This is a genomic window from Streptomyces sp. HP-A2021, from assembly GCF_022807935.1.
In the GTDB taxonomy this organism is placed as follows: domain Bacteria; phylum Actinomycetota; class Actinomycetes; order Streptomycetales; family Streptomycetaceae; genus Streptomyces; species Streptomyces afghaniensis.
The window spans coordinates 5516482-5572867 of the sequence record NZ_CP094344.1; the positions used below are offsets into that span (position 1 = coordinate 5516482).

The 56386-nt window shown below is 71.7% G+C and carries 54 protein-coding genes (1 of these 54 cut by a window edge); 33 read left to right on the top strand and 21 right to left on the bottom strand.

The window, feature by feature from the left end:
• Window positions 1–559: the 3' portion of a peptidoglycan bridge formation glycyltransferase FemA/FemB family protein gene (locus MQE23_RS25005; RefSeq protein WP_243380341.1), read on the top strand. The gene continues 578 nt to the left of window position 1, outside the view; 559 of the gene's 1137 nt are visible here — the last part of the coding sequence; its start codon lies beyond the left edge, outside the window; the stop codon is at window positions 557–559.
• Between the two features lie 159 nt (window positions 560–718).
• Window positions 719–1702, top strand: a complete 984-nt coding sequence (locus tag MQE23_RS25010; protein WP_020276349.1) for an EamA family transporter — start codon at window positions 719–721, stop codon at window positions 1700–1702.
• Between the two features lie 16 nt (window positions 1703–1718).
• On the opposite strand, the gene MQE23_RS25015 is transcribed toward MQE23_RS25010, so the two are convergent.
• A complete protein-coding gene (locus MQE23_RS25015) occupies window positions 1719–2399 on the bottom strand; it encodes a formylglycine-generating enzyme family protein (RefSeq protein ID WP_243380342.1) in 681 nt (226 codons plus the stop codon).
• A gap of 71 nt (window positions 2400–2470) precedes the next feature.
• Here MQE23_RS25015 and MQE23_RS25020 point away from each other — a divergent pair, with 71 nt between their 5' ends.
• Together MQE23_RS25020 and MQE23_RS25025 are read left to right on the top strand one after the other, a co-directional pair.
• Complete coding sequence (locus tag MQE23_RS25020) at window positions 2471–2929, top strand: PPOX class F420-dependent oxidoreductase (RefSeq protein WP_243380344.1); 459 nt, start codon at window positions 2471–2473, stop codon at window positions 2927–2929.
• Between the two features lie 54 nt (window positions 2930–2983).
• Entirely contained in the window at window positions 2984–3925 is a 942-nt protein-coding gene (locus tag MQE23_RS25025; protein ID WP_243380345.1) for a MerR family transcriptional regulator, read from the top strand.
• Window positions 3926–3957: 32 nt separating this feature from the next.
• On the opposite strand, the gene MQE23_RS25030 is transcribed toward MQE23_RS25025, so the two are convergent.
• The gene (locus tag MQE23_RS25030) at window positions 3958–4728 is read right to left on the bottom strand and encodes a hypothetical protein (protein ID WP_037672737.1); all 771 of its coding nucleotides are present in this window, start codon (window positions 4726–4728) and stop codon (window positions 3958–3960) included.
• Between the two features lie 387 nt (window positions 4729–5115).
• Here MQE23_RS25030 and MQE23_RS25035 point away from each other — a divergent pair, with 387 nt between their 5' ends.
• From MQE23_RS25035 to MQE23_RS25070, 8 genes are read left to right on the top strand one after another with little or no spacing between them, the layout of a single operon-like run.
• Window positions 5116–5910 carry a TIGR03084 family metal-binding protein gene (locus MQE23_RS25035; RefSeq protein ID WP_243380347.1) on the top strand — a complete coding sequence of 265 codons (795 nt, stop codon included), beginning with the start codon at window positions 5116–5118 and terminating at the stop codon, window positions 5908–5910.
• Window positions 5907–7574 carry a DUF1446 domain-containing protein gene (locus MQE23_RS25040; RefSeq protein WP_279345159.1) on the top strand — a complete coding sequence of 556 codons (1668 nt, stop codon included), beginning with the start codon at window positions 5907–5909 and terminating at the stop codon, window positions 7572–7574. Before MQE23_RS25035 ends, MQE23_RS25040 begins: the two co-directional genes overlap by 4 nt.
• The gene (locus tag MQE23_RS25045) at window positions 7571–9169 is read left to right on the top strand and encodes a carboxyl transferase domain-containing protein (protein ID WP_243380348.1); all 1599 of its coding nucleotides are present in this window, start codon (window positions 7571–7573) and stop codon (window positions 9167–9169) included. The genes MQE23_RS25040 and MQE23_RS25045 overlap by 4 nt, the downstream gene beginning before the upstream one ends.
• A gap of 11 nt (window positions 9170–9180) precedes the next feature.
• Window positions 9181–11022 carry a biotin carboxylase N-terminal domain-containing protein gene (locus MQE23_RS25050; protein WP_243380349.1) on the top strand — a complete coding sequence of 614 codons (1842 nt, stop codon included), beginning with the start codon at window positions 9181–9183 and terminating at the stop codon, window positions 11020–11022.
• A 57-nt stretch (window positions 11023–11079) separates the two neighbouring features.
• Window positions 11080–12201, top strand: coding sequence for an acyl-CoA dehydrogenase family protein (locus MQE23_RS25055; RefSeq protein WP_243380351.1), 1122 nt, complete (start codon window positions 11080–11082; stop codon window positions 12199–12201).
• 25 nt (window positions 12202–12226) lie between these two features.
• Window positions 12227–13795: a 4-coumarate--CoA ligase family protein gene (locus MQE23_RS25060; protein WP_243380352.1), complete on the top strand. Its 1569-nt coding sequence runs from the start codon at window positions 12227–12229 to the stop codon at window positions 13793–13795.
• Entirely contained in the window at window positions 13792–14526 is a 735-nt protein-coding gene (locus MQE23_RS25065) for an enoyl-CoA hydratase family protein (protein ID WP_020276337.1), read from the top strand. Before MQE23_RS25060 ends, MQE23_RS25065 begins: the two co-directional genes overlap by 4 nt.
• A 4-nt stretch (window positions 14527–14530) precedes the next feature.
• Entirely contained in the window at window positions 14531–15169 is a 639-nt protein-coding gene (locus tag MQE23_RS25070) for a TetR/AcrR family transcriptional regulator (protein ID WP_243380353.1), read from the top strand.
• Here the strand turns inward: MQE23_RS25070 and pdxH are convergent.
• Window positions 15159–15827, bottom strand: coding sequence for a pyridoxamine 5'-phosphate oxidase (gene pdxH, locus MQE23_RS25075; RefSeq protein ID WP_020276335.1), 669 nt, complete (start codon window positions 15825–15827; stop codon window positions 15159–15161). The genes MQE23_RS25070 and pdxH overlap by 11 nt on opposite strands.
• Window positions 15828–16112: 285 nt before the next feature.
• Between pdxH and MQE23_RS25080 the strand changes: the two genes are divergently transcribed.
• Window positions 16113–17213 carry a citrate synthase 2 gene (locus tag MQE23_RS25080; protein WP_020276334.1) on the top strand — a complete coding sequence of 367 codons (1101 nt, stop codon included), beginning with the start codon at window positions 16113–16115 and terminating at the stop codon, window positions 17211–17213.
• Window positions 17214–17280: 67 nt separating this feature from the next.
• On the opposite strand, the gene MQE23_RS25085 is transcribed toward MQE23_RS25080, so the two are convergent.
• A complete protein-coding gene (locus MQE23_RS25085) occupies window positions 17281–17754 on the bottom strand; it encodes a diadenosine tetraphosphate hydrolase (RefSeq protein ID WP_243382744.1) in 474 nt (157 codons plus the stop codon).
• Between the two features lie 290 nt (window positions 17755–18044).
• Between MQE23_RS25085 and MQE23_RS25090 the strand changes: the two genes are divergently transcribed.
• Together MQE23_RS25090 and MQE23_RS25095 are read left to right on the top strand one after the other, a co-directional pair.
• Window positions 18045–18458, top strand: coding sequence for a RidA family protein (locus MQE23_RS25090; RefSeq protein WP_020276332.1), 414 nt, complete (start codon window positions 18045–18047; stop codon window positions 18456–18458).
• Between the two features lie 166 nt (window positions 18459–18624).
• On the top strand, window positions 18625–20028 hold the full coding sequence (locus tag MQE23_RS25095) for a PAS domain-containing protein (protein WP_243380354.1): 1404 nt from the start codon (window positions 18625–18627) through the stop codon (window positions 20026–20028).
• 7 nt (window positions 20029–20035) lie between these two features.
• Here the strand turns inward: MQE23_RS25095 and MQE23_RS25100 are convergent, their stop codons facing one another.
• Window positions 20036–20791: an SIS domain-containing protein gene (locus tag MQE23_RS25100; protein ID WP_020276330.1), complete on the bottom strand. Its 756-nt coding sequence runs from the start codon at window positions 20789–20791 to the stop codon at window positions 20036–20038.
• 278 nt (window positions 20792–21069) lie between these two features.
• On the opposite strand from MQE23_RS25100, the gene MQE23_RS25105 reads away from it, so the two are divergent.
• Window positions 21070–21762 carry a metal-dependent transcriptional regulator gene (locus MQE23_RS25105; RefSeq protein ID WP_020276329.1) on the top strand — a complete coding sequence of 231 codons (693 nt, stop codon included), beginning with the start codon at window positions 21070–21072 and terminating at the stop codon, window positions 21760–21762.
• Between the two features lie 607 nt (window positions 21763–22369).
• Window positions 22370–23272: an alpha/beta hydrolase gene (locus MQE23_RS25110; protein ID WP_020276328.1), complete on the top strand. Its 903-nt coding sequence runs from the start codon at window positions 22370–22372 to the stop codon at window positions 23270–23272.
• Window positions 23273–23294: 22 nt separating this feature from the next.
• On the opposite strand, the gene MQE23_RS25115 is transcribed toward MQE23_RS25110, so the two are convergent.
• From MQE23_RS25115 to MQE23_RS25125, 3 genes are all read right to left on the bottom strand, one after another.
• Entirely contained in the window at window positions 23295–24887 is a 1593-nt protein-coding gene (locus MQE23_RS25115; RefSeq protein ID WP_020276327.1) for a hypothetical protein, read from the bottom strand.
• The gene (locus tag MQE23_RS25120) at window positions 24884–25675 is read right to left on the bottom strand and encodes an ABC transporter ATP-binding protein (protein WP_037672731.1); all 792 of its coding nucleotides are present in this window, start codon (window positions 25673–25675) and stop codon (window positions 24884–24886) included. Before MQE23_RS25120 ends, MQE23_RS25115 begins: the two co-directional genes overlap by 4 nt.
• A 102-nt stretch (window positions 25676–25777) precedes the next feature.
• The gene (locus tag MQE23_RS25125; RefSeq protein WP_020276325.1) at window positions 25778–26440 is read right to left on the bottom strand and encodes a bifunctional DNA primase/polymerase; all 663 of its coding nucleotides are present in this window, start codon (window positions 26438–26440) and stop codon (window positions 25778–25780) included.
• A 307-nt stretch (window positions 26441–26747) separates the two neighbouring features.
• On the opposite strand from MQE23_RS25125, the gene MQE23_RS25130 reads away from it, so the two are divergent.
• Together MQE23_RS25130 and MQE23_RS25135 are read left to right on the top strand one after the other, a co-directional pair.
• Window positions 26748–28133, top strand: a complete 1386-nt coding sequence (locus MQE23_RS25130) for a hypothetical protein (RefSeq protein ID WP_020276324.1) — start codon at window positions 26748–26750, stop codon at window positions 28131–28133.
• A gap of 132 nt (window positions 28134–28265) precedes the next feature.
• Window positions 28266–30248, top strand: coding sequence for a hypothetical protein (locus tag MQE23_RS25135; RefSeq protein ID WP_243380355.1), 1983 nt, complete (start codon window positions 28266–28268; stop codon window positions 30246–30248).
• 34 nt (window positions 30249–30282) lie between these two features.
• On the opposite strand, the gene MQE23_RS25140 is transcribed toward MQE23_RS25135, so the two are convergent.
• A complete protein-coding gene (locus tag MQE23_RS25140; RefSeq protein ID WP_020272196.1) occupies window positions 30283–31596 on the bottom strand; it encodes an ABC transporter substrate-binding protein in 1314 nt (437 codons plus the stop codon).
• Between the two features lie 117 nt (window positions 31597–31713).
• Between MQE23_RS25140 and MQE23_RS25145 the strand changes: the two genes are divergently transcribed.
• Window positions 31714–32214 (top strand): hypothetical protein, encoded by a 501-nt coding sequence (locus MQE23_RS25145; RefSeq protein WP_037668787.1) that lies wholly within the window; start codon window positions 31714–31716, stop codon window positions 32212–32214.
• A gap of 46 nt (window positions 32215–32260) precedes the next feature.
• Complete coding sequence (gene purU / locus MQE23_RS25150; RefSeq protein ID WP_020272194.1) at window positions 32261–33142, top strand: formyltetrahydrofolate deformylase; 882 nt, start codon at window positions 32261–32263, stop codon at window positions 33140–33142.
• 19 nt (window positions 33143–33161) lie between these two features.
• Here purU and MQE23_RS25155 read toward each other — a convergent pair whose 3' ends face one another.
• Together MQE23_RS25155 and MQE23_RS25160 are read right to left on the bottom strand one after the other, a co-directional pair.
• Window positions 33162–34433 carry a zf-HC2 domain-containing protein gene (locus tag MQE23_RS25155; protein ID WP_243380357.1) on the bottom strand — a complete coding sequence of 424 codons (1272 nt, stop codon included), beginning with the start codon at window positions 34431–34433 and terminating at the stop codon, window positions 33162–33164.
• Window positions 34430–35011: a sigma-70 family RNA polymerase sigma factor gene (locus tag MQE23_RS25160; RefSeq protein WP_020272192.1), complete on the bottom strand. Its 582-nt coding sequence runs from the start codon at window positions 35009–35011 to the stop codon at window positions 34430–34432. The genes MQE23_RS25155 and MQE23_RS25160 overlap by 4 nt, the downstream gene beginning before the upstream one ends.
• A gap of 361 nt (window positions 35012–35372) precedes the next feature.
• Between MQE23_RS25160 and MQE23_RS25165 the strand changes: the two genes are divergently transcribed.
• Together MQE23_RS25165 and MQE23_RS25170 are read left to right on the top strand one after the other, a co-directional pair.
• Window positions 35373–35753, top strand: a complete 381-nt coding sequence (locus MQE23_RS25165; protein WP_020272191.1) for an STAS domain-containing protein — start codon at window positions 35373–35375, stop codon at window positions 35751–35753.
• A gap of 168 nt (window positions 35754–35921) precedes the next feature.
• Window positions 35922–36434, top strand: a complete 513-nt coding sequence (locus MQE23_RS25170) for an EF-hand domain-containing protein (protein ID WP_020272190.1) — start codon at window positions 35922–35924, stop codon at window positions 36432–36434.
• A 12-nt stretch (window positions 36435–36446) separates the two neighbouring features.
• Here MQE23_RS25170 and MQE23_RS25175 read toward each other — a convergent pair whose 3' ends face one another.
• Window positions 36447–37949, bottom strand: a complete 1503-nt coding sequence (locus MQE23_RS25175; RefSeq protein WP_243380358.1) for an AMP-binding protein — start codon at window positions 37947–37949, stop codon at window positions 36447–36449.
• Between the two features lie 90 nt (window positions 37950–38039).
• On the opposite strand from MQE23_RS25175, the gene MQE23_RS25180 reads away from it, so the two are divergent.
• The 4 genes from MQE23_RS25180 to MQE23_RS25195 all read left to right on the top strand — a co-directional run bounded on the left by MQE23_RS25180 (window position 38040) and on the right by MQE23_RS25195 (window position 42182).
• Window positions 38040–39242: an amidohydrolase family protein gene (locus MQE23_RS25180; protein ID WP_243380359.1), complete on the top strand. Its 1203-nt coding sequence runs from the start codon at window positions 38040–38042 to the stop codon at window positions 39240–39242.
• Window positions 39242–40375, top strand: coding sequence for an acyl-CoA dehydrogenase family protein (locus MQE23_RS25185; protein ID WP_020272187.1), 1134 nt, complete (start codon window positions 39242–39244; stop codon window positions 40373–40375). The genes MQE23_RS25180 and MQE23_RS25185 overlap by 1 nt, the downstream gene beginning before the upstream one ends.
• Window positions 40376–40377: 2 nt before the next feature.
• Window positions 40378–41259 (top strand): acyl-CoA dehydrogenase family protein, encoded by an 882-nt coding sequence (locus tag MQE23_RS25190; protein WP_037668793.1) that lies wholly within the window; start codon window positions 40378–40380, stop codon window positions 41257–41259.
• 443 nt (window positions 41260–41702) lie between these two features.
• Window positions 41703–42182, top strand: coding sequence for an ATP-binding protein (locus MQE23_RS25195; RefSeq protein WP_020272185.1), 480 nt, complete (start codon window positions 41703–41705; stop codon window positions 42180–42182).
• Between the two features lie 529 nt (window positions 42183–42711).
• Here MQE23_RS25195 and MQE23_RS25200 read toward each other — a convergent pair.
• Window positions 42712–43638 (bottom strand): cyclase family protein, encoded by a 927-nt coding sequence (locus tag MQE23_RS25200; protein WP_020272184.1) that lies wholly within the window; start codon window positions 43636–43638, stop codon window positions 42712–42714.
• Between the two features lie 105 nt (window positions 43639–43743).
• Between MQE23_RS25200 and MQE23_RS25205 the strand changes: the two genes are divergently transcribed.
• From MQE23_RS25205 to MQE23_RS25215, 3 genes are all read left to right on the top strand, one after another.
• On the top strand, window positions 43744–44661 hold the full coding sequence (locus tag MQE23_RS25205) for an SDR family oxidoreductase (RefSeq protein WP_020272183.1): 918 nt from the start codon (window positions 43744–43746) through the stop codon (window positions 44659–44661).
• A gap of 114 nt (window positions 44662–44775) precedes the next feature.
• Window positions 44776–45924, top strand: coding sequence for an acyl-CoA dehydrogenase family protein (locus MQE23_RS25210; protein ID WP_020272182.1), 1149 nt, complete (start codon window positions 44776–44778; stop codon window positions 45922–45924).
• Window positions 45924–46973, top strand: a complete 1050-nt coding sequence (locus tag MQE23_RS25215) for a Zn-dependent alcohol dehydrogenase (RefSeq protein ID WP_243380361.1) — start codon at window positions 45924–45926, stop codon at window positions 46971–46973. Before MQE23_RS25210 ends, MQE23_RS25215 begins: the two co-directional genes overlap by 1 nt.
• Here the strand turns inward: MQE23_RS25215 and MQE23_RS25220 are convergent.
• The gene (locus MQE23_RS25220) at window positions 46963–47997 is read right to left on the bottom strand and encodes a helix-turn-helix domain-containing protein (protein WP_243380362.1); all 1035 of its coding nucleotides are present in this window, start codon (window positions 47995–47997) and stop codon (window positions 46963–46965) included. The two genes, MQE23_RS25215 and MQE23_RS25220, sit on opposite strands and share 11 nt — an antisense overlap.
• Window positions 47998–48068: 71 nt before the next feature.
• Between MQE23_RS25220 and MQE23_RS25225 the strand changes: the two genes are divergently transcribed.
• Window positions 48069–49385, top strand: coding sequence for an MFS transporter (locus MQE23_RS25225; RefSeq protein WP_037668791.1), 1317 nt, complete (start codon window positions 48069–48071; stop codon window positions 49383–49385).
• A gap of 21 nt (window positions 49386–49406) precedes the next feature.
• On the opposite strand, the gene MQE23_RS25230 is transcribed toward MQE23_RS25225, so the two are convergent.
• Window positions 49407–50297, bottom strand: a complete 891-nt coding sequence (locus tag MQE23_RS25230; RefSeq protein WP_243380364.1) for a LysR family transcriptional regulator — start codon at window positions 50295–50297, stop codon at window positions 49407–49409.
• A gap of 121 nt (window positions 50298–50418) precedes the next feature.
• On the opposite strand from MQE23_RS25230, the gene MQE23_RS25235 reads away from it, so the two are divergent.
• A complete protein-coding gene (locus MQE23_RS25235; RefSeq protein WP_020272177.1) occupies window positions 50419–50784 on the top strand; it encodes a nuclear transport factor 2 family protein in 366 nt (121 codons plus the stop codon).
• Between the two features lie 22 nt (window positions 50785–50806).
• Here MQE23_RS25235 and tgmC read toward each other — a convergent pair whose 3' ends face one another.
• The 5 genes from tgmC to MQE23_RS25260 all read right to left on the bottom strand — a co-directional run bounded on the left by tgmC (window position 50807) and on the right by MQE23_RS25260 (window position 54188).
• The gene (tgmC, locus tag MQE23_RS25240; RefSeq protein ID WP_243380366.1) at window positions 50807–51925 is read right to left on the bottom strand and encodes an ATP-grasp peptide maturase system methyltransferase; all 1119 of its coding nucleotides are present in this window, start codon (window positions 51923–51925) and stop codon (window positions 50807–50809) included.
• Window positions 51922–52869 (bottom strand): ATP-grasp ribosomal peptide maturase, encoded by a 948-nt coding sequence (gene tgmB / locus MQE23_RS25245; RefSeq protein WP_243380367.1) that lies wholly within the window; start codon window positions 52867–52869, stop codon window positions 51922–51924. The genes tgmC and tgmB overlap by 4 nt, the downstream gene beginning before the upstream one ends.
• Window positions 52866–53162: a putative ATP-grasp-modified RiPP gene (gene tgmA, locus MQE23_RS25250; RefSeq protein ID WP_020272174.1), complete on the bottom strand. Its 297-nt coding sequence runs from the start codon at window positions 53160–53162 to the stop codon at window positions 52866–52868. The genes tgmB and tgmA overlap by 4 nt, the downstream gene beginning before the upstream one ends.
• Before the next feature lie 104 nt (window positions 53163–53266).
• Complete coding sequence (locus MQE23_RS25255) at window positions 53267–53641, bottom strand: hypothetical protein (protein WP_243380369.1); 375 nt, start codon at window positions 53639–53641, stop codon at window positions 53267–53269.
• A complete protein-coding gene (locus MQE23_RS25260) occupies window positions 53631–54188 on the bottom strand; it encodes a hypothetical protein (protein WP_243380370.1) in 558 nt (185 codons plus the stop codon). Before MQE23_RS25260 ends, MQE23_RS25255 begins: the two co-directional genes overlap by 11 nt.
• Window positions 54189–54369: 181 nt before the next feature.
• Here MQE23_RS25260 and MQE23_RS25265 point away from each other — a divergent pair, with 181 nt between their 5' ends.
• On the top strand, window positions 54370–55677 hold the full coding sequence (locus MQE23_RS25265) for an XRE family transcriptional regulator (protein WP_243380371.1): 1308 nt from the start codon (window positions 54370–54372) through the stop codon (window positions 55675–55677).
• Here the strand turns inward: MQE23_RS25265 and cutA are convergent.
• A complete protein-coding gene (cutA, locus tag MQE23_RS25270; protein ID WP_037668775.1) occupies window positions 55674–56000 on the bottom strand; it encodes a divalent-cation tolerance protein CutA in 327 nt (108 codons plus the stop codon). The two genes, MQE23_RS25265 and cutA, sit on opposite strands and share 4 nt — an antisense overlap.
• Window positions 56001–56386 lie beyond the last annotated feature (386 nt).

A 56386-nucleotide genomic window follows, 5' to 3' on the forward strand; every position in this document is an offset into this window, starting at 1 on the left:
CATCCGCGGCGGCCTGAACCAGCAGTGGCGGCGCAACATCAGCAAGGCGGAGAAGGCCGGCGTGAAGGTCGTACGCGGCGGCTACGAGGATCTGCAGGCCTTCCACGAGCTGTACTCCGAGACCGCCGAGCGCGACCGCTTCGTCCCGCGCCCGCTGCCCTACTTCCAGCGCATGTGGAGCGCGCTCACCGCCGAGCACCCGGACCGTATGCGGCTCTACCTCGCGTACCACGACGGCGAGGTGCTCGCCGCGGCGACGATGCTGACCGTCGGCGACCACGTCTGGTACTCCTACGGCGCCTCCACGAGCCGGCGGCGCGAGGTCCAGCCGAGCAGCGCCGTGCAGTGGCGCATGATGACGGACGCCCATGAACTCGGCGCCGCCGTCTACGACCTGCGCGGCATCACCGACACGCTGGAGGAGTCCAGCCACCTGCTGGGGCTGCTCCGGTTCAAGGTGGGCACGGGCGGCGAGGCCGTCGAGTACCTCGGCGAGTGGGACTTCCCGCTCAACCGGCTGCTGTACAAGGCGCTGAGCCTGTACCTCGCGCGCCGCTGAGAGCCGACCCGAAACCTTCCGGGACAGTGGCATAACCGGTTTGTACGCCTGACCGAGTCCATTACTATGGACTTCGCAGTACATCGTGATGCACGCTAGCGTGTACGACGGTGCACGTACGAAACCGAGTACGCAGCCGAGCCGAGCACAGGACCGCCCGTGACCACTCCGGACACCGCCACCACGCCCCAGTCCGCGACGACCGACGCTGCCGGCGCACCGGCCGCAGGGCCCGGGCGACCGGGCCGGCTGGGCTCCCTCGGGCCGGTGGGCCTGGTGTTCGCGGGCGGGATCTCCGTGCAGTTCGGCGGTGCGCTGGCGGTGATGCTGATGCCGAGGGCGGGCGCCCTCGGAGTCGTGGCGCTGCGGCTGCTCGTGGCGGCGGCCGTCCTGCTGCTGGTCTGCCGGCCGCGGCTGCGCGGCCACTCGCGCACCGACTGGGGCACGGTCGTCGTCTTCGGTATCACCATGGCCGCGATGAACGGCCTCTTCTACCAGGCCGTCGCCCGCATCCCACTGGGCCCCGCGGTCACCCTGGAGGTCCTCGGCCCGCTCGCCCTCTCGGTCCTGGCGTCCCGCCGCGCGATCAACGTCGTCTGGGCGGCACTCGCCCTCGCCGGCGTCTTCCTCCTCGGCGGAGGAGGCTTCAGCGGCCTGGACCCCACGGGAGCGGCCTTCGCCCTGGGGGCCGGCGCCATGTGGGCGGCCTACATCATCTTCAGCGCCCGTACGGGCCGCCGCTTCCCGCAGGCGGACGGCCTGGCACTGGCGATGGCGGTGGGGGCGGTCCTGTTCCTGCCCCTGGGCATCGCCGAGTCGGGTACGAAGCTGCTCGACCCGGTGACGCTGGGCCTGGGCGCGGCGGTGGCCCTGCTCTCCTCGGTCCTGCCCTACACCCTCGAACTCCTCGCCCTGCGCCGCCTGCCCGCCTCCACCTTCGCGATCCTCATGAGCCTGGAACCGGCCATCGCGGCGACGGCCGGCTTCCTCCTCCTCGACCAGACCCTCACCGCCCTGGAGGCCGCCGCGATCGCCCTCGTCATCGCGGCGAGCATGGGAGCGGTACGGACGCAGGTCGGCAACGGCCGTGGCCGCGGCCGCCGGAAGGCGGCGGCGCTGGAGGGTACGGGGCTGGAAGGCTAGAGCGACCGGGACGCGTTCACTGCGGGCGCGCCACGCGGAATCCCACGTCGTCGATCCGGAACGTCGGATGGCTGCGGCGCCGTACGGAGGCACGGCAACTCCAGTGCTCGTCGGCCCAGCCGCCGCCCCGCAGCACCCGGTAGGTGCCGTAGACCTCGGCGTCGTAGACGTCCCAGCACCACTCCCAGACATTGCCCAGCATGTCGTAGAGGCCCCACGCGTTGGGCTGCTTGCCGCCCACGGGACGGATCCGCTCCTCGGAGGTGCCGCGATACCAGGCGATGTCGTCGAGCCGCCCGTACCGCGGCCCGCTGCCGCCGGCCCGGCAGGCGTGCTCCCACTCGGCCTCGGTCGGCAGCCGGTACCCGTCACCGGAGGCGTCCCGGCCGACCGACTCGGAGTCATCGCACAGGCGATACACCGGCGTCAGTCCCTCCGCCCGGGACAGCGCGTTGCAGAACCGGACCGCGTCCCACCACGACACGCCCTCCACGGGCAGCCGTTCGCCACGAGCGGCACTCGGCCGCTCGCCGGTGACCTGGGCGTACCAGGCCTGAGTGACGGGGAACGCCGACATCCGGAACGACGCGACGTCGACCGCCCAACTCCGCTGCGTCCGCCGGTCGGACAGCGTCACCCGCCCCGGCGGAACGACCACCATCCCGTTCCCCACGTCCACGCCCACGCCTGCCCCCATGCCGAGCCACACTAACGGCGGTGGGGCGCCGGACGTGAAATATCCGCGCGGGCGGCGAAGTTGACCTGGTCATGACTCAAGGTCCGGCACCCCGCCCGCTGTCCGACGAAGCCCTCTCCGACCTGCTCGGCAAGCAGCAGTTCGGCACTCTCGCCACCGTCAAGCGCAACGGCCGGCCCCATCTGACCACCATGGTCTACAGCTGGGACGCCGAGGCCCGGATCGTGCGGTTCTCGACGACGGCCGACCGTGTCAAGGTCAGGCAGCTGCGCCACGATCCGCGCGCGGCGCTGCATGTGCAGGGCGGTGACGTGTGGTCGTTCGCCGTCGCGGAGGGCGAGGCCGAGGTGTCCGACGCCACGACGGTCCCCGGCGACGAGGTCGGGCGGGAGCTGCTCGGGATCATCCCCGAGGAGGCCAGGCCGGAGGACGAAGGCGCGTTCCTGGAGCAGTTGGTGGCCGAACGCCGGGTGGTCGTCCGGCTGCACGTGGACCGGCTGTACGGGACGGCGCTCGACATCGACGGCTGAGGTCTGGGGGACCGGGCTTGAGTCTCCCGTAGGGGGAGGCGCGAAGGTGCAGGCATGGACGGCGACACGCTCTTCACGATCGGGGCCCTGGCCCGGCGGACCGGGCTGACGGTCAAGACCATTCGGTTCTACTCCGACACCGGGATCGTGCCGCCGACGGACCGCAGCCCGGCTGGCTACCGTCTCTATGACATCCGCGCACTGGCGCGTCTGGATCTGGTGCGCACCCTGCGTGACCTGGGGCTCGACCTTGCCGTCATCCGGCAGGTGCTGGACCGGGAGGTCTCGGTGCCCGAGGTCGCGGCCGCACACGCCGACGCCCTGGAGGTGCAGATCCGCACCCTCCGACTGCGGCGCGCGGTGCTGCGAGCGGTTGCCAAACGGGGCTCCACTCCCGAGGAAATGGACCTCATGCACAAGCTTGCCAAGCTCTCCGACGACGAACGCCGACGCCTCGTCACCGACTTCATCGACGACACCTTCGGCAGGTTCGACGCCAACGCCGACTTCGTCGACATGATGCGCTCGGCCATGTCCGAACTGCCGGACGACCCCGAGCCCGAGCAGGTCGACGCCTGGGTGGAACTCGCCGAACTCACCCAGGACCCCGACTTCCGCGCCGCCGCCCGCCGCATGGCCGAGTACCAGTCAGCCGAGCGCGCCCGAGGCGACGTCACCGGCTTGCACCACGACCTCACCGAGACGGTCCGTGACAGCGTCGGCCGCGCGCTCGACGCCGGCATGGCTCCGGCCTCGGCCGATGCCGCGCCGATCATCGACGCCCTCACCGCCCGTTACGCGCAAACCTTCGGCCGCGCCGACGACGCCGACTTGCGCCACTGGCTGCTGACGCGCCTGGAGATCGCCGACGACCCCCGCACGGAGCGCTACTGGCACCTGCTGGCCGTCATCAACGGATGGCCCGTCCCGCCCAGCCTGGCTCCCGTGTTCACGTGGTTCAGAGAAGCCCTGCGCGCTCACACTTCTGCTCCGTAGCTCCTGGCGGAGCCACCTGAGGGGTGCCCGTCCTAGCGCACCAACACTCCCCGCACCGTGACCCCGTAACGCACCCGCAGCCGCCGCAGCTCCCACAAGCCGACCGCGGTCACGGACAGCGGGGCCCCGAGCATGAACACCGCACGTACCGGCACCGGCACGCCCGCATAGGCCCCGGTGAACACGTCGATCAGCGCCATCTCCCAGACCAGCGTCATGGCGAGCAGCGGCGGCATGGTCTGGTGGATGTCGGCCGTGCGGAACACGTGGATCAGAGCCAGGCCGATGCCCCAGAAGATGAACGGCGTCACCCACACCAGGATGAACGCGGTGACCACCCAAGTGACCACGGACATCACGGGGTCGGTCTCGTACTTGACCTCGAAGAAGCCGGTGAGCATGGTCGCCGGGAAGACGAAGACCCCGGCGATGAGGGCCAGGATCGCGCCGAACGACTTCGCGGCCCGGCGCAGCAGGTCCCGGCGGGCCGCCGGAGCAGTCAGGGCCGTCAGGACGCCCACGACCACCGGGAGCGTCACGGACAGCACCAGCACGCTGAGCCACGACTGCTGGAACCGGTCGTCCGCGACGCCCTGGACGGAATTGGTGATCTTGTAGGTCACCGACACCCACACCACCGCGCCGAGCCCCACGAGCGTACGGATCTTCTGCATACGCGCGATGAACGGGTCCTCGACGAGGTCCGGCCGGGACGGCTTGAAGACCCGGCGTGCGGTGTGGATGGGGCCGATCCGCCGCCGCAGCCGTGTGAAGGGGCCGGGCGGCGGCGCCTGCGGTGGCATCGGGTGGGGTGTGTAGGGATGCGGCACATGGGGCGGATAGCCACCGCCGGCGCCCGGTGGCTGTTGCGGCGGCCCATAAGGGCCAGGTTGAGGCGGCGGGTACGGCCCAGGAGGCGGCGGGTACGGCTGCCCGCCGTGCGGGCCGTACGGCGGCGGCTGCCCGCCCGGGTTCCAGTTGCTCATCCTTGTGTCTCCCCCGATGCGTGACCCGTGCGCGACCAAGTGAACGAGCGCGCCCCAGAGTGTATTGATCGCGCCGTCAGAGCACACGCTTTCAGTCACCCCACAGTTTCATGCAAGCACGCTTGATTGTTTCTGGCTCCGCTGCCATGCTCCTCAGCACACCGCACCACCCCCGCACACCGCCGTGCCCCGAGGGGAGCGCCCGTGTCCGATCCGACGTCCGTGATCGACGACCTGCGTGAGGAGAGCGAGGAACTCGATCGCCTCGTGGCCGGGTTGAGCACGCCGCGCTGGGCGCTCGCCACCCCCGCGCCCGGCTGGACCGTCGCCCACCAGATCGCCCACCTCGCCTGGACGGACCGCTCGGCCCTGCTCGCCGTCATGGACGCCGACGGCTTCCGCGCGCTGGTCGAGAAGGCCCTCGCCGCGCCCGGCTCCTTCGTCGACGAGGGCGCCGAGGAGGACGCCGGACTCCCGCCCGCCGACCTGCTCGCACGGTGGCGTGACGGCCGCACCGCGCTGGAGGAGGCGCTGCGGGCCGCCCCGCCCAAGGCGCGCTTCCCCTGGTACGGCCCACCCATGTCGGCCGCCTCCATGGCGACGGCCCGCCTTATGGAGACCTGGGCCCACGGTCAGGACGTGGCCGACGCCCTCGGTGTGGTGCGCCCACCCACCGACCGGCTGCGGCATGTGGCCTGGCTCGGGGTACGGACCCGGGACTTCGCCTATGGTATGCACGGGCTGACCCCGCCCGCCGAGCCCTTCCGCGTCGCACTCCGAGCCCCCTCCGGCGACTCGTGGACGTACGGCCCCGAGGACGCCCCGCAACGCGTCACCGGACCCGCCCTCGACTTCTGCCTCCTGGTCACCCAGCGCGCCCACCGCACCGACCTCGCCCTGCGCGCCGACGGCCCCGACGCCGACCGCTGGCTGGACATCGCACAGGCCTTCGCGGGCCCGCCCGGCACCGGGCGCCCCTCGAAAGGGGCCGCACAGTGACCCTCCGCATCGGCAACGCCTCCGGCTTCTACGGCGACCGCTTCGACGCCATGCGCGAGATGCTCACCGGCGGCGACCTGGACGTCCTCACCGGCGACTACCTCGCCGAGCTGACGATGCTCATCCTCGGCCGGGATCGGCTGAAGGACCCCGGCGCCGGATACGCCCGTACGTTCCTGCGGCAGTCGGAGGACTGCCTGGGGCTCGCCCACGAGCGGGGCGTGAAGATCGTCACCAACGCGGGCGGGCTCAACCCGGCCGGACTCGCCGACGCCGTCCGGCACTTGGCCGACCGGCTCGGCATCCCCGTGCGCGTCGCACATGTGGAGGGCGACGACCTCACCGCCTCCTACCCCGGCAGCCTCGCCGCCCACGCCTACCTCGGCGGCTTCGGGATCGCGGCCTGTCTGCGGGCCGGCGCCGACATCGTCGTCACCGGGCGGGTGACGGACGCGGCACTCGTCACCGGGCCGGCCGCCGCCCACTTCGGGTGGCGGGAAACGGACCACGACCGGCTCGCGGGGGCCGTCGTCGCCGGGCACGTACTGGAGTGCGGGGCGCAGGCCACCGGCGGCAACTACGCCTTCTTCCGGGACGGCGACGTCCGCCGGCCCGGCTTCCCGCTCGCCGAGCTCCACGAGGACGGCAGCTGCGTCATCACCAAACACCCCGGCACCGGCGGCTTCGTCGACGTCGGCACGGTCACCGCCCAGTTGCTGTACGAGACGGCCGGGGCACGGTATGCCGGGCCCGACGTCACCGCCCGGCTCGACACCGTGCGGCTCGGCCAGGACGGGCCCGACCGGGTGCGGATCGAGGGTGTGCGAGGGGAGGCGCCGCCGCCCACCCTCAAGGTCGGGCTGAACAAGCTCGGCGGCTTCCGCAACGAGGTCGTCTTCGTGCTCACCGGCCTCGACGTCGAAGCCAAGGCCGCCCTGGTGCGGGAACAGCTGGAACCGGCCCTCGGCAAGGCCTCCGACGTGCGCTGGGAGCTGGTCCGCACCGACCGGCCCGACGCCCCGAGCGAGGAGACGGCGAGCGCGCTGCTGCGGCTCGTCGTACGGGACCCCGACCAGGAGGTCGTCGGGCGGGCCCTGAGCGGGGCGGCCGTGGAGCTGGCGCTCGCCAGTTACCCCGGCTTCCATGTGCTGGCGCCACCCGGGAAGGGCTCGCCCTATGGGGTCTTCGAGGATGTGTACGTCCCCCATGGTGCCGTCGACCATGTGGCCGTCCTCCATGACGGGCGCAGGCTCCCGGTGCCGCCGGCCCCCGACACCGCCGTACTCGACGAGGTGCCGGAACCGCCCTTGCCGGAGCCGCTGCCGACCGGGCCCACCCGGCACGCCCCCCTCGGCCTCGTCGCGGGCGCCCGCAGCGGCGACAAGGGCGGCGACGCCAACGTCGGTGTGTGGGCCCGCACGGACGACGCCTGGCGCTGGCTCGCGCACGCGCTGACGGCCGACCGGTTCCGGGAGCTGATCCCCGAGAGCCGGCCGCTGAAGGTCACCCGGCACGTCCTGCCCAATCTCCGTGCCCTGAACTTCGTCGTCGAAGGGATCCTCGGCGCGGGCGTCGCCGACCGGCACCGCTTCGACCCGCAGGCCAAGGCCCTCGGCGAATGGCTGCGCTCCCGCCACCTGGACATACCGGAGGCCCTCCTGTGACCGTCCTGACCTCCGCGCTCGACCCGAGCGGCCCCGAGTACCGGTCCAACCGCGAGACCATGCTCGCCAAGCTCGCCGAACTCGACGCCGAGCACGCCAAGGCCCTCGCGGGCGGCGGCGAGAAGTACGTCGAGCGGCACCGCGCGCGCGGCAAGCTCCTCGCCCGCGAACGCATCGAGCTGCTTCTCGACCCCGACACACCGTTCCTGGAGCTGTCCCCGCTGGCCGCCTGGGGCAGCGACTACACCGTCGGAGCCTCCCTCGTGACCGGCATCGGTGTCGTCGAGGGAGTGGAGTGCCTGATCACGGCCAACGACCCGACCGTGCGCGGGGGAGCGAGCAACCCCTGGTCGCTGAAGAAGGCCTTGCGCGCGAACGACATCGCCCTCGCCAACCGGCTGCCCTGCATCAGCCTGGTGGAGTCCGGCGGCGCCGACCTGCCCTCCCAGAAGGAGATCTTCATCCCCGGGGGTGCCATCTTCCGGGACCTGACCCGGCTGTCCGCCGCCGGGATCCCCACCCTCGCGGTCGTCTTCGGCAACTCCACGGCCGGAGGCGCCTACATCCCCGGCATGTCCGACCACGTGATCATGGTCAAGGAGCGGGCGAAGGTGTTCCTCGGCGGTCCGCCGCTGGTGAAGATGGCCACGGGGGAGGAGAGCGACGACGAGTCCCTGGGCGGAGCCGGGATGCACGCGCGCGTGTCGGGCCTCGCCGACCACTTCGCCGTCGACGAGCACGACGCGCTCCGGCAGGCCCGCCGCGTGGTCGCCCGCCTCAACCACCGCAAGGCGTACGGCGATCCCGGCCCGGCCGAGCCCCCCAAGTACGACGCCGAGGAACTCCTCGGCGTCGTCCCCGGCGACCTGAAGAGCCCCTTCGACCCGCGCGAGGTCATCGCCCGCGTCGTCGACGCCTCCGACTTCGACGAGTTCAAGCCGCTGTACGGGACGAGCCTGACCACCGGCTGGGCCACCCTGCACGGCTATCCGATCGGCATCCTGGCCAACGCCCAAGGGGTCCTCTTCAGCGAGGAGTCCCAGAAGGCCGCCCAGTTCATCCAGCTCGCCAACCAGCGCGACATCCCGCTGCTCTTCCTGCACAACACCACCGGGTACATGGTCGGCAGGGAGTACGAGCAGGGCGGCATCATCAAGCACGGCGCGATGATGATCAACGCGGTCAGCAACAGCCGCGTCCCGCACCTCTCGGTCCTCATGGGCGCCTCCTACGGCGCCGGCCACTACGGCATGTGCGGCCGGGCCTACGACCCGCGCTTCCTCTTCGCCTGGCCCAGCGCCAAGTCGGCCGTGATGGGCCCGCAGCAGCTCGCGGGCGTGCTGTCGATCGTCGCCCGCCAGTCGGCGGCGGCGAAGGGCCGGCCGTACGACGAGGAGGCGGACGCGGCCCTGCGCGCCATGGTGGAGCAGCAGATCGAGTCCGAGTCGCTGCCGATGTTCCTGTCCGGGCGGCTGTACGACGACGGCGTCATCGACCCGCGCGACACCCGCACCGTCCTCGGCCTGTGCCTCTCCGCCATCCACACCGCCCCCTACGAGGGCGCGCGCGGCGGCTTCGGCGTCTTCCGGATGTGAGGAAACCTCCAGTGATCACTTCTGTGCTGGTCGCCAACCGGGGCGAGATAGCCTGCCGCGTCTTCCGCACCTGCCGCGAACTCGGCATCCGCACGGTCGCCGTGCACTCGGACGTCGACGAACACGCCCTGCACGCGCGCGTGGCCGACACGGGCGTACGACTTCCGGGGGCCGCGCCCGCCGACACCTATCTGCGCGGCGACCTGATCGTGAAGGCGGCCCTCGCGGCCGGCGCGGACGCCGTGCACCCCGGCTACGGCTTCCTCTCCGAGAACGCCGGCTTCGCCCGGGCCGTCCTGGACGCGGGCCTGGTCTGGATCGGACCGCCCCCGGACGCCATCGAGGCGATGGCGTCCAAGACCCGCGCCAAGCGGCTCATGGGACTGAAGCCGCTCACCGACGTCACCGAGGCCGACCTCCCGGTCCTGGTGAAGGCGGCGGCGGGCGGCGGCGGACGCGGCATGCGCGTCGTACGGCACCTGGCGGACCTCGACGCCGAGTTGGCCGCCGCGCGGGCCGAAGCGGAGAGCGCCTTCGGCGACGGCGAGGTCTTCGTCGAGCCGTACGTGGAGAACGGCCGCCACGTAGAGGTGCAGATCCTCGCCGACAGCCACGGCACCGTCTGGCCGCTCGGCACCCGCGACTGCTCCCTCCAGCGCCGCCACCAGAAGGTCGTCGAGGAGGCCCCCGCACCCGGACTTCCCGCGGAACTCCAGGAGGAGCTGAGCGCCCTCGCCGTGCGGGCCGCCCGAGCCGTCGACTACGCGGGCGCCGGCACGGTCGAGTTCCTCGTCGCCGACGGCAGGGCCCACTTCCTGGAGATGAACACCCGCCTCCAGGTCGAACACCCGGTGACGGAAGCGGTCTTCGGCCTCGATCTGGTCGCCGAGCAGATCCGCATCGCCGAGGGACACGCCCTCGAAAACACCCCGCCACGCGCGCGTGGCCACGCCGTGGAGGCCCGCCTCTACGCCGAGGACCCGTCCCGCGACTGGTCCCCGCAGACCGGCCGTCTGCACCGCCTCGCCCTGCCCGAGGGCATCCGCCTCGACACCGGCTACACCGACGGCGACGACATCGGCGTCCACTACGACCCCATGCTGGCCAAGGCCGTAGCTCATGCCCCCACGCGCACGGAGGCCGTCCGCAAGCTCGCCTCAGCCCTGGAAGGGGCCGTGATCCACGGCCCCGTCACCAACCGCGACCTCCTGGTCCGCTCCCTGCGCCATCCGGAGTTCACCGCGGCCCGCATGGACACCGGCTTCTACGACCGCCACCTGCCGGACCTGGCCGAGCCGTCCCCCGACCCGCACGCCCCCCTGGTCGCCGCCCTCGCCGACGCCCACGGCCACTCCCGCTTCGGCGGCTGGCGCAACGTCCCCTCACAGCCGCAGACCAAGCGCTACGCCATGGCCGGGCAGGAACACGAGGTCCACTACCGGCACACGCGCACGGGCCTGGAGGCGGACGGCGTACGCGTGGTGCACGCCGACGCGCACCTCGTGGTCCTCGAAGTGGACGGAGTGCAGCGCAAATTCGAGGTGACGCACTACGGCGACCAGGTCCACGTCAACTCCACCGCGCTGACGGTCCTGCCCCGTTTCCCCGACCCGACGACCCAGCACGCCCCCGGCTCCCTCCTGGCCCCCATGCCGGGCACGGTCGTCCGAGTAGCCGACGGCCTCACCGCAGGAACACCCGTGAAGGCCGGAGACCCCCTCCTCTGGCTGGAGGCGATGAAGATGCAGCACAAGATCACAGCACCGGTCACAGGAACGCTGACCGCGTTGCCGGTAGTACTCGGACAACAGGTGGAGCCGGGCCTGGTCCTGGCGGTTGTGTCGGAGACATAAGGGGCGCGGGGAACTGCGCGACCAGCCACAACGAGCCCGCACCCGAAAGGACTCGCGATGGACACCGAAGACCACGAATCCCTACGAGAGGCCGTCGCCGCGCTCGGCAAGCGCCACGGCCGCACAGCCGACACCACCCAACTCTGGGCCGACGCGGGCAAACTCGGCTATCTAGGCGTCAACCTCCCCGAGGAACACGGAGGCGGCGGCGGAGGCATATCCGAACTCTCCATCGTCCTCGAAGAACTCGGCGCCGCAGGCTGCCCCCTCCTCATGCTGGTCGTCTCACCAGCGATCTGCGGCACGGTGATAGCCCGCTTCGGCACAGCCGCCCAGAAACAACACTGGCTGCCCGCCCTGGCCGACGGCTCCCGCCTCATGGCCTTCGGCATCACGGAACCGGATGCCGGCTCCAACAGCCACCGCATCACGACCACGGCACGAAAAGACGGCGACGACTGGATCCTCACCGGCCGCAAGGTCTTCATCTCCGGCGTCGACCTCGCGGACGCGACCCTCATCGTCGGCCGCACGGAGGACGCCCGCACCGGCCGCCTCAAGCCCTGCCTCTTCATCGTCCCGCGCGACGCACCGGGCTTCACCCGCCGCCCCATCGACATGGAACTCACCGCCGCCGAGAAGCAGTTCGTGCTGACGCTGGACGACGTACGGCTGCCCGCCGACGCGCTCGTCGGCGACGAGGACGCAGGGCTCCTCCAGCTCTTCGCCGGCCTCAACCCCGAGCGCATCATGACGGCCGCCTTCGCGATCGGCATGGGTCGCTACGCCCTCGCGAAGGCCGTCGAGTACGCCCGCGACCGGCAGGTCTGGGACACCCCCATCGGCGCCCACCAGGCGATCGCCCACCCCTTGGCCCAGGCGCACATCGACCTCGAACTCGCGCGCCTGATGATGCAGAAGGCGGCCCGGCTCTACGACGCCGGCGACGACATGGGCGCCGGCGAGGCCGCCAACATGGCGAAGTACGCGGCGGGGGAGGCCTGTGTGAAGGCCGTGGACCAGGCCGTGCACACCCTCGGCGGCAACGGCCTCACCCGCGAGTTCGGTCTGGCCTCGCTGATAACGGCCGCGCGGGTGGCTCGTATTGCCCCGGTGAGCCGGGAGATGATTCTCAACTACGTCTCCCACCAGACCCTGGGCCTGCCCAAGTCGTACTGAGACGGCCCGCGCGCGAGGAGGAACCATGTTCCGCAGCGAGTACGCAGACGTCCCGCCCGTCGAACTTCCCATCCACGACGCCGTCCTGGCCCGGGCCGCGGAGTTCGGCGACATCCCGGCGCTGATCGACGGCACCGACGGCACCACCCTCTCGTACGAGCAGGTGGACCGGTTCCACCGGCGCGTCGCCGCCGCCCTCGCCGAGGCCGGGGTCCGCAAGGGCGACGTCCTCGCCCTGCACAGCCCCAACACCATCGCCTTCCCGACCGCGTTCTACGCCGCCACGCGCGCGGGAGCCACCGTCACCACGGTGCACCCGCTCGCCACGGCCCAGGAGTTCGCCAAGCAGCTGACGGACTGCGCGGCCCGCTGGATCATCACCGTCTCACCGCTGCTGGACATCGCCCGCCGGGCCGCCGAACTCGCGGGCGGCGTACACGAGATCTTCGTGTGCGACAGCGCGACCGGACACCGCTCCCTGATCGACATGCTGGCCTCCGCGGCCCCCGAGCCGCAGGTCGCCATCGACCCCGCGCAGGACGTGGCGGCCCTGCCGTACTCCTCCGGGACGACCGGCACGCCCAAGGGCGTGATGCTCACGCACCGGCAGATCGCCACCAACCTCGCCCAGCTCAACCCTGCGATACCCGCGGGCCCGGGCGACCGTGTCCTGGCGGTGCTGCCCTTCTTCCACATATACGGCCTCACGGCCCTGATGAACGCGCCCCTGAGGCAGGGCGCCACCGTCGTCGTGCTGCCCCGCTTCGACCTGGAGCAGTTCCTCGCGGCCATTCAGAACCACCGCATCACCGCCCTGTACGTGGCCCCGCCGATCGTGCTCGCCCTCGCCAAGCACCCGGCCGTCGCGCAGTACGACCTGTCGTCCCTGAAGTACGTCATCAGCGCCGCCGCCCCCCTGGACGCCCGCCTCGCCTCCGCCTGCTCCGAGCGGCTCGGCCTGCCGCCCGTCGGCCAGGCCTACGGCATGACGGAACTGTCGCCCGGCACGCACGTCGTCCCGCTGGACGCGATGAGCGACGCGCCGCCCGGCACCGTCGGCAAGCTCATCGCCGGCACCGAGATGCGCATCGTCTCCCTCGACGACCCCGGCAAGGACCTCCCCGCCGGCGAGTCCGGCGAGATCCTCATCCGCGGCCCTCAGGTCATGAAGGGCTACCTCGGCCGCCCCGACGCCACCGCCGCGATGATCGACACCGACGGCTGGCTGCACACCGGCGACGTGGGGCACGTGGACACCGACGGCTGGCTGTTCGTCGTCGACCGCGTCAAAGAACTCATCAAGTACAAGGGCTTCCAGGTGGCCCCCGCCGAGCTGGAGGCCCTGCTGCTCACCCACCCGGCCATCGCCGACGCCGCCGTCATCGGCGTGTACGACGACGACGGCAACGAGATCCCGCACGCGTACGTGGTCCGCCGGCCGGACCGCACCGACCTGTCCGAGGCGGAGATCATGATGTACGTCGCCGAGCGCGTGGCCCCCTACAAGCGGATCCGGCACGTCACCTTCATCGACGGCGTCCCCCGGGCGGCCTCCGGCAAGATCCTCCGCCGACAGCTCAGGGAGCGCACATGACCCTGGTCGGCCGGGCACGCGCGCGTGCCGTGGAAACCCTCACCCTCGACTCACCCCACAACCGCAACGCCCTCTCGGCGGCCCTCGTCGGCGAACTGGCCGACGCGCTCACCGACGCCGGCCAGGACACCGGCGTCCGCGCGGTCGTCCTCACCCACACCGGGAACACCTTCAGCGCCGGCGCGGACCTCAAGGACCCGCCGCCCCCCGAAGCGCTGGTCGCACTGTTCCGCCGGATCGTCGAACTGCCCAAGCCGGTCGTCGCCCGGGTCACCGGCCACGTCCGCGCGGGCGGCCTCGGCCTGCTGGCCGCCTGCGACATCGCGGCCGCCGCCACCGAGGCCACCTTCGCCTTCACGGAGGTGCGCATCGGCGTCGCCCCCGCGGTCATCTCCCTGCCGCTGCTGCCGCGCACGGACCCGCGCGCCCTGTCCCGCTACTACCTCACAGGCGAACGCTTCGACGCGGCGGAGGCAGCCCGCACCGGCCTGCTCACCACCCACGCCGACGACGTCGACAAAGCCCTGACCCCCATCCTCGACGGCCTGCGCAAATCAGCCCCCGACGCCCTGGCCGAGACGAAACGGCTGCTCACGGCTAGGGTGCTGGAAGCCTTCGACCGGGACGCGGCCGTCCTGACCGCGCTCTCGGCCCGGCTGTTCTCCTCCCCGCAGGCCCGCGAGGGGATGACGGCCTTCCTCGAACGACGGGATCCGGCATGGGTGGTGTGAGGACATGGGCGGTGTGAGCACGGTCGACCGCGCGGAGAGAGACCGTGCGGAGCGAGTCCCCAAGCAGGACCGCAGCCGGGCCACCCGGCAGCGGCTCCTGGAAGCCGCCGTGTCCTGCCTCGCCGAACACGGCTGGGCGGGATCCACGGTCTCCGTCGTCGCCGAACGCGCAGGCGTCTCCCGCGGCGCCGCCCAGCACCACTTCCCGACCCGCGAGGACCTCTTCACGGCGGCCGTCGAGTACGTCGCCGAGGAACGCTCCACAGCCCTGCGCGCCCTGTTCCCCGAGGGCGCGGCCGGAGACCGGCACGCCGTCGTCGCGGCCCTGGTCGACCTCTACACGGGACCGCTGTTCCGCGCGGCCCTCCACCTCTGGGTGGCCGCCTCCAACGAGGACCAGCTCCGCGCCCGCGTCACCGAACTCGAATCCCGTGTGGGCCGCGAGACCCACCGCATAGCCGTCGACCTGCTGTCCGCCGACGAATCCGTCCCCGGCGTCCGCGAAACCGTCCAGGGCCTCCTCGACATGGCCCGCGGCCTGGGCCTGGCCAACCTCCTCACGGACGACGCGGCGCGCCGGGAACGAGTGGTCGAGCAGTGGGCGGGGTTGCTGGAGGGGGCGCTCGGCAGCGTCAGGGACTGAGCCGCTCCACGCGCCAGCTCCCGTCGGCCCGCTCCACGTACCGCAACCGGTCGTGCAGCCGGTTCTCGCGGCCCTGCCAGAACTCCACCGTCTGCGGGGCCACCCGGAAACCGCCCCAGTGCGGGGGCACGGGGACCTGCTCGCCCTCGGGATAGCGGGCGGCCAGTTCGGCGTACGCGCCGTCGATGTCCGCGCGGGTGGCGATCACCGAGGACTGGGCGCTGGCCCAGGCACCCAGCTGCGATCCGTGCGGCCGGGTCCGGAAGTACGCCGCCGTCTCGTCCCGCCCGGTACGCCGCGCGACCCCGGACACGATGACCTGCCGGGCCATCGGATGCCAGGGGAACAGCAGCGAGACGTACGGGTTCTCCGCCAGGTCACGGGCCTTGCGGGAGTCGTAGTTCGTGTAGAAGACGAAGCCCTGTTCGTCGAAGTGCTTCAGCAGTACCGTGCGGGAGCTGGGGCGGCCCTCGGCGTCGGCCGTCGAGACGATCATGGCGTTCGGCTCGAACAGCCCGCCGTCCGTCGCGGCCTGTTTGAACCAGCGCGCGAACTGCTCGACGGGGGTGGCGGCCAGCTCGTTCTCGGAGAGGCCCTCGGCCCGGTACTGCTTGCGCATCGAGGCCAGGTCGAAGGGGACGGCGTCGCGGTCGGTCACCCGGTCATCTTGCCGTATGGACGGTGTCCTTCGTCACTGCCTGGCACTGAGTGCCGTGAACCCTCCCCAACGGTGGCACTCGGGGATATCGTTTCCGTGCCGTTCCGGTTGGGTGACCGCCAGCCGCACGGGGCATCACAGGGGAGACCGGCCAGGACCGCGAGTCGCCGCACACGACCGTGGATCCACTGGACGGCCGCCCGCTTCGCAAGCTGACTGACACATGGTTCGTTCGTCCCACCCCACATCACACCATCTGTCACTTACATCACGAGGAGCCGCCTGATGTCCGACTTCGTACCCGGGCTCGAGGGAATCGTCGCGTTCGAGACGGAGATCGCCGAACCGGACAAGGAGGGCGGCGCCCTGCGTTATCGGGGCGTCGACATCGAAGACCTCGTCGGCCACGTCTCCTTCGGCAACGTCTGGGGCCTGCTCGTCGACGGCGCCTTCAACCCCGGCCTGCCGCCCGCCGAGCCGTTCCCCATCCCCGTCCACTCCGGCGACATCCGCGTCGACGTGCAGTCGGCCCTGGCCATGCTCGCGCCCGTCTGGGGCCTGAAACCCCTCCTGGACATCGACGCCGAGCAGGCCCGCGCGGACCTGGCCCGGGCAGCCGTCATGGCCCTGTCCTACGTCGCGCAGTCGGCCCGCGGCCAGGGCCTGCCGATGGTCCCGCAGCGCGAGATCGACAAGGCCCACTCCGTCGTCGAGCGCTTCATGATCCGCTGGCGGGGCGAGCCGGACCCCAAGCACGTGGCGGCGGTGGACGCGTACTGGACGAGCGCCGCGGAACACGGCATGAACGCGTCCACGTTCACGGCGAGGGTCATCGCGTCGACCGGCGCGGACGTCGCGGCCGCGCTCTCCGGCGCGGTCGGCGCGATGTCCGGCCCCCTCCACGGCGGTGCCCCCTCCCGCGTCCTCGGCATGATCGAGGAGATCGAACGCACGGGAGACGCCGAGGGCTACGTCAAGAACGCGCTCGACAAGGGCGAACGCCTCATGGGCTTCGGCCACCGCGTCTACCGTGCCGAGGACCCGAGGGCGAGGGTCCTGCGCCGCACGGCCCGCGAACTGGGCGCCCCGCGCTTCGAGGTCGCCGAGGCCCTGGAGAAGGCGGCCCTGGCGGAACTCCACGCCCGCCGCCCCGACCGGGTCCTGGCCACCAACGTCGAGTTCTGGGCAGCCATCGTCCTGGACTTCGCCGAGGTCCCGGCCCACATGTTCACGTCCATGTTCACCTGCGCCCGCACGGCCGGCTGGTCCGCCCACATCCTCGAGCAGAAGCGCACGGGCCGCCTGGTCCGCCCCTCGGCCCGCTACACGGGCCCCGGCTCCCGCGACCCCCGCGAGATCGAGGGCTACGAGGACATCGCCCACTGACCCGAAAGGACCTCACGGCCGTCGCACGGAGTGACTCCGGCTCCGCGCGGCGGCCGTCCGCACGCCTTCACCCGCCGAGCCGATCCAGCTCCGCACCGATCGCCTCCCGCAGCCCGTCGTGCTGCGGCCCGAGCGCATACCGCGCCTCGCTCCACCTCTCGCGCGGATAGAGCCACACAGGCAGCTTCATCAGATCCGCCGGCTCCCAGCCGTATCGCGGCCACACATGGGCGTGCAGCGTCGCGTAGGAGTTCCCGAGAATCTCCAGATTGACCCGCCGAAAGCCCGCATCCACCCGGCGGCAGGCCCGCTCGACGGCCTCGCCCAGCCGCTCCATGTCCCCCAGAAACGCCAGCCGCCTGCTCCGCGGCAAATCCGACAGCCGCTCCACCGCGGGATCGTCCGTCAGCAGCACCGAATAGCCGGGCAGGAACTGCACATCGCCGATCGCCGCGAACCCGGCGCCCAGCCTCCGCATCACGGCCGGATTCTCACCCCGCAACGCACTGCCGACGCGGTCCTCGCGCCATCCGCCCTCCACGACCACCCCCGAAAACGCAGACGACCCGCGAGCCTGGTCCTCCAAAGGAGGAGCCGGCCGGACGTACCGGCGACTCGCGGGTCGGGTGACTGCTGGAGATTGGGCCGGCTGCACGCTTCTTTCACGTGCTGGTCCGGCACCGCACTGTGTGTGGTGTCGGGCCGCTAGCCCGCAGCCACCTCACGCGTCCGGTTCTCATACATCTGCCGAACCACCTCCCTTCTCGTGTACCTGGAACCCTAAGAAACCATCGGGCCTCGGATCAACCGTTTTTTTGAGACCTTGACCCCATGACGCAGCGACAGGCGATTCTCAGCGGTTCGGTGTTCGAGGAGCGGATCGGGTACGCCCGGGCCGTGGTGGACGGGGACTGGGTGCATGTGTCGGGGACGACCGGGTTCGACTACACGGACATGACGATCTCCGACGACGTCGTGGAGCAGGCCGAGCAGTGTCTGCGCAACATAGGCGCCGCGCTGGAGAAGGCGGGGTGTTCGTTCGCGGACGTCGTGCGGGTGCGGTACCTGCTGCCGGAGCGGGAGGACTTCGAACCGTGCTGGCCGGTGCTGCGGAAGTGCTTCGGTGAGGTGCGGCCGGCCGCGACGATGATGATGTGCGGGCTGGCGGACCCCCGGATGAAGATCGAGATCGAGGTGTACGCACGCCGCGGGAGTGGTACTGGGGGTGTGGCGTTGATCGACTGAGTCCGCGGCAGGCCGCCCTCAGGGCGTTGACGTGGGGATCGCCGCCGTACAACGATTCCTTCAATGTTGTGGGAACTCGGTGTGCGCTGGGTCACGTTCCAGTTGAATGATTGCAAGTAGCGAACCGACGTGCCGTACGTGCGGACGCAGCCTGCAGGGGGTCCAGGTGAGTGCTTCCCGGCGTAGTGGGACCACCGACGAGCTGGGGCCGGACGAGCCCGAGCCCGAGCGGGACGGTTCGGACGGCTCTGATCTGCTCGCCGCGCTGCTGGACGGTATGGACGCGGCGCTGTGTGCCTTCGACGCCGACGGGGTCGTGACGCACTGGAACCGCGAGGCCGAGCGGATCCTGGGATGGACCGCGGACGAGGCCGTGGGGCGGCAGGGCCTCGCCGGGTGGGCCGTGCGCAGCGCGGACGCCGAGGAGGTCGAGGCGCGGCTGCTGTCCGCCATGCACGCGCCGGGGCGCCAGGTCCACGAGTTCGCGCTGCTGACGAAGGACGGCGGGCGGGTGCTCGTGCGGATGCAGTCGGCGGCCGTGCGGGGACCTGACGGGAAGCCCGCGGGTGTGTACTGCGCCTTCAGCGAGGTGCACGCGCAGATCGATCTGGAGCGGTCGATCGCGCTCAGCGAGGCGCTGTTCGAGGACGCCAGCTGGGGTGTCGTGCTCGTGGACGTCGACCTGCGGCCCGCCGTGGTGAACGCGCACGCGGCCCGGGCCCTTGGCAAGGGGCGTACGTCCGTGCTCGGGCGGCCGCTCGGGGAACTGCTCGCGCAGGGCGTGGAGGAGCTGGAGAGCGCGCTTCAGCACGTGCTGGCCGAGGGCGCGCCGCCCGCTCCCGCCGAGGTGTGGGTGACGGTGCGCACGCCCGACGGGGAGCGCCGGCGCTGCTGGCGCAGCGGTTTCCTGCGGCTGGCCTCGCCACTCGCGGAGGAGCCGGTTCCGCTGGGTGTGGGCTGGCTGTTCCAGGACGTGACGGAGGCCAAGCAGAGCGAGCAGGAGGCGTCGCTGCTGCGGTTCCGCACGCAGCAGCTGCACCGGGCCTCGCGGGCCGCCGCCGAGTGCGAGGACCCGGCGGAGGCCGCGACGATCCACCTGGACTTCGCCCTGGCCGGTTTCGCCGACCACGCGCTGATCGACCGGGTGGCCGGCGGCGCGCTCACCGACGCGGAGACCGAGGGGCCGGTACGGCTGGTGCGGGTCGCCGCGACGCCCTCCGGCGCGCCGGGTCCCAGCAAGCTCGCCGACCGCGCGGGCCTGCCGGTGCGGTACGCCGAGGGGCATCCGGCCCTGCAGTGCGTGGAGCGGGTCGGCGCGCTGCGGGCGAGTGCGGGCACCGTCCCGCCCGAGCGGGCCCGGGAGTGGGCGCTGGCCCGCCAGTGGCCGCCGGACGCCGTGCACGCCCTGTGCGCGGTGCTGCGCAGCCGGGGGCGGACGCTGGGCGTCGTGACGTTCCTGCGGGGCGCTGGGCGCAGCGCCTTCGAGCGGTCCGACGCGATGTACGCGGAGGACGTGGCGATACGGATCGCCGCGGCGCTGGATCTCGCGGGGCTGTCGGACGAGGAGTGAGCGGCTGTCAGTGCCGGTAGAAGATCCGGTCCCGGTACCGCTCCATCACCCGCGCGTTCCAGTCGTGGCCCCCGTCGACGTTCCCGGAGCGCAGGAGCGGGGGCTCGACGCCGCGGTCGGCGAGCGTGGCGGCCGTCGTCGCCATGACGGCCTGGAGGAGGGCCGAGGTGACGACCGTGGAGGCGGGGGCGAAGGGGGCGGGCACGTCGTCGTGGGTGAGTTCCGCGTCGCCGACCGCGATCTTCGAGTCTAGGACGAGATCGCAGTGGTCCTTGAGGTACGTCCCCGAGGCGTGCCGCGACTTCGTCTCCGAGGCGTACGCCACGGACGTCACGCCGATGACGCGCACGCCCAGGGCGCGCGCGTGCAGGGCCATCTCCACGGGAAGGGCGTTGCGCCCCGAGAGGGAGATGATCAGCAGGGCGTCGCCCGCGCGGAGCGGGGAGCTGTCCAGGACGGCGCTCGCGAGGCCGTCGACGCGTTCGAGGGCGGAGCCGAGCGGCGCGGGCATGACGTCGACGCCGACGACACCCGGCACGGCGAGCAGGTTCATCAGGGCGAGACCGCCGGCGCGGTAGACGAGGTCCTGCGCGGCGAGCGAGGAGTGCCCGGCGCCGAAGGCGAAGAGCCGGCCGCCGTTCTCGACGGTGTCGGCGAGGAGCGTCCCGGCCGCCGCGATGCTGTCGGCCTCCTCGTCGCGGACCCGCCGCAGCAGGCCGATCGCCGCGTCGAGGAACTGGCCGGCCGGCGCGCGGTCGCTCATACGGGGTCCCCTTCAGGCTGGCCTCGGGTGCGTGTCGCGCATCACGGTGCGGTCTGGACCAGTGCGGTGTCAATACGGCCGTGAAATGCTCGGCAGGGCCGTGAGAGCGCTCCGCAGGGCTGTGGAAGGCTCCGGTGTACCCCGCCGCGGGCCCGGATAACCTCCGCTTTCCCTCCCGCGGCACGGTTGTCGGTGGTATCCGGCAGAATTGGGTGCAGGGCCAGCGCACACGCCGGTGAGCCGTCCAGCCTCCGGCAGATCTCATTCGAGGGGCACGTATGTCCGGACTGATCGACACCACGGAGATGTATCTCCGCACCATCCTCGAGCTGGAGGAAGAGGGTGTGGTCCCCATGCGCGCCCGTATCGCCGAGCGGCTGGACCAGAGCGGGCCGACGGTCAGCCAGACCGTGGCGCGGATGGAGCGCGACGGCCTGGTGTCCGTCGCCAGCGACCGGCACCTGGAGCTCACCGACGAGGGCCGCCGTCTCGCCACGCGCGTGATGCGCAAGCACCGCCTCGCCGAGTGTCTGCTCGTCGACGTGATCGGTCTGGAGTGGGAGCAGGTCCACGCCGAGGCGTGCCGCTGGGAGCATGTGATGAGCGAAGCCGTGGAGCGCCGCGTCCTGGAGCTGCTGCGGCACCCGACGGAGTCGCCGTACGGCAACCCGATCCCGGGCCTGGAGGAGCTCGGCGAGAAGGACGGCGCCGACCCGTTCCTGGACGAGGGCATGGTGTCGCTGGCCAGCCTCGCCCCGGGCGCCGAGGGCAAGACGGTCGTGGTGCGCCGGATCGGCGAGCCGATCCAGACGGACGCGCAGCTGATGTACACGCTGCGGCGCGCCGGCGTGCAGCCCGGCTCGGTGGTGAGCGTGACGGAGTCGGCGGGCGGTGTCCTGGTCGGCAGCGGTGGCGAGGCGGCCGAGCTGGAGTCGGATGTCGCCTCCCACGTGTTCGTCGCCAAGCCCTGAGCCCGGCCCGGATCCTGGTCCGGGGTGGTCGCAACTCCCGTTGTGCGTGGGGTGGTTGTGGCGTTGGCGTGATCCCGTCGGATCCAGGATTCAGTCCGTCGAATGGCAGCGCTCGCCCGTTTCCCGTGCGACGCTGTCGCGTGAGGCATATGACCTGAGGGCTCTTGGCCGCGGCTCGACAGCGATGTCGCCCGGCCGGGGAGGGGGCGCAAGGATGTGCCGTGGAGAAGTGGAGGGCCCCGGCGCCGTGTGGCGCCGGGGCCTGTCCTCCCCTGTGCTGACCCGGAGCCCCGAGCTCTCAGGGTCATTCCCCTCGGACCGGTTTCCCCGAGCGGTCCGCCTCCCGCTGAAGATCTCCCCTCGGTCGAGGCGATCAATCCCTGAGGGTGGTCACTCGAACGAGGGGTGTTGCCCGCGAGAACGGCCTCCTCGAATGGCCATTCGATAATCTGCGGGTGACGTACCGACCGGAACGTGCGCTACAGGGATGTGCGCTCCGACAGGAACCACAAGGAACGGCAACAGGCACAGCAGGCAGAACACGGTTCACAGGACCGACCGGCCCGATACGGCCACGGTCCGCGCGAAGCTTGGGGGGTGCCAGGACATGGCGCGACGCATCGACGTGACCGGGACGGGCGGCGTACGCCTCGCGGCCTGGGAGTTCGGCGACCCGCCCAAGACCGATCCAGCCGGGTCCGGTCCGGCCGGATCCGACCCGGCGCGGGACGGTTCGGACGGCTCCCCGGGCGTGCTGTTACTGCACGGCCTCATGGGCCGCGCCTCCCACTGGGCGTCCACCGCCCGCTGGCTCTCCGGCCGGTACCGGGCGGTCGCCCTCGACCAGCGCGGCCACGGCCGCAGCGACAAGCCCCCGAAGGGCTCCTTCACCCGTGACGCCTACGTCGACGACGCCGAGGCCGCTCTCGAACAGCTCGGCCTCGCCCCCGTCGTCCTCATCGGGCACGCCATGGGCGCGCTGACCGCCTGGCAGCTCGCCGCCAAGCGCCCCGATCTGGTCCGTGGCCTGATCATCTGCGACATGCGGGCCTCCGCGCTCGGTGCCGCGTCGCAGCGCGAGTGGGACCAGTGGTTCAAGTCCTGGCCGCTGCCGTTCGCCACGCTCGCCGACGTCCGCAAGTGGTTCGGCGAGGACGACCCCTGGGTGGAGCGGCCCAACCCGGCCCGCGGCGAGTTCTACGCCGAGGTGATGGCCGAGTCCCCGGACGGCTGGCGTCCGGTCTTCGACCCGGAGCAGATGCTCCGCTCCCGCGAGACATGGGTGTACGACGCGCACTGGGAGGAGCTGGCCCAGGTCCGGTGCCCCGCCCTGGTGGTGCGTGGCCTGGACGGCGAGCTGGGCCGGGCCGAGGCCCAGGAGATGGTCCGCGTCCTGCCCCGCGGCCAGTACGCGGAGGTCGCCGACGCCGGCCACCTGGTTCACTACGACCAGCCGGAGGCCTGGCGTGCGGCGATCGAACCGTTCCTGGACGCCCTGAGCACCGACTGAGGGACCCCTGAGGCCCCCACGCTCACCCCTTGCTGACCGCCGTCAGGATCTCCGGCAGCCGCCGGGCCGTCTGCGGAGCGGCGAGCCGCAGTCCCGCCGCCGTGAGCGCCGCCGCGTACCCCGCGCCCACCGGCAGCAGCAGCCACGTCCAGTCGTCGCCGTCGGCGCTCACGTTCAGCCAGATCGTGAGCGCGATGACGGGCGCGCACAGCAGGGCGGCGGCGATCATCCCGCCGAAGATGGAGATCCAGGCGAGCCCGGTCTGCCCGGGGGCGACGTTCTTGTAGCCCTCCTGCGGGATGGAGTAGGGGAAGCGGGCCGACGTCCACGCCCCGGTCGCGAGCATCGCGCCGAGCAGCGCGAAGGACAGCCCCAGCGCCTCGGGCAGCCGCCGCCAGTCGCCGAGCATGGCGGTCGTCACCACCGTGACGAGCGTGGCGTACGGCAGGGTGATCAGCAGCAGGGCCAGGGCGCGGGCACGCAGCTCGACGTAGGCGTCGCGGGTCGACGAGATCGTCATCGCGACCATCCAGAACGCCGAGGTGTCCTGCCCGAACTGGTTGTACATCTGGATGCCGAGCATCCCGGCGGCGAAGCAGGCGAAGTACACGGACCCGGTGCCCTGCCAGGCGTTGAACACCGGCACGATCAACCCGATGGCCAGCGACGTCACCCAGGCCGCCTTGGTCTTGGGGTCGCGCCACACGTACCGCAGGCTGCGCTCCATGACCGTCCCCGTACGGCCCGCGGGCAGCAGCCGCCCGAGCCCGGTGGACGTCCGCTCGCGGGCGGCCGACTCGGCGGCCGGCAGCGTCGACCCGTCCGGCGAGGTCATCAACCGGGTCAGATGCCGTGACCACACGGCCAGCAGCGCGGCCAGCGCGCCCGCCGTCAGCGCCAGCTGCGCGAGGGCGAGGCCGTACGATCCCTCGCCCACCGCGTGCACGGCCCCGATGGCCGACGCGGGCGGCACCCACTGGAGGACGTCCGCCGCCGGGTCGAGCTCGCCCAGCCCGGACGCCCCGAGCCGCTGCGCACCGAAGTTGACGACCTGCGCCCCGATCGCGATGACGAGCCCGCTCAGCACCGCGAGATCCCGCCCCTTGCGGCTGGTCAGCAGCCGGACGTTGGCGGCGGCGACGGCCCGCGCGAGGGCCACGCACACCAGCAGCGCCAGGACGACCGCGACCACGCCCACCACGAACGCCGCCCCGCCCCGGGCCACCGCGACCACGGAACCGACCAGCAGGCACAGCGTGAACAGCGGCCCGATGCCGACCAGCGACGCCACGAGCAGCGCCCGCACCAGCGGCCGGGGCCGCAGCGGCAGCATCACCAGCCGGGTCGGGTCCAGCGTCTCGTCACCGCTGGGGAAGAACAGCGGCATCACCGCCCAGCCGAGCCCCAGCACCGCCGCCGCCAGCACGACCAGCGACTCGACGTGCGCGTGCCCGCGCAGCGCGATCAGCCCGATCAGTTGCAGCGCCGCGAACAACAGGGCACAGACGGCCGACGCGATGTAAGCGGCCTTCCGCCCACCGGACTGCCGGAGTCCGTTGCGCAGCAGCGACAGCTTCAGCCGTACGAAGGTGGAGGTGATCGTGGAGTCGCTCACCGGGACCCGCCGCCCAGCCAGTCGAGATCGGACCCGGCGTCCCGGCTCTGCGCCCCGACGAGCTCCAGGAACGCCCGCTGCAACGAGGGCGCGTCACCCCGCACCTCCGCCAGCGTCCCGTGCGCGCGGATCCGCCCGGCGGCCATGACGGCCACCCAGTCGCACAGCGACTCGACGAGTTCCATGACGTGGGAAGAGAACACGACCGTGGCGCCCGAGGCGGTGTACCGCTCCAGGACGCCCCGGATGGTCTGGGCGGAGACGGGATCGACGCCCTCGAACGGCTCGTCCAGGAACAGCACTTCGGGATTGTGGAGGAGAGCGGTGGCGAGCCCGATCTTCTTGCGCATGCCGGTCGAGTAGTCGACGACGAGCTTGTGCTGGGCGCCCCCCAGATCGAGGACGTCCAGGAGCTGCGTGGCCCGCTTGTCGACCTCGGCACCGGGCAGTCCGCGCAACCGCCCGGTGTACGCCAGCAGTTCCCGTCCCGACAGCCGCTCGAACAGCCGCAGCCCCTCCGGCAGCACCCCGATCCGCGCCTTCACCTCGACGGGGTCCCGCCACACGTCGTGCCCGACCACCTCGACGGTCCCGTGGTCGGGCCTGAGCAGCCCGGTCACCATCGAGAGCGTGGTGGTCTTCCCGGCCCCGTTCGGCCCGACCAGTCCGATGAACTTGCCCGCGGGCAGCTCCAGATCGACCCCGGCAACAGCGACCTGCTGCCCGAACCGCTTCCAGAGCCCCTGCACACGCACAGCGCTGGATCCCACCGCATCTCCCTCCGTCACCTTGAACCCTACGGTGGCTTTCCAGGGGCGCGGGGAACTGCGCGAACAACCACAACCGACCCGCAGCCGCCGATCAACGGCAACCACGCAGACGTTCAGGCGCTACCGATCCCGACCGCACGCATAGGCAAGCGGCGAGATCAACTCCTCCGCATCCGGCAGCCACCGATTCGCAGGCGTGGGCCGGCAGGCCCACTGCACAGCCCCCCGAGACCCGAACCGCGTGGGCGGGGCAGCCACATACGCGCCCTCACCCAGCACGGCCAGATCCAGCGACGACAACGACCACCCCAGCTTCCGCACCAGATCAGGCACCTTCACCGACGCCCCCGGCAGCACGAAGAACTCCATCCGCCGATCCGGCGTGAGCGTCACCGGCCCCAGCGTGAGCTCCATCCGCTCCATCCGCGCCAGCGCGAGGAACCCGGCCGTCTCCGGCACGGAGATCGCGTCGAACGTCCGCCCCGTCGGCAGCAGGATCGACGCCGTCGGCTGCTTCTGCCACATCCGCCGCGCGACGGTCGCGCTGCCCGTCGCCTGCGACTCCCAGTCCGGGCGCGCCGGGTGCGACCCGGGTGCCGGGCACGCGGCGTCACCGCAGGAGCAGCGCTGAGCACCGTCGGCGGCTTCCAGCCAGGTGCCGGGGAACACGTCCCAGTGGCGCTCCTCGGCGTAGCGGACAGCGGTCTCCAGCAGCGATTCCCCGCGCTGCTTCGGGATCTGAGCGGCTTCGGTGCCGGCGATCGTCTCTTCCACGATGAACACAACTCTGGTCGTCACCAGGGGTTACGCCCGCCCGCGTGCGCGGGGAGGAGCATCGCCCCCGGCGTCGGGGCGCATGGGTGCATGTGCGGGGGCGCGCAGGAGGATCCGTGGCCGGAGCTGGGTAGCCACGAGGGGGGCCGGCAACAGCCGTTACCCCGGCAATCCTCACATGCCTCGCATTTTCGCCTGGTCGGCGGGGCATTGATCTTCACGGCCGGATCTTTTCGCCGGGACGCGAGGGACCCCGGCCGCGGAAGACACGTCAACTCGGTGCGTGGGCAGGCACCGCAGCCACAGGGGGTACGCCATGGCCGCAAGGCCGCTCGTCGCCAGGCAGCCGAACGAACGGCTCCAGGCGCTCATCCAGGAAGCCGGATGCTCCAACGCGGGCCTCGCCCGCCGGGTCAACATGTGCGGTGCGGAGCACGGCCTCGATCTGCGCTACGACAAGACGTCGGTGGCGCGCTGGCTGCGCGGGCAGCAGCCGCGGGGACGGGCCCCGGCGATCATCGCCGAGGCGCTCGGCCGCAAGCTCGGCCGTACGGTCACGATCGACGAGATCGGCATGGCCAACGGCAAGAACCTCGCCTCGGGGGTGGGTCTCCAGTTCTCGCCGACGGTACTGGGGGCCATCGAGCAGGTCTGCGAGCTGTGGCGCAGCGACGTGGGGCGGCGGGACTTCCTGTCCGGCGCCTCCGTCGCCGCGTCCGCGCTGGTCGAGCCCAGCCGTGACTGGCTGATCTCCGCACCCGACGGCCAGGTGGCGCGCTCGGCCGGGCCGCGGGTCGGGCAGTCCGACGTGCAGGCGGTGCGGGCCATGACGCAGGCGCTGGTGGACCTCGACCACCAGTACGGCAGCGGGCATGTGCGGCCGGTCGTCGTGCACTACCTCAACAGCGTCGTCTCGGGGCTGCTGGCGGGGTCGTACCGGGAGGCGGTCGGGCGGGACCTGTTCGCCGCGGTGGCCCGGCTGACCGAACTCGCCGGGTACATGGCCGTGGACACCGGGCAGCCCGGTCTGGCCCAGCGCTACTACATCCAGGCCCTGCGGCTCGCCCAGGCGGCCGGGGACCGCGGCTACGGCGGTTATGTGCTCGCCGCTTCCATGAGCCATCTCGCCGCGCAGCTCGGGAACCCGCGGGAGATCGCGCAGTTGGCGCGGGCGGCGCAAGAGGGGGCGCGGGGGCGCGTGACGCCGCGTGCGGAGTCGATGTTCCTTGCGGCGGAGGCGCGCGGGCACGCCCTGATGGGCGACGCGCGCGCCGCCCAGTCCTGCGCCGGGCGCGCGGTGAGCGCCCTGGAGGTGGCCGACCCGGCCGCCGGGGACGACCCGGCGTGGATCGCGCACTTCGACGAGGCCTATCTCGCCGACGAATTGGCTCACTGCCACCGGGATCTGGGGCAGGCCGAGGCGGCGGCGCGGTGCGCGCAGGAGTCGCTGGCCGGGCATCCCGAGACGCGGGCCCGCCGCCGGGCCATCGGTTATGTGCTGTTGGCCACGGCCCAGGTGCAGCAGCGCGAGATCGAAGAGGCGTGCAGTACGGGCATGAAGGCCGTCGAAATGCTGGAGGGGCTGCGCTCCAACCGGGGTGCCGAGTACCTGGAGGACTTCCAGCAGCGGCTGGAGCCGTACCGGGAGGAGGCGGTGGTCAGGGAGTTCGGGGCGCGGCTGGACCTTCAGGCGGCGGCGTGACGAGTTGTGACCCGGTTTTGTTACCGCGCTCACAGGGCAGGAGGTCACGTCCTGTGCTGCGTGGCACGGGGCTCAGGGGACCCGGTAGCGTGACCCGACGATTCACAAGGTCCCCCATAAGTAGGAGTCCCGGTGACGCAGAGTGGACAGGGCGAGGAGCCCTCGGCGCGCCCCGCGCGCGAAGGCATCGTGCTGCCCTCCGACGGTGGCGAACCCCTGCTGCCGGGCATGACGGGCGGACCCGGTGACGCGCCCGCCGGCCGCCGGTCCGGCCCGCCCCCGGCCGGCCAGGCCCAGGCCTCCGCCCCCGCCGGGGGCCAGACCTGGGGCCAGCCGTGGGGCCCCGACCAGCAGACCCCGCAGGCGCAGCCGGGCCAGAGCTGGCAGTCCCCACCGCCCCAGCAGTGGACGGAGCCACCGGCCTGGGACGCCCAGCACCCCACCCCCGGCACACCGGGCCCGGGCGCGCTGCCCCCTGAGGGCACCCAGCCCCCGAACCCGTACGCCGGCTCCTACGGCGCCCCCGCGGGCGGAGCCCCGCTGCCTCCGGAGGGCCCGGGCGGACAGCCGCCGCAGCAGTCCGACGCGTACGGGCCACCTGCCGGAGGCGCGCCCTCCGGCACGTACGGGCCCGCCGGCGCGGGTGGTTCACACCCGCAGGGCACTGACGCGTACAACTCCCCTGCCGGGGCGGCGGGCCCGCAGGGGCCCGGCGGCTACGGGGCAGGGCCTGCAGGGGGTCAGCAGCCCTGCCAGTCCGACGCGTACGGGACCGGGTCGGCTGGGGGTCAGCAGCCCCGCCACCCCGACGCCTACGGGACCGGGTCGGCTGGGGGTCAGCAGCCCCAGCAGACCGACGCCTACGGGTCTCCCGCCGGGGGCGCCCTGCCTCCGGCCTCCGGTGCGTACGGGCCTGCCGGTGGGCAGCAGCCGCAGCAGTCCGACGGGTACGCGACGGGGCCTGCCGGTGGGCAGCTGCCCCAGCAGACCGACGCGTACGGGTCAGCCGCCGCAGGTGGCCCGCAGGAGCCGGCCTCCGGCGGACACGGTCCCGCTGCCGGACGTGCACCCCTGCCCCCGGCCGCCGACGAGGGGGCGACGCAGTATCTGCCGCCGGTCGCGGCCACCCCCGCCGACGAGGGGGCGACGCAGTACATACCCCCGGTGGGCCCGGGTGCGCTGCCGCCCGAGATGCCCGCCGAGCAGGACTCCGAGGCGACGCGGTTCCTGGGGACCGGGCCGTTGCCGCCCGCCTCGAACCCGGACGCCGAGGCGACGCAGTACATCGCACCGGTGCCCGGCGGAGGCCAGCAGCCGCCCGCCGGGTTCGAGAACCTCTTCCGCAGCGAGCCCGGCGCCGAGAGCCCGGCCTCGGCCACCCAGCAGCTGCCCCGCTTCGAGCAGCCACAGTCCCACCCCCAGCCCTCCTACGCCCCGCCCGGCGGCGGCCGGTCCGACGGCCGGTCCGGCCGCGGGGGCCGTACCGGCTCGCGCGTGCCGGTCATCGCGGCCGTCGGCATCGGCATCGCCGTCCTCGGCGTCGGCGCCGGCGCGCTGCTCGCCGGCGGCGGAGGCGGTGACGACGGCGGCGGCGACAACAACAAGACCGTGGCCGCCTCGGCGCCCGCGGCGGACGGTTCCGCCTCGCCGTCCGCCGACCCGGCCCGCGCACAGGCGGTCGAGCTGGACAAGCTGCTCGCCGACAGCGGCGACAGCCGCAGCACCGTGATCAACGCGGTGGCCGACGTCAAGGGCTGCGACAACCTCGCCCAGGCCGCCAAGGACCTGCGCGACGCGGCCAAGCAGCGCAACCAGCTGGTCACCCGGCTCTCCGGCATCACGGTCGACAAGCTGCCCGACCACGCCGCGCTGACCACCGCCCTCACCAAGGCGTGGCGGGCCTCCGCCTCGGCCGACGACCACTACGCGGCCTGGGCAGACCAGACCGCCGGCAAGAAGGGCTGCAAGAAGGGGCAGGCCCGCGTCACCGGCCAGACGCAGGCCGGAAACCGGGCCAGCGGTGTCGCGAGCGCGGAGAAGACCAAGGCGGCCCAGCTGTGGAACGGCATCGCGAAGAAGTACGGCCTGACCGAGCGCGGCCCGACGCAGCTGTGAGGTGGCCCGGGGGCGTGAACTGCCGGGCGCGGGCTCAGTAGTTCACGTCGGCGTTCTGCAGTGTCCTCGTCGTGTCGACGAAGCCCTTGCGCGCCGACACCAGCCGTCCCTCCCGCACCACCTGAAGGGTCACGTTCGCGTTGACCAGGCGCGGGAAGCCCACGGCGGCCAGCTTGTCCTGGAACCGCCACCGGAGCGTCGGCGTGAGCCCGCCCGTGCCGACGCTGAGGCCGTCGTCGAGGGCTTCGGTGACCGTGTCGGCGCTCACCTCGCCGTCGCCGAGCGACTCGACGACCTTGCGGAACACGGTGTAGGCGATCCAGGTGGTCTGCACTCCGGCGTCCGCGGGGTCGATGCGGTTGTCGTCGAAGGCCTCCTCCTTGATCACCCGCTTCATCGCGTCCCAGCGGGGGTCGCTCGCCACCGGGTACCAGCCGGTGATGTACGAGCCCTCGTACGGGCCCGACGCCCCGCCGGTCGCGTCGATCACCGTCTGGTCGACGCTGCCGAGCACGGTGGCCGTCCGTACGTCGGGATAGTCCTCGCGGGCCCGGCGGAAGGAGTCCATGAAGGTGCCGTTGCGGTCCCCGAGCGCGGGCACCACGCACCCCCGGTCCGCCGGGTCGGTGGTCGTCGTCTCCAGGGCCCGCTCGGCCTGGCCGTCGTACTCGGTGGCGTCCTCCGCCGCCCGCTGGTCCCGCGCCGGCTCGTGCCCGCCCGCCTTCAGGCCGGAGTCGAGCAGCGGGGGCAGCTGGTCACCCGTGATGGTGTCGGGCCGGATCAGCGCGACGGGCCCGCAGTCGCCGGCGAGCGCGTTGCCGAGCCCGGCGAGCAGCGCGGGCTGGCCGCCGTTGACGGGGTAGGACAGCGGGCTGGTGAACTCGGCGTTGGTGATGCCGTAGCCGCCTATGTACGGGATGCCCGCGCCCTCCAGGGACGGGAAGTAGGAGTCGGCGTACTGGCTGTAGGATCCTACGACCGCGACGACGTTCTCCTTGGCGGCCCGTCGGGCGCACTTGGCGGCGGCCACGCTGTCGTTGTGGTCGTTGCAGGTCAGCACGTTGAGCTTGCGGCCGTTGATCCCGCCGTTGGCGTTGACCCAGCGGGCGTAGGCGCGGGCGAAGGCGGGCATGCCGGGCTTGTTGGTGGCCTTGGTGTCCTGTGGCGCCCAGGTCATGACGGTGATCGGGTCGTCCCCGGCATCCCCCGTGGTGCCGGAAACGACCCCGCAGCCGGCGAGGAGCGAGGCGCACGCGACCGCCGTGCCCGCGGAGAGGACGCCGGTTCTGGCGTGATGGGTGAGGAGGCCGGGGAGGAATGTGCTGCGCTTGCGTCGCCTGCCGGTCATGACTCCGCACGATTCCGCCACATGACTAACCCGGGAGTGATCTCCGGTCAACGATCGGTGACGCAGAGGTGAATTGCAGGGGTCGGTGTGACCGATGTGAAGGGGAACGTACGATCGATGACCGTGCAAGCTTCGGAGAACTCTTCCCGTCGTGGCCGTCGCTCATCCACCATGGGCGGCATGCCTGTCAATGACATGCCGTGGTGGCGCTGGCGCAGCAACGTGCGCTCGGCGCTGCACATGCTCTCCGATCCCGTGTTCCAGCGGGACGTCTGGCTGGCCGGCGTGGACGGCTACGGCGACGTGACCGACGCGGTGTACCGGCTGGTCGAGGACACCTGGCTGGACCACTGGTCCGCCGAGAAGTACGTCGGCACGATCTTCCGCGACTCGCAGGAGGCGGCTCTCGTCGACACCGCCGTGCTCCGGGTGCTGCGGATCATGCACCAGGTCGGGCCGGACGCGCCGGTCGCCGCGTACCTGGAGCACCAGGCGTGGCCGGAGGCGGTCCGGGCGGCCCGGGACGCGCACGTCCGGCTGGCCGCGAGCGACGGCGACGAGCCGGACGCGCCGCCGCGCAGCCTGGAGGTGCTGCAGATCATGACGAGGTCCGCGTAGCGGGACGATTGCCGGTGGTCTGGTTCCTTGTGGGAACCTGTCCTGCATGAACGAGCAGTCCACCAGCGCCGCGGCCCCGGCCGACCAGTACGTCCTCACCCTCTCCTGTCCGGACAGGAAGGGCATCGTGCACGCCGTGTCGAGCTACCTGTTCATGACCGGCTGCAACATCGAGGACAGCCAGCAGTTCGGCGACCACGACACGGGACTGTTCTTCATGCGGGTCCACTTCTCGGCGGAGGCGCCGGTGAGCCTGGACAAGCTGCGGGCCAGCTTCGCGGCGATCGGCGACTCCTTCCAGATGGACTGGCAGCTCAACCGGGCCGACGAGAAGATGCGCATTCTGCTGATGGTCAGCAAGTTCGGGCACTGCCTGAACGATCTGCTGTTCCGGGCGCGGACCGGGGCGTTGCCGGTGGAGATCGCCGGTGTGGTGTCCAACCACACGGACTTTGCGGAGCTGGTGGGCTCTTACAACATCCCCTTCCACCACATTCCGGTGACGAAGGACACGAAGCCGGAGGCAGAGGCCCGGCTGCTCGACATCGTGCGGGAGGAGGGTGTCGAGCTGGTCGTCCTCGCGCGGTACATGCAGGTGCTCTCGGACGACCTGTGCAAGGCGCTCGCCGGGGGGATCATCAACATCCACCACTCGTTCCTGCCGAGCTTCAAGGGCGCGAAGCCGTATCACCAGGCTCACGCCCGGGGTGTGAAGCTGATCGGGGCGACTGCTCACTATGTGACGGCTGATCTCGACGAGGGGCCGATCATCGAGCAGGAGGTCGAGCGGGTCGGGCACGACGTGACGCCGGAAGGGCTGGTCGCGATCGGGCGGGACGTGGAGTGCCAGGCGCTGGCCCGGGCCGTGAAGTGGCATGCCGAGCGGAGGATTCTGCTCAACGGGCGGCGGACGGTGATTTTCGCCTAGGAGCTCGGGGCTGAGTCACTCACATCCTGCTCAGTGATGCGGCGGCGTAGAGGACATCCCTGATCGCCTCTCTGTCTCCCACCTGGCCCGCCGCCGCCTCCTGCGGGGGTACGTGGCCCGCTGCCAGGCGGCAGAACTCGACGCCGTCCAGGGCCACGTGGGCCACCTCGTGCTCGGCGGAGCCCTTCGCGGCGGGGGAGTCCAGGGGGATCAGCCACTCGCCGCCGCCCGAGCCCTCGATCTCCAGGCGGAGGCTGCGGCCCGGTTCGCCCGCTGCCACGAGATGGCGGTGGTGGGCGGGTGCGGCCAGGCCGCCTCGGCGGCGTTCGGCCAGGGCGTCGGGCAGCATGCGGGCGGCCAGGTCGATCATCCGGTGCAGATGGCGCGGGGAGGGCGGGTCGTACGGGTAGTCGACCGCGTCCGCGATGTCCTCCGCGTGCACCCAGCACTCGAAGGCCCGGTCGAGCATCGCGTCGTGCAGGGGCAGCGCGAAGTCGCCGTACGGCACCGGCAGCCCGCCGACGCCGCCGCCCGTGAAGGACACCGTGCGGACGAGGTTGTGGCTCTGCTCCCGCCAGGGCGCCCGCACGGCTCGGGTGGGCGGGAAGTGGGAGGCGCTCCAGTACGCCTCGGTGCGGGCGGCCGGGGTCGGCTGCCGGGACCTGACGTCGCCCAGCGGGTCGTCGAGGCCCAGCGCGACCGCGACCAGGCCGTCCACGCTGAGCAGGTGCGCGATGACGCCGGCGACGGTGGTACGGCGGCTCGTGGCCTCGTCGCCCCGGAACCAGCGCAGCCGTACCGGCGCGTGCCACTCGGCGTCGCCGAAGTCCTGGAGCAGGGCGTCCAGGCGCGCGGTCTCGGTGTCGTAGGCGGCGGCCCAGTCCGGCACCGGGATGCGCGGCGGGCGGCGCTCCAGGCAGGACTCCAGGACCCGGGTGCGCAGGCCCGGGTCCAGGTCGAGGCTGTCGGGGCGTTGCAGCAGCTCGACCGCCTCGCGCAGCCGCCGGGCCTCGTCGGCACACGCCCCGCACTCGCCGAGGTGCTCCTCGACGGCCGTGGCCTCCTCCGCCGAGCACGCGGCCAGCGCCCAGGCCCCGAGCAGGGCCTTCAGCACGGGGTGCTCGAACACGGGCCGTACGGGCGGCGGCTCCGTCGCGTCACCTGGCTCCTCCAGAGCGGGCAACGGCAGCCCGCTGTCCTCGACGGAGGCCCGGGGCACGGGGATCCGCGGCGGGCGCCCAGCTTCCTCGTCGTCGCCGTCGTACGCCTCGAACCGGTCCGGCCCGTTCACACCGCACCCCCGTATCCGGGCGGAGTGCCGGGTGCCTCGGATTCGTGGGCGGTGGACAACAGTTGCAGGCCCAGACGGAGGCGGCGGCGGGCCTCGTCCTCGGTGATGCCGAGGTCGGTGGCGGTCTGGCGGTAGTCGCGGCGCTGGAAGTAGGCCCGCTCCAGGGCCGAGCGCAGCGGGACCGGCATGGACTGGACGATGTAGTCGGCGCGGGCGGCGACCGAGGCCCGGCGCACCTTGTGCTCCAGTTCCTCCGGGGTGCCGGAGCCCTCGCGGGCGAGCGCGGCGGTCTCGGTGGCGCGCAGGCGCTGGACGGCCAGGCGGTGGGTCAGCGTGGCGACCCAGGTGCGCAGGGGGCCCTGTTTGGGGTCGTAGGTGTCCGGATGCTCCCAGACGTGGACGAAGACCTCGCGTGTGATGCCGTCGGCGGCGCGCTCGTCGCCGAGTACGCGGTGGGCGAGGCCGTGCACGAGGGAGGCGAACCGGTCGTAGAGCTCACCGAGGGCGGCGGCCTCCCCGCGGGCGAGCCGCTGCTGCATCTTGCGGTCCCAGCGAGGCGGTACGTCCTTTTTCGCCATGCGGCCCTCTCACCCCCTGCTCGTGTCCGGCGCCCGTGCTCTGTCCAGCCTGTGTCCGACGTCTCCCCGAATGTAGTCGGCACGTCCGGTAGCGCACGCCCCTTTGTGGCAATGTGCGCCCCCTGACCGGCCGCAGGTGGTAGGGGATCGCCGGTGCTCGCGACGGGTGCTGTCGGACCGCGCCTACCCGGCCGTCCTCTGATCAGACCCGACTGAAGAGGATCGAACAGGAACGAAGTCGACTAAAACAAGCCTCATCTCCGGGGGATCCGTTTTTCGGGTTGTGTTTCAGGGAACGGCCGCTGGGCAGCCGCGCTGCAAGGAAGCGTAGGGACTGCTTCCGTTTTGGCGATCGAAGGGCGTGGTGGTGACCTTCAAAGTGACCGGCGGCGAGCAGGGCGAATGGGCCGTGCTCCAGGTGTCGGGCGAGCTGGATCTGGTGACGTCGCCGGTGCTGCGTCAGCGTGTGCACGACGCGGTGGCCGAGGGGCACCACTGTCTTGTCCTCGACCTGTCCGAGGTGTTCTTCTGCGATTCCAGCGGCGTCGGCGTGCTCATCGCCGCCCGTCGGCTGATCCGCTCCTGCCAGGGCCGGCTTCGGCTGGTGCTGCCCGCCCGGGGCGCGGCCGACGGGTCTCATGTCAACCGGGTGCTCGGCGCGCTGGGCGTTCGCAGGCTGTTCGACGTCTACGGCGATGTGGACGCGGCCCTGGGCGACGAGGGCGAACCCCTGTCCGCGTGAGCGGCCGGTGACGCACGGTAGGGCGAGTGTTGCCGTTCCGACACGCTGTTGTCCCGGAATTCCCCCGGTCTTGGCACAAGCGACGTTTTCCCGCGCCCGAACGGCCCCCTCCGTCGTACGCTCCGAGCGAGAAGCACCCCACCCGACGTAAGGCGGCCTGAAAGAGACATGGTCAGCAGCGAGTACGAGCGCAGGATCGCCGCCCGGTTCGCCACCTTCGACCAGGACGGCAACGGCTACATCGACCGCGAGGACTTCTACGGCGCGGCCAAGGCGCTGCTCACGGAGTTCGCCGTGGCGGCCCGGTCCGACAAGGGGCAGGCGCTGTACGGCGGCGCCGAGGGCTTCTGGCAGGGCATGGCCGGGATTGCGGATCGCGACGGCGACCAGCGCATCACGCGCGAGGAGTTCGTCAACGGCGCGGTCAAGCGACTGCGCGACAACCCCGACCGGTTCGCCGAGATCGCCCGTCCTTTCCTGCACGCGGCCCTGGACGTCGCCGACACCGACGGTGACGGCGCGGCGACGGTCGAGGAGGCCGCCCGCGTCCTGAAGTGCCTCGGCGTCCCCGAGGACATCGCGGGCACGGCCGCCGCCACGCTCGACGCGGACGGTGACGGCAAGGTCGGCGAGGCCGAGGTCGTCCCCGCCTTCGCCCGCTACTTCACCGTCCCCGAGTAGCCGCACCGGGCGTCACGTGCCCGAATAGCGCTCGCGCAGCTTGTACTTCAGCACCTTCCGCAGGGTCTCGCCCCGCGGAAGGGCGTCCACGACCTCCAGCCGCTCCGGCAGCTTGTGCACGGACAGTCCCTCGGCGCGCAGGAAGGCGGTCGCGGCCGCGAGCGTCAGGGCCTCGGTCCCCGGGGGTTGTTCCACCACCGCGCACACCAGCTCCCCGCGTGCCGCGTCCGGCAGCCCGATCACCGCCACGTCCCCGACCGCCGGATGCCGGTGCAGCAGGTCCTCGACCTCCTGGGCCGAGATGTTCTCGCCCTTGCGGATGATCACGTCCTTCAGCCGGCCGGTGAGGACGAGGTGTCCGGTCTCCGTCAGCCGCCCGAGGTCGCCGGTGCGCAGGAACCCGTCCTCGTCGAAGGCCGCGGCCGTCTGTCCCGGGTCCAGATATCCCCGGCACACCGCCTCCCCGCGCAACCGCACCTCCCCCTCCACGATCCGTATCTCCATCCCCTCCGGCGGCCGTCCCTCGGTCGTCGCCAGCAGCTCGGGCGGGTCGTCCGGCGACCCCATGGTGATCATCGGCACCTCGGTCATGCCGTAGCCGTGGGTGAGTTGCACGCCCATCTCGCGTACGACGGCGTGGTACAGCTCCGGCGGCTTGGGCGCCCCGCCCCCCGCCAGCAGCCGCAGTGAGGGGACGACCGGAACCCCCGGCTGTTTCCGCTGCTCCGCGAGGAACATCGAGTAGAACGCCGTCGACCCGCCCGCCATCGTCACCCCGTGCGCGCGGAACGCCGCCAGCGCGTCCGGCAGCGCGAACTGCTCGAACAGCACCGCCGGGAAGCCGTACAGCAGCAGCATCACCGTGTAGTCGGGCCCGCCTATGTGGGCGTAGGGGAAGGCGATCGACCCCACGTCGTCCGCCGAGGGGCGCAGCGCGTGGGCGAGGCAGGAACCGCCCGCGAGCAGGGAACGGTCCGTGTGCAGCACGCCCTTGGGGGCCGAGGTCGTGCCGGACGTCCAGTAGATCCAGCGGACCGCGGTGCCGTCGGAGGGCGGGGGAGGCAGCACGGACGGATCGCCCTCGGGCAGGTCGTCGTACGCCTCGAAGACGCCCCTCGCGCCGAGCCGCCGTGCCATCTCCGTGTGGTCGAAGCCCCGCCATTCGCCCGGCACCGCGAAGAACTCCGCCTTCGACTCGCGCAGCGCGAAGCCGACCTCGCGGTGCCGGTAGAGGGGGATCACCGGGGTCTGCACGGCGCCGAGGCGGGCCAGCGCGAAGGAGAGCAGGGCCGTCTCGATACGGGTGGGCAGCTGCCAGGCGACCACCGTGCCGGGGCGTACACCCATGCCGTACAGCCCGGCCGCGACTCGCTCGGCGCGCGTACGCAGGGCGCCGAAGGTGAGCACACGGTCGTCCTGGAGGAAGAGCGGGCGGTCGGGGGTGAGAGCGGCGCGGCGGGCGACCAGCTCCCACAGGGTGCGGGACGAACTCAGGGCGTGCGGGGTCTCGTTCACGGCTGCCCCCTGGCTCCTTGGCTGACGGGTCGTCAGGTGGGATGCTATCTGACGCTGCATCAGATAAGTACCGTCCGGCGGAGGGGACCCATGGCCACCGAACTGCCCCGCATCATCAGCGTCGACGACCACGTGATCGAGCCCGCCCACCTCTTCGACACCTGGTTGCCGGCCAAGTACCGCGACCGCGGACCCAGGGCGCTGACCGCCGGGATCGGTGAACTCGCCTACATCGGCGGCAAGTACCGCATCACCATGGATCCGGACGGCCCGCCCACCGACTGGTGGATCTACGAGGACCTGAAGTTCCCGTACAAGCGCAACATCGCCGCCGTCGGCTTCGACCGCGACGAGATGACCCTGGAGGGCATCACCCGCCAGGAGATGCGGCCCGGCTGCTGGGACCCCAAGGAGCGGCTGAAGGACATGGACCTCAACCATGTCGAGGCCAGCCTCTGCTTCCCGAGCTTCCCGAGGTTCTGCGGCCAGACCTTCGCCGAGGCGCACGACAAGGAGGTCGCCCTGGCCTGCGTGCGCGCCTACAACGACTGGATGGTCGAGGAGTGGTGCGGCGACAGCGGCGGGCGGCTCATCCCGCTGTGCCTGATTCCGCTGTGGGACGTCGGGCTGGCCGTCGCCGAGATCCGGCGCAACGCCGCGCGCGGGGTGAAGGCCGTCACCTTCTCCGAGATCCCCACCCACCTCGGGCTGCCGTCCATCCACTCCGGCTACTGGGACCCGTTCTTCGCGGTCTGCCAGGAGACCGGGACGGTCGTCAACATGCACATCGGGTCCTCGTCCCAGATGCCGGCCGCCTCCCCGGACGCCCCGCCCGCAGTCCAGGCCTCGCTCAGCTTCAACAACGCGATGGCCTCGATGATGGACTTCCTCTTCAGCGGAGTGCTGGTGAGGTTCCCGCAGCTCAAACTCGCCTACTCCGAAGGCCAGATGGGGTGGGTCCCGTACGCCCTGGAGCGCGCCGACGACGTCTGGGAGGAGCACCGCGCCTGGGGCGGCGTCCGCGACACGATCCCCGAGCCGCCGTCGACGTACTACTACCGGCAGATCTTCTGCTGCTTCTTCCGCGACAAGCACGGAGTGGCGTCGATCGACGTCGTCGGCCGCGACAACGCCACCTTCGAGACGGACTACCCGCACGTCGACTCGACCTTCCCGCACACCAAGGAGGTCGCCCTCGACCATGTGAAGGGCCTCGACGACGAGACGGTGTACAAGCTGATGCGGGGCAACGCCATCCGGATGCTGGACCTGGACCTGGACCTCGACCGCTGATGGACCTGTCGGACACGCCCGAGGAGGAGGAGTTCCGGGCCCGGCTGCGGGAGTGGCTCGCGAAAACGCTCCCCGGACTCCCGCCCGAGCCGTCCCCCGACGACTGGCCCGGGCGGCGGGCGTACGACCTCGGCTGGCAGCGCAGGCTCCACGACGCCGGTTACGCCGACGTCCACTGGGACGCCTCCCCGACCACCCGGCTGATCTTCCTGGAGGAAACCGAGCAGGCGGGCGCGCCCTACGTGGGCGCGGGCTTCGTGGGGCTGCTGCACGCCGGGCCGACGATCGCCGCCGAGGGCACGGACGAGCAGCGGGCGCGCTGGCTGCCGCCGATCCTGCGCGGCGAGGAGGTCTGGTGCCAGGGCTTCAGCGAACCGGACGCCGGCTCCGACCTCGCGGCCCTGCGCACGCGCGCCCGGCGCGACGGCGACGACTACGTCGTGACCGGCTCCAAGATCTGGACCTCCCACGCGGAAGTCGCGGACTGGTGCGAGCTGTTGGTCCGCACCGACCCCGAGGCGCCCAGGCACCGGGGCATCACCTGGCTGGCCCTGCCCATGGACGCGCCCGGCATCACCGTACGGCCGCTGCGCACGCTCGCCGGGTCGGCCGAGTTCGCCGAGGTCTTCCTCGACGAGGTGCGGGTGCCGGTGGCGAACCGGGTCGGGGACGAGAACGACGGCTGGCGCGTGACCATGGTGACGCTGTCCTTCGAACGCGGCACGGCCTTCGCCGGCGAGGTCGTCGCCTGCCGCCGCGTCCTCGGCGAACTGGCGGTCGAGGCCCGCGAGAACGGCCGTTGGGACGACCCGGTGCTACGGCGCCGGCTGGGCAGGCTCAACGCCGAGTTCCGGGCGCTGTGGCGGCTGACGCAGTGGAACGTCAGCGCGGCTCAGGCGTCGGGGGGAGTGCCGGGCGTCGGAGGCTCGGTCTTCAAGCTGCGGTACTCGCACGCCCGCCAGGAGCTCTACGACGCCGCCGCCGAGGTACTGGGCGCCGACTGCCTCGACCTGGACCGCCCCTGGACGCTCGACCGTCTCTCCTCCCTGTCGTACACCATCGCGGCCGGCACCTCGCAGATCCAGCACAGCATCATCGCCGAGCGGATCCTCGGCCTGCCGAAGGGACGGTGACCGTGCGCTTCCGGTTGACGGACGACCAGCGGGCGTTGCGGGACGGCATGCGGCAGCTGCTGGCGCGGCACTTCGACGGGGCGGCACTGCGGGCCGCCGCCGAGGGGCCCGCGCGGCTCGACCGGGAGCTGTGGCGGGCCCTCGGCGACGCCGGGTTCTTCGCGCTGCGGCTGCCGGAGGCGGAGGGCGGGGTGGGACTCGGGCTGCCGGAGGCGGTGTTGGTGTTCGAGGAGGCGGGGCGGGTGCTGCTGCCGGGGCCGTTGGCCGCCACCCATCTCGCCGCCGGTGCGGTGCCGGGAGCCGCCACCGGGGAGACGGTCGTCACGGCCGTGGACGGCGGGCTCGTGGAGTGGCCGGCGCAGGCCGACGTCGTACGCGGTGACGCCACCGGCGCCGTGCCGATGCGCTCCCTCGACCCGCTGACGCCCCTGCACCGCGTGCCCGGCGGCACGGCAGCGCAACCGGATCCCGTCGCCGTCCTCCTCACCGCCGCCGAGCAGCTCGGCACGGCCGCCCGCGTCTGCGAACTGGCGGTGCAACACGCCCGGGCGCGCGAACAGTTCGGACGGCCCGTCGGGAGCTTCCAGGCGGTGGCACACCTGTGCGCCGGGATGCTGGTCCGGTCGGAGACGGCCCGCGCGGCGGTGTACGCGGCGGCCGTCACCGCCGACCCGGTCGACATCGCCGCCGCCCGGCTGCTCGCCGACGAAGCCGCCGTGCGCGGCGCCCGCGACTGTCTCCAGGTGCACGGCGGCATGGGCTTCACCTGGGAGTCCGAGGTCCATCTCCATCTCAAACGCGCATGGGTTCGAACCCAGCGTGCGGGCGGAATCACGGAGAGTGAGGAGGCTCTCGCGGCCGCTCTGGCGACCGGAGCGGCCTGATAGGCCGCCTGGCTGCGGTGTCACCGAATATGCCCGCGGAGATGTCGCGGATCGTGGCATCCCGTGATCACGGAGCGTTGATATCGGCTTGTGTCCTCGGAGTGACTCGTCACGGCCCGGAGTCGACTGCGGGCTCCGGTACCTTGTGTGAGATGCGAGTGGTTCTGAGCGCGGTACGACCCCGTGGCGCCGCCTGTTCGACTCCCTGCAGCGAGCGTCGCACAGTATGCCGCACGGGTACTCCTTCGCGCTGGAATATGCCCGAAGCGCTTGTTGGGGTGACTGTACGTCAACCATGCTGTCCCACAAGGGATTCACGTTCCGTGATCCTTGTCCCGGCCGTTGTTCTGGCCATGCAGAAAATGGCTACGATCGTGGCCCTCGTGAGGCGCGAGCCTAAGTGTCCGCCGGTTCGGATGGTGTGAGCGGTGCAGGTGCTTCAAGTGCAGCTGGAGATCCGGCCCGACCCCGCAGAGGTGGGGCGGGCCCGGCGGTGGGCCCGCTCCCGCCTGGTCGGGTCGGGCATACAGGCCGACGAGCCGCTCGCCGAGACACTGATCCTGCTCGTCTCCGAGCTGGTCACCAACGCCGTGGTGCACACGGGCCGGCCCGCCGTACTGCGACTGTCCCTGCCGCACGCGGTGACGGAGGAGGCCACCGTCCGGCTGGAGGTCGCCGACCGCAGCGGCCGGGCGCCCGTACCCCGGTGTGCGGACGACGACGCGACCGGCGGCCGGGGTCTCGCCCTCGTCGACGGTCTCGCCGACCGCTGGGGCTGGAGCGTCGAGAGCACCGGCAAGCGCATCTGGTGCGAACTGGACCGGTGTTCGAAGTCCCCCGAGGTCGCGGCGGCGTGCGGGGGCGGCGCGGTGGCGTACGGCGGCGGGGCCGCCGTGGAGGGATTGGCGTACGAGGCGGTGTAGGGCCGGGGTCCTCCGGGCGCCCTGTTGCGTGACTGCCGACCGCGTGGCGGACGAGGTGTGGTGTACGGCGGCACATGCCGCGCGGTGTTGCGGCGGGGCCGGGGCACGGTCGCACGGCGGGTCCGCCGCTTTCGTCATGGCATGCGGCGATGCGCCGGGATGTGCTTCCGTGCGCGCCCATGGTAAAGGCCGCAAAAGCAACAAATCACCGGACGGGTGTTGACGGGTGGTGACCGTTTGCTCACGCTTGTGGGCAGCGATTCGCCGTGAGGGGACGGCGAGGGCCTGCGACGGCGGCCCTCGGCGAGTGTGAGTCGTGATTCGGCGTCGGCTCCCTGTCAGGGCCACGGGAGCCGGGGCGGGAGCGCCGGAGTCGGGTGGCGGCGCGCGCTGCCGTGCTCGGGGCGAGCAGCGCGGCGCCGCCATCCAGCTTCAGGTGGGGGCGGCGGCCTGGCCGGCGGCTTGGGGGGGGGCGGCCAGGTGCGCCGGCCCGGCGTGTCGGCGTGGTGTGTGGGCCTGGTGTGCCGGCCTACAGGACGGCGACCGGGGCCACGGGAGAGCCGGTCGCCCCGGTGAACGGCTCAGGTGTCGCCGCCAGCAGGAACGCGTAGCGGCCCGTTTCTCCACAGGCTGTGGACAACTTTTCGAGATCCCAGTTCTGGCCCTGCGGCATCCCCATCTCCACAAGGTGGAGGGCGTGCACCGGCAGCCACAGATCCTCGACCTCGGGCGGGAACACCTCGAAGGTGAGGGTGTCGTTGGCGACCGCCGCGACATCGCGCGCGTGGAACCACTCCGGCGTCCGGATCGACAGCCCCGGCGACGGATACGCGTACCCGTGCCGGTCCCCGGCCAGACAGAGCTGGACCTGTCCCGTCCGTACGAGCGCGATGTCGCCGGCCCGCACGCGCGTACCGGCCAGCTCCTCGGCCGCGTCCAGGTCCTCGGGCGTGACGGCGTGCCCGCCGTCGAGCCGTTCCGTGCCCCGGGCCCGGGCGACGTCGAGCAGCACTCCGCGCGAGACGAGGTGCCGGACTTTGTCGATGCCGCTGAACTCGGCACCGTCGTGCGGGGTGATGGAGTGCGCGGGGCGGCCGTTGTAGAGCCTGCCCGAGTGCGAGACGTGCGGCAGCGCGTCCCAGTGGGTGGCCGCCTGGAGTCCCATGGTCACGGCGTCGTCGCTGCACGCGACGGTGCCCGGGCCGAAGAGCTCCTGGTTGATCTGCACCATGACGTGCAGCGGGTCGATCCGCCCCGGGATCATCCCCGTCTGGACGCCGTCGCGCGTGAGGGGCAGCGCGAGCGGGATCCGGCGACCGGTGCGGACCGTCGCCGCGGCCTCCCGGACGACCTCGTCGGTGATCAGGTTCAGCGTGCCGAGCTCGTCTGCGGCTCCCCAACGCCCCCAGTTGTTCACGCGCTTGGCGATGTCGTGGAACGCGTCCGGCAGCGACATGAGTCCTCCCCGGGGCTTGTGTTCCCGTATCTGACGGGTCGTAGAATCTGGAGTCCGCGAAACCTAACGATCCGTCAGAAACCGTGGGACGGGAAGGGGCCGGGCGTGGGGAACTTCTTGGCAGGCAAGGTCGTCGCCGTCACCGGCGCCGGCCGGGGCATCGGCCGGGCGGTCGCGCTCGCGGCGGCGGCCGAGGGAGCGAAGGTCGTCGTCAACGACTACGGCGTGGCGGTCGACGGCGCCTCCCCGACCAGTGCGGTCGCCGAGGCCGTGGTCAAGGAGATCGAGGCGGCGGGCGGGGACGCGGTCGCCGTCGCCGACGACATCTCCACGATGGCGGGCGGGCAGCGGGTCGTCGACGTGGCGCTGTCGTCGTACGGACGGCTCGACGGGGTGGTCTGCGTGGCCGGGATCCTCCGGGAGCGGATGCTGTTCAACATGACCGAGGAGGAGTGGGACCCGGTCGTCGCGACACATCTGAAGGGCACGTTCACCGTGTTCCGGGCCGCCTCGGCGGTGATGCGGGGGCAGCGCGCCGGCACGCTGATCGGCTTCACCAGCGGCAACCACCAGGGGTCGGTGTCGCAGGCCAACTACAGCGCGGCCAAGGGCGGGATCATCTCGCTCGTGCGGAGCGCCGCGCTGGGGCTGCACAAGTACGGGGTGACCGCGAACGCGGTGGCGCCGGTCGCGCGTACACGGATGTCGGCGGGTGTGCCGATGGAACTGGCGGAGATCGGGGAGCCGGAGGATGTCGCCGCGCTGGTGGTGTATCTGCTGTCCGACGAGGCCTGTCGACAGGGGATCACGGGGCAGGTGTATACCGCCGCCGGGGCGAAGATCGCGGTGTGGGCGCAGCCGAAGGAGTTGCGGGCCGTGTACGCCGAGGGCGGTGCGTGGACGCCGGAGCGGATCGCGGAGGCGTTGCCGGGGTCGGTGGGGGTGGATCCGATGCCGATGCTGGAACGGGTGCGGGAGATGGAGCGGGCGGCGCGGGAAGGGGAGCGGCCGAACGCCCAGTAGCTCGGGGGGTGGCGGTTGTACGGCGGCTGCAGGTGCGTGGGGGCTTGTCGCGCAGTTCCCCGCGCCCCTTAGGGGCCTCATCTCAAGCCCAGTCATCGAACCAAGGCGGCAACCGTGGATTTCGAGTTCGCGCGTGAAGACGAGGACTTTCGGGGCGAGGCCAGGGACTGGCTCGCCGCACACGCCGAGGGGGCGAGCGACCGACGCTCCTGGGAGCGCACCCTCGGGGCAGCCGGCTGGATCGGGATCGGGTGGGGTGCGGGCGGGTACGGCAATCGCACCGCCACGCTCACCCAACAGGTCGTCTGGGCCGAGGAGTACGCGCGGTCGGGCGCGCTCCCGCGTTCCGGGCACATCGGCGAGAACCTCCTGGCCCCCACGCTCCTCGCACACGGCACCGAGGAGCAGAAGTCCCGCTTCCTGCCGCCCATCGCCGCCGGTGAGGAACTCTGGTGCCAGGGCTACAGCGAACCCGGCGCCGGCTCGGACCTGGCCGGTGTCCGTACCGCGGCCGTGCGCGAGGCGGACGGCCGTACCTACCGCGTCACGGGGCAGAAGATCTGGACGTCACTCGCGCACGAGGCGGACTGGTGCTTCGTGCTCGCCCGCACCGAGCCCGGCTCGCAGCGGCACCACGGACTGACCTTCCTCCTCGTCCCCATGGACCAGCCGGGCCGGATCGAGGTCCGCCCCATCCGGCAGCTGACGGGGACCAGCGACTTCAACGAGGTCTTCTTCGACGGGGCGCGCGCGGAGCAAGTCGTCGGCGGTGCGGGCAACGGCTGGCGCGTCGCCATGAGTCTTCTCGGTTTCGAGCGGGGCGTGTCCACGCTGGCGCAGCAGATCGGCTTCGCCGAGGAGCTGGGCAGCGTGGTGCGGGCGGCCGTGGAGTCGGGCGCGGCGGCGGATCCCGTCGTACGGGAACGGCTCGTACGGCAGTGGGCCGAGCTGCGCACCATGCGCTGGAACGCCCTGCGCACCCTGGGCGGTTCGGGCGATGCGGGTGCCCCGAGCGTGGCCAAGCTGCTGTGGGCCGGCTGGCACCAGCGGCTCGGGGAGCTGGCGGTGCTGGTGCGGGGCGCCGCGGCGAGCACCGGTCCGGCGGACTGGTCGGTGGCGTCGCCGTACGAACTGGACGCGGCGCAGCACCTCTTCCTCTTCTCCCGGGCCGACACGATCTACGGCGGCTCGGACCAGATCCAGCGCACGATCATCGCCGAGCGGGTGCTCGGCCTGCCCAGGGAGCCCAAAGGAGCCGCGTGATGCGAGGCGTGATCTTCGACGGGAAGCAGGTCCGGGTCGTCACGGATCTGGAGGTACGGGAGCCGGGGCCGGGTGAGGTGCGGGTCGCGATCTCGGCGGCGGGGCTGTGTCACAGCGATCTGTCGGTGGTGGACGGGACCATACCGTTCCCGGTTCCTGTGGTGCTGGGCCATGAGGGTGCCGGGGTCGTGGAGGCGGTGGGTGGTGGCGTCACACATGTGGCGCCCGGTGACCATGTGGCCCTGTCCACGCTCGCGAACTGCGGTACGTGCGCGGAGTGCGACCGGGGGCGCCCGACGATGTGCCGGCAGGCGATCGGCCGTCCGGGCCGGCCGTTCCGTCACGCCGGTCTGCCGGTCCACCAGTTCGCCGCGAACTCGGCGTTCGCGGAGCGCACGGTCGTGAAGGCCGTACAGGCGGTCCGGATCCCCGAGGACGTCCCCATGGCGTCGGCGGCGCTCATCGGATGCGGGGTGCTGACGGGGGTGGGCGCCGTGCTGAACCGGGCGCGGGTGGACCGCGGCGACAGTGTCCTGGTGATCGGGGCGGGCGGCATCGGCCTGAACGTGCTGCAGGGGGCGCGGCTCGCGGGCGCCCTGCGGATCGTGGCCGTCGACGCCAACCCGGCGAAGGAGGAGGTGGCACGCCGCTTCGGCGCTACGGACTTCCTCACCTCGACGGAGGGCGTGCGGGACATCCTGCCCACGGGCGCGGACCACGCCTTCGAGTGCGTCGGCCGGGTGGAGCTGATCCGCCAGGCGATCGACGCACTGGACCGGCACGGCCAGGCGGTCCTCCTCGGGGTGCCGCCGGCCACGGCCGAGGCGTCCTTCCGCGTCTCGTCGATGTACCTCGACAAGTCCATCCTGGGCTGCCGCTACGGCTCCTCCCGCCCCCAGCGGGACATCGCCCTGTACGCCGAGCTGTACCGCCAGGGCCGGCTGCTGCTCGACGAACTCGTCACCCGGACCTACCCGGTCGAGGACTTCGAGAAGGCGGCGGCGGACGCGGAGGCGGGGCGGGTGGCGCGCGGGGTGCTCACGTTCTGACGGCCCCCTTGTCCCTGGCGGTCCGGAAGGTCCGACGGTAGGCCGTGGGCGTGACACCGAGCGCCGCCTGGAGGTGCTGGCGCATCGACTGGGCCGTACCGAAGCCCGCGTCGCGGGCCACCTGGTCGACGGACCGGTCGGTGGTCTCCAGCAGGTGCCGGGCCCGTTCCACGCGCTGCTGGGTGAGCCACTGGCCGGGGCTGACGCCGGTCTCCTCGCGGAAGCGGCGGGTGAACGTGCGGACCGACATGGCCTCCTGGGCGGCCATGTCGCGCAGCTGGATCGGCTCGTGGAGACGGCCCAGGGCCCAGGCGCGGGCGGTGGTGGTGGAGGCCTGCTGCGGATCGGGCACCGGCCGCTCGATGTACTGCGCCTGACCGCCGTCGCGGTGCGGCGGTACGACCGTACGGCGGGCCACGTCGTTGGCGACGGCGGCGCCGTGGTCCCGGCGGACCATGTGCAGGCACAGGTCGATGCCGGCCGCGACGCCCGCGGAGGTCAGCACGTCGCCGTCGTCGATGAACAGCACGTCCGGGTCGACCTCGACCCTGGGGAAGAGCCGCTGGAGGCGCGCGGCGTCGGCCCAGTGGGTGGTGGCGGGGCGGCCGTCGAGGAGACCGGCGGCGGCGAGGACGTAGACGCCGGTGCAGATGGAGGCCAGCCGGGTGCCGGGCCGGAGGCGGGCGAGGGCCGCGGCCAGTTCGTCGGTCAGCACACCCTCGTCGTAGACCGGGCCGAGTTCGTACGACGCCGGGACGACCACCGTGTCGGCCTCGGCCAGCGCCTCGGGGCCGTGCGCGACGTGGATGGCGAAGTCGGCGTCCGTCTCGACCGGGCCCGGCGGCCGGACCGAGCAGGTCACGACCTCGTACAGGCGCCGTCCCAGGGCGTCCTTGGGGCGGCCGAAGATGCGGTGCGGGATGCCCAGTTCGAAGGGGAGCAGCCCGTCGAGGGCGAGGACGACCACGCGGTGGGGACGGAAGTCGGCGGCCAGGTCGGGGTGGGACGGGGTGGCCGATGTCATGGCCCGATCCTAGCGAATGATGTCCTCCGGGCCACTCGATGGAGCCTGTCGCAGGCCGGAAGCTCTATGTCGTGACCCAGACAAGCGAAGCCGCAGCAGTCGCACGGCAGCCGCCGAAGCCGGGCCGCGGCAGCCGTATCCGTGTGCACCGGGCCTGGTTCGTCGCCGCCGTCACCTTCGTGACCATCATCGGCGCGGCCGCCTTCCGTTCCGTGCCGGGCCTGCTCATCGATCCCTTGCACGACGAGTTCGACTGGTCGCGCGGCACCATCGGCGCCGCCGTCTCGGTCAATCTCGCGCTGTACGGTCTGACGGCGCCGTTCGCGGCGGCCCTGATGGACCGCTTCGGCATCCGCCGGGTCGTCGCGGTCGCCCTGACGGTCATCGCGCTCGGCTCGGGTCTCACGGTGTGGATGACGGCGGCCTGGCAACTGATGCTGTGCTGGGGCCTGCTGGTCGGCCTGGGCTCCGGCTCCATGGCGCTGGCCTTCGCGGCGACCGTCACCAACCGCTGGTTCACCGAGCGGCGCGGCCTGGTCAGCGGCATCCTCACCGCCGCGTCCGCCTCCGGACAGCTGATCTTCCTGCCCCTGCTGTCCTGGATCGTCGAGCGGCACGACTGGCGCCCGGCGGCCGTGACGGTCGCGCTCGCCGCCCTCGCGGTCGTCCCGTTCGTCTGGCTCCTGCTGCGCGACCACCCCGCGGACGTGGGCCAGAAGCCGTACGGCGCGACCGAGTTCGTGCCGAAGCCCGCACCGGTCCCGGGCGCCGCCCGCCGGGCCGTGACCGTCCTGTTCTCGGCCGCGCGCACCGGCCCGTTCTGGCTGCTCGCCGGCACCTTCGCGATCTGCGGCGCCTCGACGAACGGCCTGATCCAGACCCACTTCGTGCCCGCCGCCCACGACCACGGCATGCCCCTGACGACCGCCGCCTCGCTGCTCGCGGTCATCGGTGTCTTCGACGTCGTCGGCACGATCGCCTCCGGCTGGTTCACCGACCGCTTCGAAGCCCGGCGCCTGCTCGCCGTCTACTACTCCCTGCGGGGCGTCTCCCTCCTCTTCCTGCCCCTGCTCCTGGTCACACCCAGCGTCCAGCCCCCGATGATCTTCTTCATCGTCTTCTACGGCCTCGACTGGGTCGCCACCGTCCCGCCCACCCTCGCCCTGTGCCGCGAGCAGTACGGCGAGGACAGCGCGATCGTCTTCGGCTGGGTCCTCGCCTCCCACCAGGTCGGCGCGGCCCTGGTCGCCTTCCTCGGCGGCGTCGCCCGCGACACGTTCGGGTCGTACGACGTGGTCTGGTACGCGTCGGGGGCGTTGTGTGCGGTGGCGGCGTTGATGGCGTTGGTGATCCGGCGGCGGGGGGCGGGGGTGGAGGCCATGGCCTGAGAGCGGGCTCTCGAGCCTCGCTTACGTGGGGTCGGGCTCCGTGAATGCCTGGCGGCTGTGCAGGAGCAACTCACGCAGGGCGGGGCTGTGCGGGCTCTTCCAGACCAGGGCGAGCAACGCTGACGTCTCGACGTCGTCGATGGTGCGGGCGGTGAGCCGGTCGCGGTGGTTCGCGGCCATCGACTCGCTGAGGACGGCGACGCCGAGCCCGCGGGCGGCGAGGTCGGCAATGGCATCCGCGGAGCTGGCCTGCAGTGCGATCGCGGGTTGGAGGCTCTGCGCGGCGCAGGCATGGTCGAACACCGCGCGCAGTCCCGTACCGGGAGGCATGCACACGAGGGGGTGGGCGGTCAGGTCGCGCAGAGTGACCCGCCGCTGTTCCGCCAAGGGGTGCCCGGCCGGAACCGCGGTGACGAGCCGCTCGCTGATGATGGTCAGCGCGTCCAGCCCGTCCGGGGTGGCGGTCGCCGTCCCGATGAGAGCCAGGTCGATGGTGCCGGCGCGTACGCCCTCGACGAGCCGGTCGGAGTTGTCCTCCAGCAGGGAGATCTCCACACCCGGATGGGCCCGGTGGAAGGCGGCGAGGGCGTCGAACAGCGGCGTGACGGTGCAGCCGATGACCATCCCGACCGTGAGCCGGCCCCGGATCAGGTCGGTGACCTCACCCACCGCCTGGCCGACCGCTTCGGCTGCGGCGAGCGCGGCGCGGGCGTGTTCGAGCGCGGCCTTGCCCGCGACAGTGAGGGTGGCGGTGCGCGCCGACCGGTGGAACAGCTCGGCGCCGAGTTCGCGTTCCAGCCGGCGGATCTGAGCGCTGACACCGGACTGGCTGATGTGCACGCGCTCGGCCGCTCGCGTGAAGTTCTGCTCTTCGGCGACTGCGACGAAGTACTCCAGCTGCCTCATTTCCATGACTGGCAATTCTAGTTTCCAGAAGAACCATCTGTTGGACTTCTGGTCGGCGGCCGACCAGGCTGGAAGCACCGAAGCACCGAAGCACCGAAGCACCGAAGCCCGACGTCAGGAGGTACCCGTGCCGGAGTACGAGAAGGCCATGCGACCCGAAGACATCACCCGCTTGTTCGTCGAGCGCTCCAACGCCGGTGACGCGGCCGGGGTCGCCGCGCTTTACGAAGAGGACGCGGTGCTGGCCTACCCGCCCGGCGAGCAGACGGTGGGCCGGGAGGCGATCCGTGTGCTGTGGGAAAAGGTGCTGGCGGGCCGCCCCCGCTTCGAGCCGGAACAACCACTGCCGACTCTGGTCAGCGGCGACATCGCCCTCACCTCGACCCCGCCGAAGGACGGGGCCGGCGCCCGGGCACAGGTGGTCCGGCGCCAGCCTGACGGAAGCTGGCTGCGCCTGCTCGACCAGCCCGAGTTCGTCGCGCCCGACCGGTGAAGGGCGGGACCGGCAGGACGGATCACCAGCGGATCGTCTGGCCCTCCGGGGTGACATGGACGGTGAACTGCTCCAGCGGTGGTGCACCGGCGGCGCGCCACCGGCCGAACAGCTCCTCCACGGCGTCCCAGAGAGAGTCTGGCCCGCCTTGGCGGACGAGCCACTGACCGCCGTCCTCATATACGGCGGCCCATGAGCCGGACGCAGTGTCGACGAGCACGTCCTCGGTGTGCCCGTCCCGTTCCAGGTTCAGGCGCTGGGCACCAGGTACGGCGAGCTGCACGACGAAGCGGCTCGTCCAGTTGTTCCGCATGTCGGCCCCGGTGACGGTCTCCCGCTCTTTGCCCTCGTCGAGGTTGGGGAGCAGGCCGAGCGGCGGCGGCAGCTCCGGCCGCGCGAGCATGAAGTTCACCCCGCCGCCCAGCAGCGGGCCGGACGCCGTACCGTCCTCGTGGACCGTCAGGCGCGCGAGCTCCGAGGAGCCGAGCCAACCGCCGACGGTCACCAGGATCAGGCCACCGGGCCGGGTCTGTTCGATCCATGCCTCGGGCACGGTGCGTACGCCGCATGTGGCGATGATCCTGTCGTACGGCGCCCCCGCGCCGTGGCCGAGGAGGCCGTCGCCGGTGACGAGTGTGGGGTATGTCCCGAGGTGGCCGAGCGCTGTCCGGGCCCGCGCCGCCACGTGCGGGTCGTACTCGATCGAGGTGACGTTCCCTGCGCCGAGCCGGGCGCAGAGCACGGCGGTCGAGTAACCGGTACCGGTGCCGATCTCCAGCACCTTGTGCCCGTCCTCGACCTGGAGGTCCTCCAGCATGCGCAGCACGAGAGAGGGCAATGTGCTGGAGCTGGTCGGTTCGCGTGTGATCCGGCCGCGGATGTCTTCCGGCACGATCGTGCCGGCGATCTGGGTCACCAGCGTCTCGTCCGCGTAGCAGCCCTCCAGCCAGCCTGCGTCGCCTTCCCGTACGGGCTCCCACGCGGTGAAGTCCGTGCCGATCGCGCGCCGGAAGAAACCGCCGCGCAGGAATTCGTGCCGGGGGACTGCCGCGGCGGCGCGCTTCCAGGACTCCGTGCGCAGGCAGCCGGCCGCCGTCGAACTGTCGAGGAGCTGCTGGTGGAGCTGTGCTTGATCGGTCACGTCTTCCTCTCCAGAAGTGTCGCCAGGGCTGCGCGCATGGGCAGACCCGTTTCGGTTTCCAGCCAGTACCACTGGCCGGACGGGTTGCATTCCAGGAACCACCATCGGCCGTCCTCGCCCACGCAGAAGTCGAAAGCTCCGAAGACCAGGCGGAAGCGGTTCATGTAGCCGTGGAGCGCCGGCCGGATCCCCGGTGGTGCTTCCACAGGGGTGTAGGTCAGCCGGCTGTAGTCGGTGCGCCAGTCGAGGAGGTCGGAGTCGATACGGACGCAGAACACGTCTGCGCCGATGACGGTCACCCGGACGTCGGCGACCTTGGGGATCCGCTCCTGGAAGAGGTGCGCCGTGCCCGCTACGTCGTCATCGATGTCCGTTGCGGACACCTCGGCGACCTTGACGACGGACGAGACGCCGTCGACTCGATAGACCGGGTTGTGCAGCGGCTTGTAGATGACCGAGCCGTGCTGCTTGATGAACTCCCGGGCAGCGTCGGGGCTGGAGGTGATGAGGGTGGGCGGGACCAGGAACCCCGCGGCCGCGGCCGCAGTCAGCCCGGCCGGTTTGAACTCGGCGTCCCCGATGCGGTGCGGGTGGTTGACGTAGAGACAACCCGGCAGCGAGGCCAGGACTCCCCCGAGCCCGTACCGGGCCTGGGTGACGGCGAACCGGGCGTCCTGCTCGTCGAGGTGCGGAAAGCTGAATCCGGTCGGCCGACGGTAGTAGAGGGCGCGGATGTGGGCCAGGTCCGCGGTGCGGCTGGGGGTGAGGAGGCGGCCTCTCAGGCCGTGTTCGGTGATCTCTGCCTCCACCGACAGTGATGCGGGGAAGTCCCCCGAGTCGAGCCGCACGACCGGGATGTCCCGGTCGTGCAGCTCGCTGATCACCACGTCGGAGGTGGGGTCGTGCAGGCTGGTGACGACCAACACCGGACGCGGATCACTCACTGGTCGCTGTCGGCGCTCGTGTCGGTGTCCGTCGCGCCCTGGTTGCCACCGTCCGGGCTGGTGCCGGTCGACGGGCTGGTGCCGGTGGACGTGTTGTGCTTGCCCATCTCCATGACCTGGCCGGCCCCGTCGTAGAACACGGCGGTCTGGGTGGCGGGGTCCAGCTCGGCGCGGGCGTAGTCGGGGGCGATGGTGGGGTAGGGCGCCATGCGGCCGATGCCCCACGGGCGGGGTGTGCTGAGTCCCTGCGGGATCGCCGGGCTCGTGGGCAGACGGTCGGAGTGAACGAACATGCTTCTCCTCTGTGTCGCAGTGGTCGAATCCGCCTAGTCGCGGTGATGGGGCGCCGAGACCGACAGGGGGACGTGGGCCCGGCGCCGGGGTCAGTGAGGCTGCGCTATGTGCTGCGTGCCGGGTTTTGGTCCGATCCCTCAGTTTCGGGCGCGAGCTCACCGGGCCTTTCAAGCAGGCCTAGCAGTGCCCGCGCGTTCACGGCGGCGTCGTGCAACCGCGTCGCCAGATCAGTCGACGGCGCCTCATCGCCGAGGAGTTCGTCCGAATACCTCAGGACGATGCGCGCTGTGCCCTGCATGTTGTCCGGCATCCGCGGCATGAGCTTTGCGAGCTTGGGCGCCAGAAGCCGTACATAGCCCTCCATCTCCTGGAGAAGGGCCCGCTGTTCAGCTAGCGGACCACTGGGCCCCCACAGCGCTTCCTCGCATCGTCGTCGGATTTCGTCTGCGTTGAACGGCGACGCATGGCTAATTCCCATCGCCGGTCTCCTGCCCTGAATGCCGATGCTGGGCGAGCCGAACGAGATGCAAGACGGCCTCGGCGTCACACAGCTCGCCCGGCCTTCGCATCGGGACAGCCCAGTACGCCATGGGGTTGTGGCAGTTTGTCTCTGTGACGGGCGGAACTCCCAGCCAAGTGCCCCATGCCAGACACTCGGCGTCCGGGTGCTGCCAGGCCACGCCCGCGCTCGGGAGCACCAGGGGGTAGTAGCGGCCGCGCGAGGCGATGACGGGGCCGCCGTCGAGGACCTCGGCCAGATAGGTGCCCACCTCGGTCGGGTCGCTGCTCGCGGCAGCAGTTCGGACGAGGGTCCCGGGCAAGCGGATGGCGGTGAGCAACTCGCCGCAGCGAAGGAGGGTCAACCCGCCCTCGCTCCATTCCCACCGTGCCTGTTGGACGTCGGGAGCTGCGGCCAGTAACCAGTCCTCGACCAAGACCGCACGCTCATGGTCCGCCGCAGCGGCAGGCGCTGGATGTTCCTCCAAGTCATCAGAACCGGGGGCGAGTTGCTGAGACTCGCGCATGGTGGCGACTCCTCACGGTCGTCCATGCCCCGGCAGTCCAACGGGACGGTGGCCGCCGGGGCTCTTCGCGTCCAGAATGGATTTCTCGCGAAGAGCGCACCTCCCGTGGCGCGGTATACCCATGATGGGTACAGGCCCCCAGGAAACATGCCGCAGACTCAGGCGAGCAGGAAGTGCACGCATGATTCAAGAGCCACCGACCGCGCTGCCCCGGGAGCTCCTCAACGACGAGGAGATGCGCCGAGCGCTGGAGACACACGATTTCGGGACGGTGTTCCGGCGGGCGAAAAGCCATGCGGGGATCAGCTACTCCCGCATCGCCGCTGAGTGCGACATCAAGCCGGATCGGGTCGGCACGCTCGCCAAGGGACAGGGCACGATCACCACATTCGACAAGATCTTGCAGATCGCGGACGCGTTGCGTATCCCTGGGCACATGGTCGGCCTTGCTCCCCGCCCGTGGGAGAGCAGCGAGCTTCCCGCGCACGCGAACGACCCACAGATGGGACCACCGAGCTTGCGCCGCAGAACCGTCCTCCAAGCCGCCACCTCCACGGGCCTGGCCGCTGCTTTCCCCGCCCTGACGAGACCGCCGGAGCCCAAGCACGTCTCCGTGGAGGACGTCGTACGGATGCGGCGCCGCGCGGCCCGGCTGCGGCGTCTCGACGAAACGCTGGGCGGTGGCGACACCTACCGCGTCTACCTGGGCGAGTACCAGGCCACCAAGGCCCTCCTGCGGGACTCCGTCTTCACCCCGGAGTCTCGCCGTGGCACCGTCTCACTGCTCGCCGAGCAGGCCCAACAGGCCGGTTGGGCAGCCTTCGACGGGGGACAGCAGACTCAGGCCGAGAGCCTGTACGAGGAGAGTCAGCACGCCGCCCGTGAAGCAGGCGACGCCGATCTCCTCGCCAACGCGTACGCGTTCCTCGCTTATCAGGCCGCTGACCGGAACGTGGCGGTCGAGATGGCCGCAACCAGCTGCTCCACCATCACCCCCACCACTCCGTCCAGCGTGCGCGCTCTGCTCCACGAGCGGATGGCCTGGGCCTGTGCCATCGCGGGCCAGCCACACCGTGTCGAACAGGCTTTGGACGCCGCAAGGTATGCCCTGGACGAGCGGCAGAACGGAGAGCCTGAGCGGGACTGGGCGGCCTGGGTCGACGAGACCGAGCTGGACATCATGACCGGCCGCTGCTGGACAGAGCTTCGCCGTCCTCTGCGGGCTGTACCGGTGCTCACCCGGGCGCTCGACCGGTACGACGACCACCACGCTCGAGACAAGGCCCTGTACCTGTCATGGCTGGCCGACGCCTACCTGGCAGCCGGCGAGGTGGGGGAGGCCGCGGCCGTGACGAACCGCGCCCTGGACCTGTCCATCGGAGTCGCTTCCGTGCGTCCCCGGCAGCGCCTTGCCCCGGTGCTGGACCAGTTGCGGCAGCACCAGGGTTTGGGCGTCGTTCAGGACGTGCTGAAGAGGGCCACGGCCTAGTTCGCCGGGGCGACGCTGTCCTTGATCCACTGGAGACACCGGGGTGCTCCGTTGGCGATCGGCACCGCGAGCAGCTCGGGATTGTCCCACGGGTGGTTCTCGAGCAGATACTTCTCCAGCTCCGGGTAGCGCTCGCGCGTCGTGGTGACCAGCAGCCGCCACTCCTCCCCTTCACCGAACTCGCCCAGGTGCCAGAACACCGACCCCACCGGGCCGATGATCTGCGAACCGGCGGCAAGCCGCCCCTGGACTGCTCCCTTGGCGAGTTCTACAGCCTGCTGACGTTCCGGCGTGGCGGTCGACACCTGTACAAACTCAGTCATGCCGTGAGCGTAGCGATCAGGCACCTGTTCGTTGAGGCTCGGGACTGGCTGCGCAGTACGGGGCAAGGGAGCTCAGGGATATTGGCGGCGGCTCGGATCCTGCCTGGCCGAGAGCGGGCCAGGCGGGCCAGGATCCGGGTCGGGGCTTCCGTCCGTCGACTCGCAGCTGAAAAACACCGGTCGGCAAGTGGAGCCGAAACCCACTGACATGCGGGCCAGTTCACGCTGTCGAAGCCACGTGGCATCTTTCTGCCAGGACGTGGAGGGGATTTCTCGTCCCGTACGTTTCTACGGAACCGTGGAAGCCGCCGGCTTCCTGGTCAGTGTCGTGCTTCCACGGCCTGCCTCAAGGGCGCTTCGCGTCGCCTTCGGCGATGGCCCTGCGG

What these genes read in the sequence shown, in the direction of transcription:
- MQE23_RS25015 (WP_243380342.1), bottom strand. Translation starts at nt 2,399, where the DNA reads ATGGGGGCAGGCGTGGGCGTGGACGTGGGGAACGGGATGGTGGTCGTT.
- MQE23_RS25020 (WP_243380344.1), top strand. Translation starts at nt 2,471, where the DNA reads ATGACTCAAGGTCCGGCACCCCGCCCGCTGTCCGACGAAGCCCTCTCC.
- MQE23_RS25025 (WP_243380345.1), top strand. Translation starts at nt 2,984, where the DNA reads ATGGACGGCGACACGCTCTTCACGATCGGGGCCCTGGCCCGGCGGACC.
- MQE23_RS25030 (WP_037672737.1), bottom strand. Translation starts at nt 4,728, where the DNA reads ATGCCACCGCAGGCGCCGCCGCCCGGCCCCTTCACACGGCTGCGGCGG.
- MQE23_RS25055 (WP_243380351.1), top strand. Translation starts at nt 11,080, where the DNA reads ATGGACACCGAAGACCACGAATCCCTACGAGAGGCCGTCGCCGCGCTC.
- MQE23_RS25060 (WP_243380352.1), top strand. Translation starts at nt 12,227, where the DNA reads ATGTTCCGCAGCGAGTACGCAGACGTCCCGCCCGTCGAACTTCCCATC.
- MQE23_RS25065 (WP_020276337.1), top strand. Translation starts at nt 13,792, where the DNA reads ATGACCCTGGTCGGCCGGGCACGCGCGCGTGCCGTGGAAACCCTCACC.
- MQE23_RS25070 (WP_243380353.1), top strand. Translation starts at nt 14,531, where the DNA reads ATGGGCGGTGTGAGCACGGTCGACCGCGCGGAGAGAGACCGTGCGGAG.
- MQE23_RS25080 (WP_020276334.1), top strand. Translation starts at nt 16,113, where the DNA reads ATGTCCGACTTCGTACCCGGGCTCGAGGGAATCGTCGCGTTCGAGACG.
- MQE23_RS25090 (WP_020276332.1), top strand. Translation starts at nt 18,045, where the DNA reads ATGACGCAGCGACAGGCGATTCTCAGCGGTTCGGTGTTCGAGGAGCGG.
- MQE23_RS25100 (WP_020276330.1), bottom strand. Translation starts at nt 20,791, where the DNA reads ATGAGCGACCGCGCGCCGGCCGGCCAGTTCCTCGACGCGGCGATCGGC.
- MQE23_RS25105 (WP_020276329.1), top strand. Translation starts at nt 21,070, where the DNA reads ATGTCCGGACTGATCGACACCACGGAGATGTATCTCCGCACCATCCTC.
- MQE23_RS25110 (WP_020276328.1), top strand. Translation starts at nt 22,370, where the DNA reads ATGGCGCGACGCATCGACGTGACCGGGACGGGCGGCGTACGCCTCGCG.
- MQE23_RS25130 (WP_020276324.1), top strand. Translation starts at nt 26,748, where the DNA reads ATGGCCGCAAGGCCGCTCGTCGCCAGGCAGCCGAACGAACGGCTCCAG.
- MQE23_RS25140 (WP_020272196.1), bottom strand. Translation starts at nt 31,596, where the DNA reads ATGACCGGCAGGCGACGCAAGCGCAGCACATTCCTCCCCGGCCTCCTC.
- MQE23_RS25145 (WP_037668787.1), top strand. Translation starts at nt 31,714, where the DNA reads ATGACCGTGCAAGCTTCGGAGAACTCTTCCCGTCGTGGCCGTCGCTCA.
- purU (WP_020272194.1), top strand. Translation starts at nt 32,261, where the DNA reads ATGAACGAGCAGTCCACCAGCGCCGCGGCCCCGGCCGACCAGTACGTC.
- MQE23_RS25160 (WP_020272192.1), bottom strand. Translation starts at nt 35,011, where the DNA reads ATGGCGAAAAAGGACGTACCGCCTCGCTGGGACCGCAAGATGCAGCAG.
- MQE23_RS25170 (WP_020272190.1), top strand. Translation starts at nt 35,922, where the DNA reads ATGGTCAGCAGCGAGTACGAGCGCAGGATCGCCGCCCGGTTCGCCACC.
- MQE23_RS25180 (WP_243380359.1), top strand. Translation starts at nt 38,040, where the DNA reads ATGGCCACCGAACTGCCCCGCATCATCAGCGTCGACGACCACGTGATC.
- MQE23_RS25185 (WP_020272187.1), top strand. Translation starts at nt 39,242, where the DNA reads ATGGACCTGTCGGACACGCCCGAGGAGGAGGAGTTCCGGGCCCGGCTG.
- MQE23_RS25200 (WP_020272184.1), bottom strand. Translation starts at nt 43,638, where the DNA reads ATGTCGCTGCCGGACGCGTTCCACGACATCGCCAAGCGCGTGAACAAC.
- MQE23_RS25215 (WP_243380361.1), top strand. Translation starts at nt 45,924, where the DNA reads ATGCGAGGCGTGATCTTCGACGGGAAGCAGGTCCGGGTCGTCACGGAT.
- MQE23_RS25220 (WP_243380362.1), bottom strand. Translation starts at nt 47,997, where the DNA reads ATGACATCGGCCACCCCGTCCCACCCCGACCTGGCCGCCGACTTCCGT.
- MQE23_RS25230 (WP_243380364.1), bottom strand. Translation starts at nt 50,297, where the DNA reads ATGGAAATGAGGCAGCTGGAGTACTTCGTCGCAGTCGCCGAAGAGCAG.
- tgmA (WP_020272174.1), bottom strand. Translation starts at nt 53,162, where the DNA reads ATGTTCGTTCACTCCGACCGTCTGCCCACGAGCCCGGCGATCCCGCAG.
- MQE23_RS25255 (WP_243380369.1), bottom strand. Translation starts at nt 53,641, where the DNA reads ATGGGAATTAGCCATGCGTCGCCGTTCAACGCAGACGAAATCCGACGA.
- MQE23_RS25260 (WP_243380370.1), bottom strand. Translation starts at nt 54,188, where the DNA reads ATGCGCGAGTCTCAGCAACTCGCCCCCGGTTCTGATGACTTGGAGGAA.
- MQE23_RS25265 (WP_243380371.1), top strand. Translation starts at nt 54,370, where the DNA reads ATGATTCAAGAGCCACCGACCGCGCTGCCCCGGGAGCTCCTCAACGAC.
- cutA (WP_037668775.1), bottom strand. Translation starts at nt 56,000, where the DNA reads ATGACTGAGTTTGTACAGGTGTCGACCGCCACGCCGGAACGTCAGCAG.